At 49.9% G+C, this 55,740-nt stretch carries 61 protein-coding genes and 1 pseudogene (1 of these 62 only partly in view); 39 read left to right on the top strand and 23 right to left on the bottom strand.

The window, feature by feature from the left end; all coding sequences use genetic code 11:
* Positions 1-250: 250 nt before the first annotated feature.
* Positions 251-523, top strand: a complete 273-nt coding sequence (locus tag BKD14_RS14160; RefSeq protein WP_075656908.1) for a hypothetical protein — start codon at positions 251-253, stop codon at positions 521-523.
* A gap of 281 nt (positions 524-804) precedes the next feature.
* Here the strand turns inward: BKD14_RS14160 and BKD14_RS14155 are convergent, their stop codons facing one another.
* Entirely contained in the window at positions 805-1,548 is a 744-nt protein-coding gene (locus tag BKD14_RS14155) for an outer membrane protein (protein WP_075656907.1), read from the bottom strand.
* 492 nt (positions 1,549-2,040) lie between these two features.
* Between BKD14_RS14155 and BKD14_RS14150 the strand changes: the two genes are divergently transcribed.
* Positions 2,041-2,289, top strand: a complete 249-nt coding sequence (locus tag BKD14_RS14150) for a hypothetical protein (protein WP_022710401.1) — start codon at positions 2,041-2,043, stop codon at positions 2,287-2,289.
* Between the two features lie 232 nt (positions 2,290-2,521).
* A complete protein-coding gene (locus BKD14_RS14145; RefSeq protein WP_075656906.1) occupies positions 2,522-3,316 on the top strand; it encodes a DUF3800 domain-containing protein in 795 nt (264 codons plus the stop codon).
* A 242-nt stretch (positions 3,317-3,558) separates the two neighbouring features.
* Here BKD14_RS14145 and BKD14_RS14140 read toward each other — a convergent pair whose 3' ends face one another.
* Positions 3,559-3,852, bottom strand: coding sequence for a hypothetical protein (locus tag BKD14_RS14140; protein WP_075656905.1), 294 nt, complete (start codon positions 3,850-3,852; stop codon positions 3,559-3,561).
* Between the two features lie 189 nt (positions 3,853-4,041).
* Positions 4,042-4,293 carry a hypothetical protein gene (locus BKD14_RS14135; protein ID WP_075656904.1) on the bottom strand — a complete coding sequence of 84 codons (252 nt, stop codon included), beginning with the start codon at positions 4,291-4,293 and terminating at the stop codon, positions 4,042-4,044.
* Positions 4,294-4,586: 293 nt separating this feature from the next.
* Between BKD14_RS14135 and BKD14_RS14130 the strand changes: the two genes are divergently transcribed.
* The 10 genes from BKD14_RS14130 to BKD14_RS14085 all read left to right on the top strand — a co-directional run bounded on the left by BKD14_RS14130 (position 4,587) and on the right by BKD14_RS14085 (position 10,063).
* The gene (locus tag BKD14_RS14130) at positions 4,587-4,862 is read left to right on the top strand and encodes a hypothetical protein (RefSeq protein WP_075656903.1); all 276 of its coding nucleotides are present in this window, start codon (positions 4,587-4,589) and stop codon (positions 4,860-4,862) included.
* Positions 4,862-5,032 carry a hypothetical protein gene (locus BKD14_RS19380; protein WP_175576113.1) on the top strand — a complete coding sequence of 57 codons (171 nt, stop codon included), beginning with the start codon at positions 4,862-4,864 and terminating at the stop codon, positions 5,030-5,032. The genes BKD14_RS14130 and BKD14_RS19380 overlap by 1 nt, the downstream gene beginning before the upstream one ends.
* Before the next feature lie 85 nt (positions 5,033-5,117).
* Positions 5,118-5,429 (top strand): hypothetical protein, encoded by a 312-nt coding sequence (locus BKD14_RS14125; protein ID WP_075656902.1) that lies wholly within the window; start codon positions 5,118-5,120, stop codon positions 5,427-5,429.
* Positions 5,426-6,226, top strand: a complete 801-nt coding sequence (gene bet / locus BKD14_RS14120) for a phage recombination protein Bet (RefSeq protein WP_075656901.1) — start codon at positions 5,426-5,428, stop codon at positions 6,224-6,226. The genes BKD14_RS14125 and bet overlap by 4 nt, the downstream gene beginning before the upstream one ends.
* A complete protein-coding gene (locus tag BKD14_RS14115) occupies positions 6,223-6,618 on the top strand; it encodes a recombination protein NinB (protein ID WP_075656900.1) in 396 nt (131 codons plus the stop codon). Before bet ends, BKD14_RS14115 begins: the two co-directional genes overlap by 4 nt.
* Entirely contained in the window at positions 6,615-6,827 is a 213-nt protein-coding gene (locus BKD14_RS14110; protein WP_075656899.1) for a hypothetical protein, read from the top strand. Before BKD14_RS14115 ends, BKD14_RS14110 begins: the two co-directional genes overlap by 4 nt.
* A complete protein-coding gene (locus BKD14_RS14105; RefSeq protein ID WP_075656898.1) occupies positions 6,824-7,198 on the top strand; it encodes an HNH endonuclease signature motif containing protein in 375 nt (124 codons plus the stop codon). Before BKD14_RS14110 ends, BKD14_RS14105 begins: the two co-directional genes overlap by 4 nt.
* Positions 7,195-7,704 (top strand): DNA N-6-adenine-methyltransferase, encoded by a 510-nt coding sequence (locus BKD14_RS14100; RefSeq protein ID WP_075656897.1) that lies wholly within the window; start codon positions 7,195-7,197, stop codon positions 7,702-7,704. The genes BKD14_RS14105 and BKD14_RS14100 overlap by 4 nt, the downstream gene beginning before the upstream one ends.
* 163 nt (positions 7,705-7,867) lie before the next feature.
* Positions 7,868-9,019, top strand: coding sequence for a tyrosine-type recombinase/integrase (locus BKD14_RS14095; protein ID WP_245293649.1), 1,152 nt, complete (start codon positions 7,868-7,870; stop codon positions 9,017-9,019).
* 411 nt (positions 9,020-9,430) lie between these two features.
* Positions 9,431-10,063: a LysE family translocator gene (locus tag BKD14_RS14085; protein ID WP_075656896.1), complete on the top strand. Its 633-nt coding sequence runs from the start codon at positions 9,431-9,433 to the stop codon at positions 10,061-10,063.
* 115 nt (positions 10,064-10,178) lie between these two features.
* On the opposite strand, the gene BKD14_RS14080 is transcribed toward BKD14_RS14085, so the two are convergent.
* Complete coding sequence (locus BKD14_RS14080; RefSeq protein WP_075656895.1) at positions 10,179-10,754, bottom strand: DUF1003 domain-containing protein; 576 nt, start codon at positions 10,752-10,754, stop codon at positions 10,179-10,181.
* A gap of 160 nt (positions 10,755-10,914) precedes the next feature.
* Between BKD14_RS14080 and BKD14_RS14075 the strand changes: the two genes are divergently transcribed.
* From BKD14_RS14075 to BKD14_RS14065, 3 genes are all read left to right on the top strand, one after another.
* Complete coding sequence (locus BKD14_RS14075) at positions 10,915-11,130, top strand: DUF4287 domain-containing protein (protein ID WP_075656894.1); 216 nt, start codon at positions 10,915-10,917, stop codon at positions 11,128-11,130.
* Positions 11,131-11,159: 29 nt separating this feature from the next.
* On the top strand, positions 11,160-11,510 hold the full coding sequence (locus BKD14_RS14070; RefSeq protein WP_075656893.1) for a hypothetical protein: 351 nt from the start codon (positions 11,160-11,162) through the stop codon (positions 11,508-11,510).
* A 73-nt stretch (positions 11,511-11,583) separates the two neighbouring features.
* The gene (locus BKD14_RS14065) at positions 11,584-11,952 is read left to right on the top strand and encodes a hypothetical protein (RefSeq protein WP_075656892.1); all 369 of its coding nucleotides are present in this window, start codon (positions 11,584-11,586) and stop codon (positions 11,950-11,952) included.
* 273 nt (positions 11,953-12,225) lie between these two features.
* Here the strand turns inward: BKD14_RS14065 and BKD14_RS19375 are convergent, their stop codons facing one another.
* Complete coding sequence (locus tag BKD14_RS19375; protein ID WP_022709160.1) at positions 12,226-12,381, bottom strand: hypothetical protein; 156 nt, start codon at positions 12,379-12,381, stop codon at positions 12,226-12,228.
* 373 nt (positions 12,382-12,754) lie between these two features.
* Between BKD14_RS19375 and BKD14_RS14060 the strand changes: the two genes are divergently transcribed.
* Complete coding sequence (locus BKD14_RS14060; protein ID WP_075656891.1) at positions 12,755-13,162, top strand: lysozyme inhibitor LprI family protein; 408 nt, start codon at positions 12,755-12,757, stop codon at positions 13,160-13,162.
* A gap of 405 nt (positions 13,163-13,567) precedes the next feature.
* Complete coding sequence (locus BKD14_RS14055; protein ID WP_075656890.1) at positions 13,568-13,921, top strand: hypothetical protein; 354 nt, start codon at positions 13,568-13,570, stop codon at positions 13,919-13,921.
* Here the strand turns inward: BKD14_RS14055 and BKD14_RS14050 are convergent.
* From BKD14_RS14050 to chrA, 4 genes are all read right to left on the bottom strand, one after another.
* Positions 13,909-14,607 carry an outer membrane protein gene (locus BKD14_RS14050; protein WP_075656889.1) on the bottom strand — a complete coding sequence of 233 codons (699 nt, stop codon included), beginning with the start codon at positions 14,605-14,607 and terminating at the stop codon, positions 13,909-13,911. The genes BKD14_RS14055 and BKD14_RS14050 overlap by 13 nt on opposite strands.
* 467 nt (positions 14,608-15,074) lie before the next feature.
* A complete protein-coding gene (locus tag BKD14_RS14045; RefSeq protein ID WP_075656888.1) occupies positions 15,075-15,611 on the bottom strand; it encodes a lipocalin family protein in 537 nt (178 codons plus the stop codon).
* 93 nt (positions 15,612-15,704) lie between these two features.
* The gene (locus BKD14_RS14040; RefSeq protein WP_139316428.1) at positions 15,705-16,166 is read right to left on the bottom strand and encodes a GNAT family N-acetyltransferase; all 462 of its coding nucleotides are present in this window, start codon (positions 16,164-16,166) and stop codon (positions 15,705-15,707) included.
* 121 nt (positions 16,167-16,287) lie between these two features.
* Positions 16,288-17,520 (bottom strand): chromate efflux transporter, encoded by a 1,233-nt coding sequence (gene chrA / locus BKD14_RS14035; RefSeq protein WP_075656886.1) that lies wholly within the window; start codon positions 17,518-17,520, stop codon positions 16,288-16,290.
* Positions 17,521-17,768: 248 nt separating this feature from the next.
* Between chrA and BKD14_RS14030 the strand changes: the two genes are divergently transcribed.
* The 11 genes from BKD14_RS14030 (at position 17,769) to BKD14_RS13980 (ending at position 30,612) form a co-directional block, all read left to right on the top strand.
* Positions 17,769-19,433, top strand: coding sequence for a thiamine pyrophosphate-dependent enzyme (locus tag BKD14_RS14030; protein WP_245293648.1), 1,665 nt, complete (start codon positions 17,769-17,771; stop codon positions 19,431-19,433).
* Positions 19,430-21,514 (top strand): hydantoinase/oxoprolinase family protein, encoded by a 2,085-nt coding sequence (locus BKD14_RS14025; RefSeq protein WP_075656885.1) that lies wholly within the window; start codon positions 19,430-19,432, stop codon positions 21,512-21,514. The genes BKD14_RS14030 and BKD14_RS14025 overlap by 4 nt, the downstream gene beginning before the upstream one ends.
* On the top strand, positions 21,511-23,130 hold the full coding sequence (locus tag BKD14_RS14020; protein ID WP_075656884.1) for a hydantoinase B/oxoprolinase family protein: 1,620 nt from the start codon (positions 21,511-21,513) through the stop codon (positions 23,128-23,130). Before BKD14_RS14025 ends, BKD14_RS14020 begins: the two co-directional genes overlap by 4 nt.
* Entirely contained in the window at positions 23,127-24,344 is a 1,218-nt protein-coding gene (locus BKD14_RS14015; protein WP_075656883.1) for a pyridoxal phosphate-dependent aminotransferase, read from the top strand. Before BKD14_RS14020 ends, BKD14_RS14015 begins: the two co-directional genes overlap by 4 nt.
* Positions 24,345-24,347: 3 nt before the next feature.
* Positions 24,348-25,160, top strand: coding sequence for an NAD(P)-dependent oxidoreductase (locus BKD14_RS14010; RefSeq protein WP_083647146.1), 813 nt, complete (start codon positions 24,348-24,350; stop codon positions 25,158-25,160).
* Positions 25,157-26,362 (top strand): FAD-binding oxidoreductase, encoded by a 1,206-nt coding sequence (locus tag BKD14_RS14005; RefSeq protein ID WP_075656881.1) that lies wholly within the window; start codon positions 25,157-25,159, stop codon positions 26,360-26,362. The genes BKD14_RS14010 and BKD14_RS14005 overlap by 4 nt, the downstream gene beginning before the upstream one ends.
* 92 nt (positions 26,363-26,454) lie before the next feature.
* Positions 26,455-27,396 carry a LysR substrate-binding domain-containing protein gene (locus BKD14_RS14000; RefSeq protein WP_245293647.1) on the top strand — a complete coding sequence of 314 codons (942 nt, stop codon included), beginning with the start codon at positions 26,455-26,457 and terminating at the stop codon, positions 27,394-27,396.
* A gap of 300 nt (positions 27,397-27,696) precedes the next feature.
* On the top strand, positions 27,697-28,467 hold the full coding sequence (locus BKD14_RS13995; RefSeq protein WP_075656879.1) for an amino acid ABC transporter ATP-binding protein: 771 nt from the start codon (positions 27,697-27,699) through the stop codon (positions 28,465-28,467).
* Positions 28,467-29,108 carry an amino acid ABC transporter permease gene (locus tag BKD14_RS13990; protein ID WP_075656878.1) on the top strand — a complete coding sequence of 214 codons (642 nt, stop codon included), beginning with the start codon at positions 28,467-28,469 and terminating at the stop codon, positions 29,106-29,108. The genes BKD14_RS13995 and BKD14_RS13990 overlap by 1 nt, the downstream gene beginning before the upstream one ends.
* On the top strand, positions 29,105-29,758 hold the full coding sequence (locus tag BKD14_RS13985; protein WP_075656877.1) for an amino acid ABC transporter permease: 654 nt from the start codon (positions 29,105-29,107) through the stop codon (positions 29,756-29,758). Before BKD14_RS13990 ends, BKD14_RS13985 begins: the two co-directional genes overlap by 4 nt.
* Positions 29,759-29,781: 23 nt before the next feature.
* A complete protein-coding gene (locus BKD14_RS13980) occupies positions 29,782-30,612 on the top strand; it encodes a transporter substrate-binding domain-containing protein (RefSeq protein ID WP_022711548.1) in 831 nt (276 codons plus the stop codon).
* 76 nt (positions 30,613-30,688) lie between these two features.
* On the opposite strand, the gene BKD14_RS13975 is transcribed toward BKD14_RS13980, so the two are convergent.
* The 6 genes from BKD14_RS13975 to BKD14_RS13950 all read right to left on the bottom strand — a co-directional run bounded on the left by BKD14_RS13975 (position 30,689) and on the right by BKD14_RS13950 (position 37,305).
* A complete protein-coding gene (locus tag BKD14_RS13975; protein WP_075656876.1) occupies positions 30,689-31,447 on the bottom strand; it encodes an SURF1 family protein in 759 nt (252 codons plus the stop codon).
* A gap of 146 nt (positions 31,448-31,593) precedes the next feature.
* Positions 31,594-32,832: a plasmid replication protein RepC gene (gene repC, locus BKD14_RS13970; protein WP_075656875.1), complete on the bottom strand. Its 1,239-nt coding sequence runs from the start codon at positions 32,830-32,832 to the stop codon at positions 31,594-31,596.
* Between the two features lie 330 nt (positions 32,833-33,162).
* A complete protein-coding gene (gene repB / locus BKD14_RS13965; protein WP_075656874.1) occupies positions 33,163-34,248 on the bottom strand; it encodes a plasmid partitioning protein RepB in 1,086 nt (361 codons plus the stop codon).
* The gene (gene repA / locus BKD14_RS13960; protein ID WP_075656952.1) at positions 34,245-35,507 is read right to left on the bottom strand and encodes a plasmid partitioning protein RepA; all 1,263 of its coding nucleotides are present in this window, start codon (positions 35,505-35,507) and stop codon (positions 34,245-34,247) included. Before repA ends, repB begins: the two co-directional genes overlap by 4 nt.
* Positions 35,508-35,954: 447 nt before the next feature.
* On the bottom strand, positions 35,955-36,557 hold the full coding sequence (locus BKD14_RS13955; protein ID WP_075656873.1) for a YigZ family protein: 603 nt from the start codon (positions 36,555-36,557) through the stop codon (positions 35,955-35,957).
* A gap of 109 nt (positions 36,558-36,666) precedes the next feature.
* On the bottom strand, positions 36,667-37,305 hold the full coding sequence (locus BKD14_RS13950) for a TetR/AcrR family transcriptional regulator (protein WP_075656872.1): 639 nt from the start codon (positions 37,303-37,305) through the stop codon (positions 36,667-36,669).
* A gap of 153 nt (positions 37,306-37,458) precedes the next feature.
* On the opposite strand from BKD14_RS13950, the gene BKD14_RS13945 reads away from it, so the two are divergent.
* Positions 37,459-39,495, top strand: a complete 2,037-nt coding sequence (locus BKD14_RS13945) for an NADH:flavin oxidoreductase (protein ID WP_075656871.1) — start codon at positions 37,459-37,461, stop codon at positions 39,493-39,495.
* A 208-nt stretch (positions 39,496-39,703) separates the two neighbouring features.
* Here the strand turns inward: BKD14_RS13945 and BKD14_RS13940 are convergent, their stop codons facing one another.
* From BKD14_RS13940 to BKD14_RS13925, 4 genes are all read right to left on the bottom strand, one after another.
* Positions 39,704-41,392 (bottom strand): thiamine pyrophosphate-binding protein, encoded by a 1,689-nt coding sequence (locus BKD14_RS13940; protein WP_075656870.1) that lies wholly within the window; start codon positions 41,390-41,392, stop codon positions 39,704-39,706.
* 335 nt (positions 41,393-41,727) lie between these two features.
* Positions 41,728-42,975 (bottom strand): O-antigen ligase, encoded by a 1,248-nt coding sequence (locus BKD14_RS13935; RefSeq protein ID WP_075656869.1) that lies wholly within the window; start codon positions 42,973-42,975, stop codon positions 41,728-41,730.
* A gap of 130 nt (positions 42,976-43,105) precedes the next feature.
* Entirely contained in the window at positions 43,106-44,431 is a 1,326-nt protein-coding gene (locus BKD14_RS13930) for a sensor histidine kinase N-terminal domain-containing protein (protein ID WP_075656868.1), read from the bottom strand.
* Positions 44,431-45,090, bottom strand: coding sequence for a response regulator transcription factor (locus BKD14_RS13925; RefSeq protein ID WP_022711559.1), 660 nt, complete (start codon positions 45,088-45,090; stop codon positions 44,431-44,433). The genes BKD14_RS13930 and BKD14_RS13925 overlap by 1 nt, the downstream gene beginning before the upstream one ends.
* 350 nt (positions 45,091-45,440) lie before the next feature.
* Here BKD14_RS13925 and dsbD point away from each other — a divergent pair, with 350 nt between their 5' ends.
* The 3 genes from dsbD (at position 45,441) to BKD14_RS13910 (ending at position 48,523) form a co-directional block, all read left to right on the top strand.
* The gene (dsbD, locus tag BKD14_RS13920; RefSeq protein ID WP_075656867.1) at positions 45,441-47,330 is read left to right on the top strand and encodes a protein-disulfide reductase DsbD; all 1,890 of its coding nucleotides are present in this window, start codon (positions 45,441-45,443) and stop codon (positions 47,328-47,330) included.
* A 43-nt stretch (positions 47,331-47,373) separates the two neighbouring features.
* Positions 47,374-48,006 (top strand): DsbA family protein, encoded by a 633-nt coding sequence (locus BKD14_RS13915; RefSeq protein ID WP_075656866.1) that lies wholly within the window; start codon positions 47,374-47,376, stop codon positions 48,004-48,006.
* Between the two features lie 79 nt (positions 48,007-48,085).
* A complete protein-coding gene (locus tag BKD14_RS13910) occupies positions 48,086-48,523 on the top strand; it encodes a DsrE family protein (protein WP_075656865.1) in 438 nt (145 codons plus the stop codon).
* Between the two features lie 165 nt (positions 48,524-48,688).
* Here BKD14_RS13910 and BKD14_RS13905 read toward each other — a convergent pair whose 3' ends face one another.
* The 4 genes from BKD14_RS13905 to BKD14_RS13890 form a co-directional block, all read right to left on the bottom strand.
* Positions 48,689-48,835, bottom strand: a complete 147-nt coding sequence (locus BKD14_RS13905; protein ID WP_075656864.1) for a DUF1127 domain-containing protein — start codon at positions 48,833-48,835, stop codon at positions 48,689-48,691.
* A gap of 293 nt (positions 48,836-49,128) precedes the next feature.
* Entirely contained in the window at positions 49,129-49,653 is a 525-nt protein-coding gene (locus BKD14_RS13900) for a hypothetical protein (RefSeq protein ID WP_075656863.1), read from the bottom strand.
* Entirely contained in the window at positions 49,638-50,030 is a 393-nt protein-coding gene (locus tag BKD14_RS13895; RefSeq protein WP_075656862.1) for a hypothetical protein, read from the bottom strand. The genes BKD14_RS13900 and BKD14_RS13895 overlap by 16 nt, the downstream gene beginning before the upstream one ends.
* Before the next feature lie 177 nt (positions 50,031-50,207).
* A complete protein-coding gene (locus BKD14_RS13890) occupies positions 50,208-50,636 on the bottom strand; it encodes an Lrp/AsnC family transcriptional regulator (protein WP_022711566.1) in 429 nt (142 codons plus the stop codon).
* 214 nt (positions 50,637-50,850) lie between these two features.
* Here BKD14_RS13890 and BKD14_RS13885 point away from each other — a divergent pair, with 214 nt between their 5' ends.
* The 6 genes and pseudogenes from BKD14_RS13885 to BKD14_RS19685 all read left to right on the top strand — a co-directional run.
* Positions 50,851-51,924, top strand: coding sequence for a saccharopine dehydrogenase family protein (locus tag BKD14_RS13885; RefSeq protein WP_022711567.1), 1,074 nt, complete (start codon positions 50,851-50,853; stop codon positions 51,922-51,924).
* A 140-nt stretch (positions 51,925-52,064) separates the two neighbouring features.
* Complete coding sequence (locus tag BKD14_RS13880; RefSeq protein ID WP_022711568.1) at positions 52,065-52,826, top strand: ABC transporter substrate-binding protein; 762 nt, start codon at positions 52,065-52,067, stop codon at positions 52,824-52,826.
* A gap of 142 nt (positions 52,827-52,968) precedes the next feature.
* Positions 52,969-54,210, top strand: coding sequence for an FAD-dependent oxidoreductase (locus BKD14_RS13875; RefSeq protein WP_075656861.1), 1,242 nt, complete (start codon positions 52,969-52,971; stop codon positions 54,208-54,210).
* 83 nt (positions 54,211-54,293) lie between these two features.
* Positions 54,294-54,857, top strand: coding sequence for a hypothetical protein (locus BKD14_RS13870; RefSeq protein WP_022711570.1), 564 nt, complete (start codon positions 54,294-54,296; stop codon positions 54,855-54,857).
* A complete protein-coding gene (locus BKD14_RS13865; RefSeq protein WP_075656860.1) occupies positions 54,854-55,444 on the top strand; it encodes an RES family NAD+ phosphorylase in 591 nt (196 codons plus the stop codon). Before BKD14_RS13870 ends, BKD14_RS13865 begins: the two co-directional genes overlap by 4 nt.
* Positions 55,445-55,467: 23 nt before the next feature.
* Positions 55,468-55,740, top strand: a pseudogene (locus tag BKD14_RS19685) (NAD(P)-dependent oxidoreductase); its annotated part runs 723 nt beyond the window's last position; the annotation flags it as partial.

Genomic DNA, 55,740 nt, shown 5'->3' with positions numbered 1-55,740 from the left:
GCCTCTGAATCGCTACCTTATTACGTCCGCTGGATAAGGCAGGACATAATCGGCATATTCTACATGCTAAGCATGATCATTGTTTTACTCATCCTTATCGCTGTCCCACTTTGGATGATTGCCCTTCGCTAAATTCGATGTTTCGACATATAGGCGAAAAGCACCATCCCTATACCTTAGACCAGCATGACACACCGCCTTGAATCGGGCATCATCGCTTTAGAAAAAAGCATTACTTTGAGGGGAAAGCATGCGGATAATTATAACAGCAGCTCTATTATTAACCATAGCTGGATGCAGCTTAGGCAGCGATACGAGCCGAACATTATTTGAATGGTTTGTCAGCTATGTAAAGATTGGCTCGTCAAATGACGTTTGGCTTGCCAAGGGCTCATTTGGCTATGAAGATCGAGTCGCTCTGATTTTCGGCTACGCTAACGATATGGCTGCATGTGAAGATATAGCTGCAATAATGAATGAAAAATATCCAGCCGCAAGGCATCATTGCGTTGCCGCCAATTGAAATCACGTTGGCGTTAGTGGGAGCATTACTCTGGGGGAAGTATGCGCGATTCATTCATCATAAAGCTGACGTTTATCGCCTTCCCGCTACGATTCCACCTAAAACGCTACGCCGTGAAAGCATCAGAATCTCCGTTCCCACAAACCTCTATCATTCCAGAAAATTAGAACATATCAAGAACGAATTTCAGTTTTACAAACGAAATAATTACCGCGAATGCTTTAGGTAGACATAAAAAAAGCCACCCGATGAGGGTGGCTTCATTCATAAGCGGGGACGAATTAAAACTTATAATTCACACCAATACGCACAGTATGGAACGGCGCTTTTGTTGTTACGTTCATACGTACGTCCTCGTCACCAAGGCTGAATTTCATTTTGCCTAGATCGGTGTAGAGGTATTCGCTTTTTACTGTCCAGTTATCGTTGATAGCATATTCAGCGCCAGCACCAACGGTGTATCCTACACGTGATTTGGAATTGGAGAAACCAACCACGTCACCATCAAAATTAAGAGACCCGTAGGTTTCAACTTTTCCGTAAGCCACACCACCAGTTGCGTAAATCATGAAGCGTTCTGTTGGCAGATAACCAAGACGAACACGAGTTGTACCGAACCATTTAACTTTGGTGCCCAGTTCAGCTCCAATAACGTCAAAGCCATTAGTAAGGCTGCCAGAAACTTCACCCTTCAGACCAGAAGCCTGAAAGTCTGTTTCGAGACCAACAACTGTCTGGTCAAACTGCCAGTTATAACCGGCTTGTACACCACCAATAAAACCGCTCGATGTGATTTTTGCTGAGCCCGTTGCGATATCAAACCACTCACCTGTGTCATAAGATTGCGCAGCGAATGGGTGCTTAAATTTTCCTCCAGCATAACCGGCGTTCAGACCAATGTATCCGCCAGTCCATGAAAAGGTGTCAGCGACAACTGGCGCCGGCTCCGAGTACACAACTGCATCAGCAGCATAGGCTGAGCTTGCAGCAAAAAGAACGGTAGAAGCTAATAATATACGTTTCATAATTCACCCCTATTTATTGAAGTGAATTCAGAATACGTCAAAATACATCTATTCAATATAGCAAAAATACAACACAAGACACCAAGAAACACCTTATACATTTGGAATTATAATATAAATTGATAATCAACAGTTTAGATGAAAGTCCTAATAACTATACTAAAATTTTAGAGAAAATATTGGTAATTTATTAGTTAAAAAATCGATTTAAATTGCAACTCTCAAGTGCACTAATATGAGCATCAGGCGAGTAGCAGCCTTTAGCCTGATTAAAACTCTGCACCACAAACAGTTCAGCCATTACGCAAACTCCCAGCGACTGATTCAGCTTTATCTTGACCAGATACAGTGAACATATCAAGAACGATTTAACGCAAGCGAACAGATTTTTAACGGATGGTTAAGGATACACTATATGTGGTGCAACCGACTATCTACGCCCACAATTAAGCGTATGATGTCTGTGGAGAATATTTTAAGGAGTAGATAATCATGCAGCCAGACCCACGCATGGACGGGGTAACCGCCAGTCAACTTGTTTCCGGTGCTTTAATAAGCGCCTTAGTATCTGCCTTGCGGCGCAAAGGCATATTTTCCGATAACGAAATCACCGAGATTTACACAGAAGCACTAACACTGCTTGAAATAGACCAAAGCCCACAGCTTGATTTTAAACGTGCATCAGACATGGCAATTGGGATGCTAAGAGCGCAGTTGGGCACGCCTAATAATGATAATTAATCTTAGGCGGCGAAATGTAGTGGAATCGTGGGAAGGCACACAAATGCCGGGTTTCTGGCTTGTGGAAATACCTCTATTTAAAGCTCTATACATACAATCGCGCACTCGTGAGTGAGGATCAGATAATATCTAAATTGTCAAATGCACCGCTGAAAATTTGCAGGTATTGCTCAATACTATAAAGTAGTTAAATTACGAGACACACAACATTTATAGGCTAGGTAAATCCAACGTGTCACACAGTTATGTCGCCTTTATTGATGAATCTGGGGATGATGGTTTTAAAAACTTTCGCGTTCCTTCAAGGCGTGGAGGTTCATCGCGTTGGTTGGTGATTTCTGCAATAGTTTTCCGAAAATCATACCATCTAGAGGCTGTAAAGTGGCGGGATGAGATAGTTGCGCAAATGCCTGACAGGAAAGGCAGAGAGTTGCATTTCGCTAACTTAAATCACGGTCAAAAACTCGCAGCTGCTAAAGCCTTATCGAGTAAGCCCATCAGGTCTATTAGTATCCTCTCGTGCAAAGAAAAAATACCAGAAGGTATCTACACGGCCAAAAACCAACTGTATTTCTATTTATGTCGGCATCTAATAGAGCGTATATCTTGGTTATGTAGAGACATGCGTCCGCATGTCCCCGAAGGCAATGGGAAGGTAGCGATTACCTTTTCCCGCCGTGGTGGCATGAACTATCAGGATTTTAGATATTATATGAGCCTCTTAAAAAGCAGTAATGCGGAAGACTGTCGAATTCACTGGCCTGTGATCGACCTCGAGGCTGTAGAAGCTAAAGATCATAGTAAGAATGCATCATTACAGCTTGCGGATATCATCGCTTCAGCGGTCGCATCAGGTGTTGAGCCTGATTTATATGGAAACTGCGAAGAGCGTTATGCAGAAATATTGAAGCAAGTGACCTATCAGCGGAAAGGAAGTTTCCTGAGCTATGGTATAAAATCTTTGCCAAAATTTGAGGAGTGCGACCTGTCAAAGGATCAAATTAAAATGATGAAGATATGGAAATAAAAAAGCAGCCCCCCGGCCCATAATTGCGATCTCTCGCCTGCAATCTTTCGAATGCTTTGGGTTATCCGGCGCTTGGCTGCCAAACACTGTATAGCATAGCTTCTAAGCGTATTCCAGAAATTTCTGTTAACTTCATTAGGATAAAAACCTATTTATCAGCTTAATTATTAATTATATTATTAAATCAGATAAATTAGATTTTATACGGATGATTGAAGTATGCGCCTCACCACGAGCGCCGGTCACTCCGGCGCTTTTCTTTTGCGCTTAAGTGCTAATAACTCCGCCTTGCGATTGCGTTTTGCATTTTTTGCACCCCGTAGCTTTTCCTTAAGAACCCCAATAAGTAGTGCATCAACCAGATCCATTTGAGAATTATGCCCCATTGAATACTGATGTATGGCCTCCTTCTGTAAAGCAAGGCCCTTCCTGCTACTCAGATTAATATCGGTCACTGAGCAAACATGAGATACGGCAAGATTAATTAACCTCATATCCCTCTTTACTGAGCTGTTTTTGCTTGCTGCGATTGACATATTTCCCTCCCATTGCGTTAAAATTTTCTAACGAATTATAGAGAAGCGCCCAGCTTTCAAGACCTATGCGGTACATAACTCTATGACGAGAAAATTCGCGAGTAGCGAGAAGAAATAATTTGATAAAGTTTGCATAAGTTGAATATGCAGAAAGCGCCGGTTATCCGGCGCTCAGGACTTGCGTTTGATCTAGTGCTCTAAAATCCGCTCACGTTTTCGTTTTAACTTATCGGCCATATTAATTCGCCTAAGCATCAAATCTACAAGCTCTTTCGGATCATGATGGCCGGCCATGTATTCGCGAACAACGGAATTCGCTATTGCCTGCCCTTCTTCACTTTTTAATTCAATGAATGAGGCGGCGCAGATTTCTGAAAGCGCATTATTGATAATCGAAATATCTGCTTTGTCGATTACATTCCTCTGTGTGGATTTATTCACTTTAGTATCCTCCCGCCCTCTTTTGGGAGTATTCCGCAGAGAGGGCAAGGACAGAGTAACATGGTTAATGCGCATCCCCTAATCATCATTAACTATTAATTATGGTCGCCCGCCTCGTGCGGGCTTTTTGCTGTCTTGATTCTAGCATGGCTGGGGTGTGGGGCAAGAACAATAAAAATATTTGTTGCGAAAATCACTACATAACTATTTACATTTGTAGCGATTAACGCTACATTCAATCCATCAACAGCGCGAAGAAGCACCCGCCGATCCGCTAAACGATGGAGAGAAACATGCGATACCCGTTTTGCACCGATCTGAGCGATAAAGTTCTCGGCATTACACTGTTTCAGGATTTTGAATGTGAAGTCGATGTGTCCCTGATCTGGGATAACGGCAAGCCGGTTCTTGAAGTGAACGCGGTCTATGTTGACGGTGCAAACCTGTCCAAAGGCGAAAGCGCCTCGCAGTTTCTCGTTCACATGATCGCGGACAAAGCTGAGCGCGACGACGACCTCCTAACACGTCTCATTGAAGATGAAGAAGTTCAGTTTCCGAGGGCTGCGTAATGGATGAGGAACTCATGACACTCGTCTGGAACGCCTATTGGGATGAAGGCAACACCAAACTCGCACTCGAGCGAGTTGTCCAAGTCGTGCGTGATTACGACAAGACCGCCATGGCGTCAGTCCAAGCTTCATCCATTACGAAACTCTCTCAGCGCAGAAAGGCAGCATAATGGAAGGCATTATTCAGGATCTCTGCGCCCTCGTCTCAATCATCATCTTCATAACAGTCATGGTCATCTATATCGGAGCTTTGACGTGAATGCGGATTATCAATGGTGGAGCAATCTGCTCGACGGCCGGCAAATGCCAATTCACGAAGGCGAGCCTCAGTGTGGGTACTTTAAAATCCGTGACCGTCGCGGACTGAACAAATATCTGGCGCCAATCAAGCGCCCGTTCATTGCGGCAGCCATCTGGAAAGAGCATGACGGCACTTTCAAAGCAGAGATAGCAGGCCAACCAGTCGAGATCGATCAGGCATGGCCGTATGTCGCCAAATATCCAATCACCTATCACGAATATGCCTACTGGCACGCCAATGAAAAATGGCCGGAGAAAGCAGCATGACACAAGTCACAACTATTCCTGCAGCCAAACAATCACTGATTACCTCTATGGCCTCTCAGTACGGGATGGAGCCTAAGGCTTTCGCAGATACCGTTAAAGCCACTTGCATGCCGAACACAGCAAGCAATGAAGAGTTTGCAGCGTTTCTAATGGTGGCCAAAGAATACGGGCTCAATCCGATCACCCGCGAGATTTATGCCTTCCCGAAGAAGGGTGGCGGTGTTCAGCCAATCGTTGGCGTGGATGGCTGGTTCAATCTGATCAACTCACATCCGCAGTGTGACGGCATAGATTTTGAAGATGGGCTTGACGACAAGCGTAATCTGATCGCGGTCAAATGCTCCATCTACCGTAAAGACCGCAATCGTCCGACAGTCGTCACCGAATATATGGACGAATGTAAGCGACCAACCGAGCCATGGCAAAAGTGGCCAAAGCGTATGCTTCGCCACAAAGCTGCAATTCAATGTGCTCGCTACGCTTTCGGCTTTGCAGGGATCATTGATCCGGATGAAGCTGAACGTTCACCGGAAGTCATAACTCACGCCATGGTTATGGCGCCGCCGCCAATCATGTCGACCGATCATGAAGCCCCAACAGATCCATTCGATAGTACAGCTTTTCTCACCGAGCTAGAGGAAGCGCTCTCTGTGGCCGGCGACATTGAAACACTCGAGGACATCTGGTCGTCACATGACCCGCTATCAGTTCTCGAAGGTGATGATCATGCGCAGGATGTCGCTCTTAAAATCAAGGAGCGCTGCCTCGCCGCAATCGATACAGGAGCCGCAGCATGAGCAGATGGACACTCATACTCCATAATGATCTGACGGTTCAAAAGGCTATCAACTGGCTACGCAAAGCACCGCGTGGCATGCGTATTGAATTCAAAATGCCAAAGCGTACCACACCTCAAAATGACCGCATGTGGGCAATGCTCACGGATATCGCAGCAGTCATGCGAAAGCGCGGCACTGATTACACAACTGACGAATGGAAAGTCATCTTCATGCATGCTTGTGGCCGTGAAATGCGGCTACTGCCGGCGCTCGATGGCCGTGGCTTCATTCCATATGGGCAATCATCATCCGATCTCAGTAAGCAAGAAATGACCGATCTGATTGAATTCATGTCGGCATGGGGTGCTGAGAACAGTGTGGTTTTCAATAATGAAAGGAGAGCAGCATGATGCAGACAGTTCCCCTTACTGCTCCTTATGAGTTTCGACGCAGCAAAAAGCTGGCACAGGCTCATATCCGCTCAACAACTGACCTGATGAACGCACCGGAAGTATTGGCCAATCGTCAAAAGCGCCTGAATGACCGTATCTCAGATATTCTGGCTGATGAGCTGGCGGCAGCTTTATCGACCCTCAACTTCAATGAGGTGCAGTCATGAGCAAGCGCATAGAGTTCTCCCGTAAGGACAAGGCAAAGATCATCGCTCGTGCAAACGGCGAGTGTGAAAAATGCTCTGCCATGCTCAAAACCGGTGAAGGCGAAGTGGATCACATTCTGCCTTGTGCTCTTGGTGGCGAAGCAAAGGTTGCTAATGGCCGCCTGCTCTGCCGTGTTTGCCATGTTGAAAAGACAGCCGGAGATATCAAGGCCATTCGCAAGTCAGACCGGCAGCGTGACAAGGCCAACGGCGCGATACGACCAAAGTCTGCGCTGGCAGGCCGGAAACGACCAAAGCCAGCGCTCACTAAAACACTACCACCACGCGCGATGTTTGTACCTGTAGCCACGACCTCGGAGGCACGCAAATGAGCCACTGGGAAACAGCTGGTGTATCAGATGAATGGTACACGCCTAAATTCATATTTGACGCTCTAAGCGTAAGTTTCGATCTAGATGTTGCGCACCCTGCAGATTATGACACGCACGTTCCGGCAACGCATAAGATCTACACAGCCTCACTCGAACGGAACTGGCATGGCTTTATCTGGATGAACCCGCCATTTGGCGGACGGAATAGCCTAAAACCTTGGCTTGATAAATTCTTTTCTCACGCAGATGGGATAGCCCTCACACCTGATCGAACAAGCGCGCCTTGGTGGCAGGAAGCAGCAGCAAGAGCTGATGCAGTGTTGTTCATCGCCGGTAAGGTTCGGTTCATAAGACCTGATGGGAGTGAAGGTAAGTCGCCGTCAAACGGCACAACCCTCTTTGCATCAGGAGATAGAGCTGTTTCAGCCCTTCGTCATGCCCATCTACTACATAACCTAGGCTTCCTCGCAGGCCGCACAGCCTTGGCGCAAGGAGGTGGGGTGTGATGCAAAACACCACCGGACCTCTAGGCCGTGTTTATACGCTAAATGAAGCCGCAGAATATTTGAGAATGAACAGCCGGTCAGTTGCAAAGGTAGCGCGCAAAAGTGGCCTTTGCTCCATAAATGGCCGCGACCTTTTGTTTAGTGACAGTGACCTTTTAGCTATATGGGATTCAATGCGATGCCCCTCATCAAATTCAGACGCGGAGACAAAGGTAACTGGATCATCCGCGGTACAGTGCGAGGACAAAGCATTTATGAATCTACAGGAACGAGCGATGAACAAGCAGCGGAAGCAATTCGCGTCCAAACGGAGGTTCGCCTATTAAATGAAAGCGTTTATGGAAAGAAAGCCGTTGTCACCTTTCAAGAAGCAGCAGAAGCCTTTGTAAGCTCCGGCGGCTCCGACCGTTTCATTTTTGAAATCCGGAAGAAAACACAAAAGCCGGTCGGGCTTGCTGTACACTTCCGCAACAAACTGCTCCACACCATTACGCAGCGCGATCTGGATGAAGCCGCACGCAAACTCTATCCGGGCTGTTTGCCGGAAACATTGGTTCGCCAGTGCTATGCCCCATTCATTGCCGTATGGAACCACGCTGTACGAAACCAATGGGCAGAGCCTCGTCAATGGTCACGACCGAAGAAAGCAAAAGGCACAGCTATCCTCAATAAGAAATATCGCTCTGGCGCTCATCCAGTATCATATGATCACGCCATGGCATTTATTGCAGGCATGTCACCGGCACCAGCAATGGTAATGACAGCACTATTTCTAACTGGCATGCGTCCGATTGAGCTGTTCGCTCTCCAGAGTAAAGACGTTGACATCAATAACCGATGGCTTGTTGTTCAAAGCAGCAAAATCGGAGAGAAGCGCGGCGTACCAATCCACGATTATCTTGTACCACTTTTCACTGCTCTGAAAGTGCGTACCGGTCAGATGTTTTTAACTCATAAGCGCGAACCATACCCGCTGACCGAAGAATACGGCGGCCAGCTGGCAACGGCAATTACGGGAGCGCGCAAGCGAACTGGCATCAAGGATATTTCACCTTATACAGCTCGACATAGTTTCAGCACTCAGCTTGTGATCAATGGAGTACACCCATACATCAAAGATCAGATACTTGGTCACGCTGCCGACGATATGAGCAGACTTTACACGGCAGTGCCGCAACAGCCTTTGATTGAAGCAGTAAACAGCATCAAGCTTGCTGCCGGATGGAACGAATTTATCTGGTACTCAGACCCGATTAAATGGGAGGGACGGCTTATTAGCTGGAGCAAAAAATCACACGCCACCAAAGCGGCTTAGTGCATTATCCGTGCAAGGCGATTTTTCAAGCTTCTATTTCAATGTAAATTCAGCGCCTTATCAAAAGAGAGAAATTCCATTGGTAATGGAGAGGTCGAGAGTTCAATCCTCTCTCGCAGCACCAGTTTTCCTAAAGAATTCAAATAAATGCAAAGCGCCTCATTCGGGCGCTTTTTTCAATTCTGCATGAACGCACGGAACAAAGCACAAAGATTCGTGCATAATCCGTGCAAGCGAGCTCATACATCATTCCCTGCAGATTGGTTTCCGTTCAGTTCACAAGCAACCTCAGGCTCTCGAATCTGTATTGACTCTTATACGCAATGAAACATTTTAAGATCATTCATTGAATTTCCTGAAATTCTGTCATTCCCAGCTGCGGGAATAAGGAAGAAGCAGAGGAGTGTCCCGGTGCCCGAAATAAGTAGTCTGCTTGCTTTTGCGCTCATCGCACTCGGCATGGTGCTCACGCCCGGACCAAATATGGTTTACCTCATCTCGCGGTCGATCTGCCAAGGCCGTACGGCAGGGCTGATCTCACTCGGCGGTGTTGCCCTCGGCTTTGTGTTCTACATGCTCTGCGCTGCGCTCGGCATTACAGCGATTGTCATGGCTGTGCCCTACGCCTATGACGCATTGCGTTTCGGTGGCGCGCTCTATCTGCTCTATTTAGCGTGGCAGGCGGTAAAACCGGGAGGCAGATCGCCGTTTCAAGTGAAGGATTTGCCAAAGGATAGTCCCCGTAAGCTTTTTATGATGGGATTTCTGACGAACCTGCTCAATCCCAAAATCGCAGTCATGTATCTGTCGCTCCTGCCACAATTCATAAGCCCCGATCATGGCAGTGTGCTCGTTCAATCCTTAGCCCTCGGCTTTACGCAGATCATCATCAGCGTGACTGTCAATGCGATGATCGCTATCGCTGCCGGTTCAATCGCAGCCTTCCTTGCCAGCCGTCCGACATGGCTGGTTATACAAAGATGGCTGATGGGTACGGTACTCGCTGGCCTTGCCATACGTATGGCAACGGAAGCGCGTCGTTAAAGGCTCAATAAAAACACCAAAAAACAGCCAAGGCCATTGTCGACGGGCAAATTGAGAATGTTTCAGCGAGCCGCCTGCTTCTCTTCTTCACCAACGATATGAAATGGTTAGTGTTCTATGGCTTTTGCCCCAACACCAATTTCGATAACAGATCAATCTGTTGCTGTTGCTTTTCGATCAGCGCACTCAGTTCAGTTGAGATAACCTTGTCCAGCTTATCGTGCAAAGCTAATATCTCGATTTCAGCTTTCAAATTGATTTCATAATCATGACCTGCATCCATACGATCTTTTGCGGCCTGTCTGTTTTGGCTCATCATAATCACAGGTGCCTGAACCGCAGCCAGCATAGATAGTATGAGATTCAAAAATATATACGGATAAGGATCAAATGCCCGGATCGCAGCAAGCGAATTAAAGCCTACCCATGAAGCAAGCAGAACAGCAAAGATAAAAATGAACGTCCACGAACCACCGAACTTGGCTACTTTATCGGCGAGCCGCTGCCCGATTGTTAATTTATCATCGAATGCGACATTCACGTTACGCGCAATAGTCTGACGATCAACCAAGCGCTTAAAAATTCGCATTTCTTTTTCGGTAAGGGACTCTAACGGTTTCCCGAGATAATGAATCGCCTGCTCGGAAAAATGATATTTTTGATCTGCCTCTGACTTTAAGTTTTTTGGCATATGAATCTCCGCACTAAATTCCAGACCAACGTTTCGATAGACAAATATCATTCCGCAATATTACGATTTAGCAACCGATTTTCATTCATCAAGAAAATCGTAAGATGAATGAAATGAGCAGCCTCGCAACAATAATATTTGCTCTTATAGAGGGAACATCATGACCACAGATAAGAATGTAAAAGGCCCTGCTTCATACTTTCCGTCCATTGAGAAAACATACGGAAAACCAGTCAGTCATTGGCTAGAGATTTTAAGCGGGGTAAAAGGTAAAAAACATATGGAAATGGTAGCTATACTCAAATCCGAACACGGACTTGGCCATGGCCACGCAAATGCTTTGGTTGCCTATCATATGGCCTCAGCTGCAGAATAATTCTTCAATCAAGGCCATTTCAGATCAGTATGCAAACCTCCCTGAACATCCCTCTCAAAGCATCATTTGGAGGCTGGAAAGCGCTTCCGTGGCTTGCATGGGGAAGCAACAATATGAAACCCGTACTGATGCTCCATCCTGACAAGATAGAGTATCGGTTATTCCGCCTTCGCCACAAACCATATTCGGTTATTTCACGCGTTGATTACCGATCAGCATGGCGTACTGAAAACATCGTCATAGAGTTCAACGATACCTTCAATACATTCATCGGGAATACAGGGGATCGCGACATGACCTGCAAAGCCCTCATCTATTTGCGGGGCAGAGGCTGCTATCTTTCTGAGAGAGCCGCAGTTTTGATTGCTTCAGCCAAATAAGTGTTTCAGAGAGTGGCAGCCCATTACATAGTCACTGCGGAAATAGCACCGAGCAACCAATCAAGAGGATTATATGCGGGGAATTATTGTTACAGGTATATTGCTGGCATCTGCTGTTTCAGCCCATGGAGCAGAAAAACCACTTGAAACATATTATGCGCGGTTAAGTGCAGAAGATCATTTCAATTCAGCGGGAAAGCGCCTGACATCCGCTGCTGCGATTATCCGGCAAGATCGTGCGAATTTTCACGTCTATGGCAAGCGCGATCAGGAAGATGAAGCTGATTACACATTCTCATCTAAAGAAAACCGTGCCCGTTTCGAACGCATGGCCGCCAAAGGTAAATTTTATGATGGCACAGAAAAAGCAATTCTCAATGGAACGCCATTGATCAATGTTGAGATATATGAGGATTATGTCATCGTATCAGTGCGGGAGTGACGGCGTTTTTCTTTAGCTCTCAATTGAGCCTGATATTTCATGCTATTTTGCTAAACAACCGATTGCACAGGTGCTTCATGAGAGCCATATCCGTCGCCTGCTCTATTATACTGATCGCAACGATCATATCCGGTTGTGCTAACCGCCAATGCAGTGATTGGCCGGGCACATGCATTATTCAATAACCCGACCTGACAAGTCGTTTTCCCAATCTGCCTTGTTGAGCTTTTTACTACCCTGATCTGCTACGATTGAGTGCGATAAAGCGAGTTCTTACAGACCGCTTGCTTCACCGCTCATCTGCGCTTCTTCTCTTTTTCTCTGCGCCTCTTCCTTATCTTTATCATAATGCCACTTGATAGCGAAGAACATGCAAACGCCTAATACACCAAGCTTGAAGATACCGAAGACGATAGGAACCCAATCCATTTTTTGAAGCTTTCTATGCTGCAATCTATGGTGCAGAGCACTAGCAGAATAATTCTGATTAAACAGCTCATTTTTATCTGATCACGCTTTGGTGAACAGATAAATCCCCCCTTACTTCACACGCCTGGGACGGATTTTATTGCCGTGATTTTGAATGTCTGGGATGTGGGCAAGTACATGAAATACGGCGGATAGTGATGCACTTCTAGAAGGCTTAAGAAACAACACAGATTTCACTGCCACCTGAAGTTCACGTATATAAGACCGGCATTTCTTTACTGATTATTCTTCATTCCTAAACCTCTTCTGTAAATGCCTCTTGCTTTGAAATGAAAGTCACGCTTCAATCATCAGATAATATAGGGAGGTGGAAATGAAGTTAGTTACTTTGGTTACTCTCGGATCAATATTTATATCGCTGCCAGCTTATGCATCTACTGACTGCGACAAAGCTGAAGACCAGTCAACAATGACCAAATGCGCCAGTGATGCATTGGCCAAGGTTGATAAGCAACTTAACGAAAACTACAAAAAGATAGAAAAACGTTTGGCCGATGATGAGGAAACCAAGAAATTATTGGTAAGCTCACAGCGCCTTTGGATGAAGTTCAGAGACGCAGAATGTAACTTCGCAACATCGACAACATCCGGCGGAAGTATTCATTCAATGATGGTTGCAACATGCAGAACCCAATTAACAACTGCACGTAACAAACAATTATCAGATTATCTCAACTGCGAAGAAGGCGATCTCACCTGCCCTGTACCGTCAGCAGATTAACCCTCCCCTCCGAAAGAGAAAGAGATCCGCAATCCCGTCAAGCAGAAAAGGACGCTCAATTTTCTACACCGCGCATCCAGCTCAGTGACGGAACCTTTTTCACGCAAAGAGCAACGCCGGGCTCTACATGCCGCGTAAAATACACTGAAATAAAACGTGTCCAAAAAATTGTCATGCAAGATGGTTTTGTTACCCGCGGGAAAGGTGAAGTACTTGTGTTCGGGTATCAGGTTAAACTGCTGGAAGATTTCACAGCAACCTGCAAACAGTTCGTTATGAGAAACGGCCGTTAATCAGCATTGGTACAAATGCCGCTTTGATTGTGTCGGCACTCATCAAGTGAATTTTTCTTGATTTACTATGCAAGTCGCTGTTCAATTCCTGCACATAACTGAGGGGCGAAACATGGATCAAACGACCGAGAGCGCACGAACCAGAATTTCACTTATCCGCAGCCTGACATTTACACTCCCTCTTCTCGGACTGACTGGCTGCGTGTCGCAACAGGTAAGGGACTTGGAATGGTGCCGAAACATCGAAACCGCCAAGCCCCTCATTGATGAAACAGGTCAGGCGAAGCTCAATGCAGCAATGACTAAAAACAAATGTGCAGACAAATTTCTGGAAGCAAAAAAAGCCGCTGAAGAAGCAGAAAAGTTAAAAGCCGCAAAGGCTCAGCCTGCCAAAGCCAAGCAGACAATAAAAAACCCCGCCAAAGCGGGGTTAGTAAAAACCAAGCCAAAAGCTCAGAATTTATAGTTCAAGCCAACCCGAACTGTATGAAACTGCGATTTGGCTTCACCAATACGCCAGCTTCTGTCGAGATCAACATAATCCAGTTTGAGCTTACCAAGATCGGTATAGAGATATTCGGTCTTCAGCGTTACGTTATCTGTAATAGCGTATTCTGCACCGGCACCAACCGTGTAGCCGACTTTGGTGTCAGACTGGGATGAGCCATCTAAATAGTTGTTCGCATAGGTTTTAACTTTACCATAGGCAACACCACCGGTTGCATAGACCAGAAAACGATCGACCGGGGTGTAACCAAGACGGACACGTGTTGTACCAAACCAGCTAACCTTGGTTCCGAGGTTCACCAATGTACCGCCCGGAACACTGACATCAAAATCGGATTTCACGCCCGAACCTTGAATATCAGTTTCAATACCAACAACTGTCTGGTCAAACTGCCAGTTATAACCGGCCTGAACACCGCCGATAAAACCACTGGCATTACCTCTGAGTGAAGCGTCGCCAAGCAATTCGTTGAAATCAGTTTTGAATTTTCCGCCTGCATAACCGGCATTCACACCGATATAACCACCTGTCCAGGAGAAGGTGTCGACAACTGCAGGTGCCGGATCATTATATACAACGGCATCGGCAGCGAAGGCTGAGCCTGCTGTTAATGCCAGCACGGAGGCCAGAATAATACTCTTCATGATTGTCCCCTTTATTTATTGATAATTATTTTTACATTATAGAAGACAATTATTCATATAGTAAAATAGCAACAGGTAATGATAATTAATTAAAGACATAGGCAATATTTTTTACAAAACATAATAAATGATATTAAATTATCATTTATATTCAATATCATAATTATATATACTCTATCATCATAAATATAAAATAAACAACATACCGATCTGATGATATAGTTCCTCATGCATTTCACAATGCAGAGTTGTAAAATTTCAAATGCAGACAATAAAAAAGGCCGGGGCAAAAATGCACCGACCTTCCTACTCATCAATTAATTGCCAGTGCCAGTACATCCGTGGTCAAAAGCTTAAATTAATGAAGACATTTGCGAGCGCTGTGAGAAACGCGCTGCTTAGCAATGTCTATGCTGTGTATATAGACAGTGATTGTGTCTTAAAAAAGATCAGGACAGCTTTTATTTTTAAAATTGTTGTACCCAATTAATATTATCAGGATCAACACCAACCCCAGATGCAACCTTAATCGCCCTGTCTTTTAACTCCTCTGGTATTTCAGCCGTACGGGAGAGAACCCAAAAATACTTCGGGCTTGATCCGACAATAATTGCCCAGCGATAATCCTCATCCAAAGCAACTATATTATAGCCGCCATAAAACGGGCCGAAAAACGATACCTTCAATGCGCCCTCAGATTGGCCGCGTACAAAAACAGCCGTCCCCGATGCACGCTTATGCCGGCCGGAGATTTCATCGACACCGCTGTTCAGCACATTTACGGTACCGTCACCATTGAGTGTATATTCAGCCGTGGTTTTAATCAGACCTTTTTCAAACCGGTTTTCTACACGGGCGACTTCATACCACTTCCCCAAATAGCGATTGAGTTCGAAACCGGTAACCGGCACCACATTATCAGGAATTTTAGGATTAGCGGCTTTGTATAATTTATATCCGGCAAACAGGCCGATAGCGGCCATTGATAGCTTTTTCACGCTCATAACAAACTCCCGTCAGTTATAGTGTGAACGCATATAGGTATTGAGAGTTCCCGAAACTACGGAGCAGAACAAAAATCAGCGTAAAAGCTGCCGCTATAATGGCCGGAAGCGGTAAATCAGATCCTCTTCAATTTCAAGCTTTTCTACATTTTCAGCTTGAGCTGATTTGATCACAGCCTGCCAGAAATGGAGCGCAGTTGTGTTTTTTGGCGCGATGCGCAGTTCCCAAAACCCGCTATGCATTTGCAAAATCTCAGCAGCTGCATAGCGTGCCAGTCCCTGCTTGCGATAAGCTTTCAGAATGAAAAATTCCGCAAATGAATAGTCCGTGCCTTTACCGGAAGGTGACCAGTTATTGATAAAGGCAAAACCAATATCTTTTCCCTCAAAAGATATCAGATATGGCCATCTGTTTGCTTCTGACCAGTATAAATCAAGATACGGATAATCATCGTCTGTCTCTTCGTAAGTGCGCATTTCAGCGAAATATTCCGTCATGAAAGCGCTTATGATTGATTTCTCAGCTTTCGCCGCCAGACGTATCTCTAATTTCACACTAAATTCCGATCATACCCGACAAAGAAAGCCACACATCCGGTTTAACTCCAGCTAGTATAGCGTTGCAAAGAACCTGTCAGGATTATTCTAAGCTTTAACGAACCATCTGCTACCTCAATCACAACGGCAAAAGCGGCATCATCATTCCTGCAAAGGCCATCAAAACGACAACAATCCAGGGCTGCACTTTCCAGACTGTGAGCAATAAAAACCCTGTCAGTGCCAGCGCAAAATCCTGATTGGTAAAAACCGCCCCTGTCCATACCGGATTATACAGTGCCGCACCGAGTATGCCGACAACCGCTGCATTGGCACCACGCATTGCCGCCTGTGCTGTCGGGCGCAAACGCAGCCTGTCCCAGAACGGAAGCATGCCATAAACAAGCAGCAAGCCCGGCAAGAATATCGCGATCAGAGCAATAGAAGCACCGCTAATGCCGTTTGGCTCCGGTTGCATCACTGCACCGAGATAGGCTGCGAATGTGAATAACGGCCCCGGTACTGCCTGCGCCAGCCCATAACCTGCCAGAAAAGCCTCTTTGCTCACCCATTGCGGTGTCACAACTTCTGCCTGCAACAGCGGCAAAACCACATGCCCGCCACCAAAAACAAGCGAACCGGCACGGTAAAAAGCATCGAACACAGCAACAGGCTGATATCCTGTAACAGCGGTCAGCACCGGCAAAAATGCGAATAAAACCGCAAACAGGCTCAAAGCTATAAAGCCGCCTCTGCGCGATACAGGAAATTTCAGATTGCCGGTCACAGCTACACCATTGCCACGGCAAAGCCACAGGCCAAGCATGGCACCGCCGGTAATAGCGGCGATCTGCCCGATTGCTCCCGCCACAAAAACCACAAGCGCCATTGCTGAAAGCGCAATGAAAACGCGGGGCTTATCCGGTGTCAGACTGCGCGCCATACCCCAGACCGCCTGCGCAACAATTGCCACGGCAACCAGTTTCAGACCATGCAGCAGGCCTTCTGCATACACACCGGTTAATGATGCCGCGCCCAGAGCAAAAACTACGAGAAGGAGCGCTGATGGTAGTGTGAAGGCCAGTGAAGCCGCCAGACCACCGGCAAGACCATTGCCGCGTAAAAGACCAAGCGCAAAAGCGACCTGACTGGACGCAGGGCCGGGCAAAAACTGGCATAAGGCAACCAGATCGGCATAACCGGCTTCATCCATCCATTTGCGGCGCACGATAAGCTCATCTCGATAATAGCCCAGATGTGCAACCGGCCCGCCAAACGATGTCAGCCCGAGTTTAAGAAACACACGGAAAACTTCAGCACAGGAACCCTGTGCCGGTTTTGTCAGTGATCCGCTTTCATTTCCTGAGCGCATTATGCCCCTCATCCGCAACGCTTTGTTTCTGCCAGAGATTTGATCCGATACAAATCAACCGGCTCATAAAGTGCCTGAATGTCAAACAAATGACACAAAATATTTTGCGCAGCCATTCAGACAAGTAAATCTTGTCGATTAACGTGTTTTCTTGATTTTTGATCGTGACATGACATGCATTTATAATCTCCGCCGGTCATGCGTATTTCCGGCTTTTGCGAGTTTATATGTCGGGAGGTAAAGGCATAATGCGCAACGGGGGACAACTCCTTGTAGAAAGCCTGATCGCGCTTGGTGCGCGTAAGAGCTTCGGTGTTCCGGGAGAAAGTTATCTGGCAGTGCTGGACGCACTTCACGACACCAAAGGCAAGCTGGATTATATCCTGTGCCGCAATGAAGGCGGTGCCGCATTTATGGCTGCCGCTTACGGCAAACTAACCAACACCCCCGGCATTTGCTTTGTTACCCGTGGCCCCGGTGCCACAAATGCCTCCATTGGCGTGCACACGGCCATGCAGGACAGCGCACCAATGCTGCTGTTTATCGGTCAGGTCGGCACCGATATGACCGGCCGTGAAGCTTTTCAGGAAATCGATTACCGCGCCATGTTCGGCACAGTTGCCAAATGGGCGGTACAGATCGATCAGGTCGAGCGTATTCCGGAAATTCTGGCACGCGCATGGACAGTGGCCACAACCGGCCGTCCGGGTCCCGTGGTGATTGCGCTACCGGAAGATATGCTGACCAGCCTGACAGACAAAGCGCCTCTGACCGCACCGGCTAAAATCGCCTCCCCTGCCCCGCAGGCAGAAACAATGGCGACAGCACAGCAAATGCTGAAAGCCGCGAAGAAACCGGTCATTCTGATGGGCGGCACCAACTGGACTGAAGCTGGTCGTGCAGCTTTGCAAAATTTCGCCGAGCAGTCCGATATTCCGGTGGTTGCTGCCTTCCGCTATCAGGATCAGTTTGACAATTTCTCTTCAGCCTTTGTGGGCGAAGCCGGTGTCGGCATGTTGCCCCATGTCAAAGCGCTGATCCGTGATGCCGATCTTATTCTGGCGATCAATGTCCGTTTCGGTGAGATGACCACCGACGGCTATACATTGCTCAATGTACCGGTGCCGCAGCAGAAGCTGATCCATGTGCATCCGTCCGATGCGGAAATCGGCAAAATCTATGTGCCGGATTTGGGCATTCACGCCTGTCCGAACAGTTTTGCCCAAAGCCTGCAACCGGTCAGCGGTGCATGGGCAGACTGGCGCAAAGCCGCCCGTGATGCCTATCTTGCCAGTTTTGATGCCCCTGCCCAGCCGTCACCAGTGGATATGGTTGCAGTCATGGCTTACTTGCGCGACCGCATGCCGGAAGATGTGATCCTGACCAATGGCGCAGGCAATTTCACTGTCTGGCCGAATAAGTTTGCAAAATTCGGCACCAAAGCACGGCTGCTCGCCCCGCAATCCGGTGCTATGGGCTATGGTGTTCCGGCAGCTATTGCCGCCAAAGTTGCCGAGCCTGAGCGTATGGTCGTCTGCTTTGCCGGTGACGGCGATTTCCAAATGAATTGTCAGGAACTCGGCTCCGCCATGCAGGCCGGTGCGCAGCCGATTATACTCATTCTCAATAACGGGATTTACGGCACGATCCGCGCCCATCAGGAAAAGCATTATCCGGCACGCGTCTCCGGCACCACAATGGAAAATCCGGACTTTGTGACATTGGCAAAATCCTACCGTTTTCATGCGGAGCGAGTGGAAACCACGGCAGATTTCGCGGCCGCTTTTGAACGTGCAGCAGCATCAAAAACCGGCGCGGTGCTGGAACTGAATATTTCACCGGAAGCCCTCACACCCCGCCAGACATTAAGCCAGATGCGCGCCGCCGCATTGGCAGCGAAGGAAATGGCATGACATCCCGAAACGACATCCGGCTTGGTGCAGATATCGGCGGCACATTCACCGATATCGCACTGGATATGCGCGGAACGCTCTACTCCACCAAGGTTCTGACCAATTATACTGCGCCGGAACAGGCAATTCTCGACGGTATCCGCATTGTCACGGAACAGGCAGGCATCAGCCCTGCCGAGCTCGATATTGTTATTCACGGTACCACATTGGCCACCAATGCGCTGATTGAACGGCGCGGTGCCAAGACAGCTTTTGTGACCACCGAAGGCTACCGTGATGTGATCGAAATGCGCAGTGAAAACCGCTTCGAGCAATATGATCTCAATCTGAAACTCCCTGCCCCTCTGGTTGCGCGTGAACATCGCTTTACGGTCAAAGGCCGCATGAATGCGCAGGGGCAGGAATTGCAGCCGCTGGATGAGGTAAAGCTGGAAGAAATCGCCGACACCATTCTGGAAGGTGGTTTCGGCGCAGTCGCCATCGGCTTTATCCACTCCTACATGAATTCGGAGCACGAACGCCGTGCCCGTGCGATTTTGCAGCGCAAGCTTTCTGTGCCGATTTCCATTTCGGCAGAAGTTTCGCCGCAAATGCGTGAGTTCGAGCGCTTCAACACTGTTTGCGCCAATGCCTATGTGCGCCCGCAAATGGCCGATTATCTGGCGCGTTTGCAGGTACGGCTCAAAGAAATGGGCGCAACCTGCCCTGTTTTCATGATCCATTCCGGCGGCAGTCTGATTTCCGTTGATACAGCCTCTGAATTTCCGGTGCGTCTGGTGGAATCCGGCCCTGCGGGCGGTGCAATCTTTGCAGCTGATATTGCCCGTCGTTTCGGCATTGAGAATGTCGTTTCCTACGATATGGGCGGCACCACAGCCAAGATTTGTCTGATCGAAAATTTCGTTCCGAAAACCGCCCGTACTTTTGAAGTCGCTCGCACCTATCGCTTCTGCAAAGGTTCCGGCATGCCGATCTCCATTCCGGTGATCGAGATGATCGAAATCGGTGCAGGTGGCGGGTCTATCGCTTGGGTGGACTCAATGGGTCGCATCCAGACCGGCCCTGAAAGTGCTGCCTCTGAACCAGGCCCTGCCTGCTATCAGCGCGGCGGTACCCGCCCTGCGATTACCGATGCCGATCTGATGCTGGGTAAACTTGATGCCGATAATTTCGCCGGTGGCGCGATTAAGCTCTCGGTACAGAATGCAGAAGCTGCCATCGACAAAGATGTCGGCGCCAAGCTCAATCTGAAACCGCTTTCCGCAGCTTTCGGGATTTGCGAAGTGGTCGATGAGAATATGGCCAATGCCGCCCGTGTTCATGCGGTGGAAAACGGCAAAAACATCTCCGATAATATTATGATCGCCTTTGGCGGCGCCGCACCTTTGCATGCCGCCCGTCTGTGCGAAAAACTCGGCGTTGAGCAATGTCTCATCCCGCAGGGTGCCGGTGTCGGTTCCGCTATCGGCTTCCTTAAAGCACCGTTCGGCTATGAAGCTCTGGTTTCGCATCTGGCCAAGCTGGCCGGTATCAATCTCGATGCGGTTAATGCCACGCTGGCAGACCTCAGCACGGCAGCGGAAAGCTTTGTGCGCAGCGGCACCGATGCGCCGCTGGAGCGTGAAGTCACCGCCTTCATGCGCTATGCCGGTCAGGGCTGGGAAATTCCGGTCACAGCACCGCAGCCGCCGTTTAATGAGCAGGCACTGACGACAATCCGCGAGCGTTTCCTTGAGAATTATGCACGTTTCTTCGGCCGTCCGATTGAAGGCGCGGAAATTGAAATCGTCACATGGTCGGTGAAAGTGGAAGTCAAACAAAACTTCACTCAAAGCGGCACTGTCAGCTATGGCGAGCGTGTCATTGCACCAGTGCTACAACGCGATGTGTTTGATCCGAGTAACGGCACAATGCTGCCGACCGGCATTTTTGACCGTGGCACCTTGCAGACCGGCGACCGCATAACCGGCCCTGCGATCATTACCGAGCGCGAAACCTCCACCATTGTGACCGCGCCTTTTGATGCGGTTATCCAGCATGACGGCACAATTCTGCTGGTGAAAAAAGGAAAATCCGCATGAGTGAATTAGATGAAATCCGCATGCAGGTCATGTGGAACCGCCTGATTTCCGTAGTGGAAGAACAGGCGCTGACTTTGCTGCGCACGGCTTTTTCCACTTCGGTGCGTGAGGCAGGCGATCTCTCCGCCGGTGTGTTTGATCCGCAAGGGCAGATGCTGGCACAGGCAGTGACCGGCACACCGGGTCATGTAAATACTATGGCCGAAGCTGTGCTGGAATTTATCAATGAAATTCCGCGCGATGAGATGTTCGAGGGTGACACCTATGTTACCAATGATCCGTGGAAAGGCACCGGCCATCTCCATGATATCACGATGGTTTCGCCGTCTTTCCTCAATGGCGAACTGGTCGCGTTCTTCGCCTGTACCGCCCATGTGGTCGATGTCGGCGGCCGTGGTTTCGGCGCAGATGGTAAATCTGTCTATGAAGAAGGCATCCAGATTCCAATTATGAAATTTGCCGAACGCGGCGCGGTCAATAAAGACCTGATCCGCATTCTGCGTGCCAATGTGCGCGAGCCTAATCAGGTGATCGGCGATTTCTACTCCCTCTCCGCCTGTAACGAAGTCGGTCATCGTCGTCTTGTCGATATGATGCGCGAGATCGGCCTGACATCGCTCGATAACCTGTCCGAATTTATCTTCTCGCGCACCACCAATGCCATGCGTGAACGTCTAGCGCAGTTTCCTGAAGGCTCGTGGTCAAATGAATTGATGACAGACGGTTATGATGAACCGATCCGTCTTGCCGCCGTGGTGGATATGAAAGACGGTCTGATGAATGTGGATTTTACCGGCAGTGACCCGATGAGCCGCTGGGGCATCAATGTTCCGATCATTTATACCAAAGCCTATGCATCCTATGCGCTGAAATGCGTACTGGCACCGGAAATCCCGAATAATGCGGCCTCGCTGGCTTTCTTCACCGTGTCTTCCGAGACCAATATTCTCAATGCGCAACGCCCTGCGCCGGTTAGTCTGCGGCATGTCATCGGTCATATGGTGCCGGATCTGGTATTCGGAGCACTGGCCAAGGCTTTGCCGGGTCAGATTATGGCTGAAGGTGCAGGCGCTTTGTGGAATATTCATATTTCCGTGCGCCCTGTGGCTGGACAAAGCGGGCAGAATGCCGAAGTGCTGATGTTTAATTCCGGCGGCATGGGTGCGCGCCCTGCCCTTGACGGCTTGTCGGCAACGGCCTTCCCGTCCGGTGTTCACACGATGCCGATTGAAGCCACTGAGCATACCGGCCCTGTGATCATCTGGCGCAAGGAATTGCGACCGGATTCCGGCGGTGACGGTGAGTTTCGCGGCGGTCTCGGACAGGTCATCGAAATCGGTGCGGCAGATAATCATGAATTTGATTTTTCCGCGATGTTTGACCGTGTTACACAAGCGCCGCGTGGCCGCAATGGCGGGAAAAACGGAACTGCGGGCTCCGTAAAACTCGATGACGGCACCGCAATGCGCTCTAAAGGCTGGCAGCATGTGCCTGCAGGTAAAAGACTGGTGCTTAACCTGCCGGGCGGCGGCGGCTATGGCGACCCCGCACAGCGCTGCGCAAAGGCACACGAGCAGGATAAAATTCAGGGTTATGTCACGGAGGAGAGACAATGACCTATATTTCTTCACGGCTGGCAGCGGTTAAACCGTCTGCCTCCATGGCCGTTTCACAAGCCGCCAAAGCACTGAGTGCCAAAGGCATTGATGTGATTGATCTGGGGCTTGGCGAACCGGATTTTCCGACACCGGCACATATTACCGAGGCTGCCTATCAGGCAGCCAAAGCCGGTGACACGCTCTATACGGCAGCGCTCGGCACATTGGCATTGCGCAAGGCGATCGTCGCCAAATTTTCCCGCGAGAACGGGCTGGATTATACCACTGATGAGATCATCGTTTCCAATGGTGCCAAGCAGATCATTTTCAATGCACTGATGGCAACATTGGAGGATGGTGACGAGGTTATTCTGCCAACGCCCTATTTCGTATCCTATCCGGAAATGGCGAAATTGCTCGGCGGCAAACCGGTGATTGCCCATTGCCGTGAAGAAGACGGGTTTCGTCTCACACCGGAAATTCTGGAACAGGCAATCACGCCGAAAACCAAATGGTTATTCCTCAACTCCCCCGGCAATCCGTCCGGCGCGGTCTATGATGAAGCCAGCCTCAAAGCGCTTGGCGCGGTGCTGGAACGCCACCCGCATGTGCTGGTTCTGTCCGACGAGATATATGAACACATCATCTTTGACGGGCTGGAATTTATCTCTTTTGCCAAAGCCTGCCCGCAACTGAAAACCCGTAGTCTGATCGTCAACGGCATGTCCAAAGCCTATGCGATGACCGGCTGGCGTGTCGGCTATGCCGCTGGCCCCCTGCCGCTTATTAAAGCCATGGCCACGGTGCAGAGCCAGTCGATCACATCTGTCTGCTCGATTGCGCAGGCCGCCGGTGCAGCGGCACTTGAAGGGTCGCAGGAGCATATCCGCACCTTCCGCGATGCTTTCCAGCGCCGCCGCGATCTGGTGGTCAAAGGCATTCATGCGATTGAAGGCCTGAGCCTGCGTGTGCCGGAAGGCGCGTTTTATGCCTTCATCAATTGTGCCGGTCTGATCGGCAAACAGTGTCCGGACAGTTCTGTGCTGAGTGATGATACGGCGGTGGCAAATTACCTGCTCAATGAAGGCCATGTCGCAGCTGTACCGGGCGCCGCTTACGGTATGTCACCTTATTTCCGCATCTCCACAGCAACCTCAGATGAGGTGCTGAGTGAAGCTATCAAGCGTATTGCCGGTGCTGTTGCACGTCTGAAACCGGCATCAAAGGCATAAATCATGGATTTTGATACAATTCTTATCACCGGCGCTGCCGGAAGGCTCGGCACTGAACTGCGCCGCGGCTTGGCTCCGCTGGCACGTAAATTGCGTCTCACCGACCGCGTTGCGATCAATGATCTGCAGCCGAATGAAGAAGCCGTCATCTGCGATCTTGATGATGCCGATGCGATCATGAAACTGGCGGAAGGTGTGGATGTAATCCTGCATTTTGGCGGTGAGCCGCTGGAAGTGTCATGGGAGCGTATTCTGCGCTCGAATATTCAGGGCAGCTATAATATTTATGAAGCCGCCCGCAAAAACGGCGTGAAGCGTGTGATCTATGCTTCCTCCGTCCATGCCATCGGCTATCATGAGCTGGAAACGCATATTGATGCGGATGCCCCGCACCGTCCTGACAGCTTCTATGGTCTTTCCAAATGTTTTGTCGAAGATTTAGGGCGGCTCTATTGGGATAAATTCGGCATTGAGACAGTCGCCTTGCGCATTTTCTCATCCTTCCCTGAACCGGCAGACCGCCGCATGCTGTGGTCGTGGCTGTCTTTCGATGATTGCGTGCGTCTGGTTTCAGCCGCCCTCACCGCACCGCGCGTCGGCTTTACCGTCAGTTTCGGCATGTCGGATAATTGCGTGTCGCCGGTTGATAACAGCAAGGCGGGTCATCTCGGCTATCAGCCGCAGGATAATACGGAAAGCTATCGTGCCGCTGTCGAAAGCCGCACCAAACGCTCTGACCCTTATGCCCCTGCCACCCGTTATCTCGGTGGCTGGTTCGTCGATATCGGCCATCCTGATGATGAGGCAAAATCATGAAACAGCATTATGATGTTGTGATTATCGGCGGCGCTGTCATCGGCTCTTCGGTTGCCTATTTCCTGTCGCAGAACCCTGATTTTAACGGTTCAATCCTCGTTGTGGAACGCGACCCGACCTATGTGCGCGCAGCTACATCGCTGTCATCTTCTTCGATCCGCAACCAGTTTTCCAACCCGATTAATGTGGAAATCAGCCGTTTCGGCACAGAATTTATCCGCAATTTTGCGGAGGTGATGCAGGTTGCCGGTGACAAGCCGGATCTGCAGTTCCATGAAGGCGGTTATCTGTTCCTCGCCAATACGCCGGATCAGGTGCAGACTTTGCGCGAAAATCACGAAGTGCAGATCGCCTGCGGTGCCGATGTGGTGCTGTGGGAACGTGAGGAACTGAGCCGCGCTTTCCCGCATCTCAATACCGACGATATTCTGCTGGCCTCCTATGGCCGCTCCGGTGAAGGCTGGTTCAACAATACCGGCCTGATGTATGGCTTTAAAAACAAAGCCCGTGAACTCGGTGCCGATTATATCACTGATGAAGTGGTGGCCATTCAGCGCGATGGCAATCGTGTCACCGGTGTGGAGCTGAAATCCGGTCAGAGCATCTCGGCGGGTACAATCGTCAATGCGTCCGGTGTCAGTGCTGCTCTCACCGCCCGTATGGCGGGGCTGGATGTGCCGATTGAACCGCGCAAACGCACATTGTTTGTCTATGACTGCGCTCAGACACCGGAAGGCAGTGCCACGGTCAATGGCGGTCGTCTGCCACTGATGATTGATCCGAGCGGTGTTTTCTGCCGTCCTGAAGGGCGCTTCTTCCTGACCGGCTGTCCGCCGGTAGAAGACCCTGCGGTTGACTGGGACGATTTCACCCCGCGTTATGAAGAGTTTGAAGAGATCATCTGGCCAGCTCTTGCAGAACGCTCACCGGCCTTTGAGGCGATCAAAGTCGTCAACCAATGGGCCGGTCATTATGACTTCAACGTGCTGGATCATAATCTGATTGTCGGCCGTCATCCCGAGGTGGAAAACTTCATTTACGCCAATGGCTTCTCCGGCCACGGCCTGCAGCAAGGTCCGGCAACAGGACGCGCTGTATCCGAGCTGATCACCTATAATGGGTTCCGTACTCTCGACCTCTCCGAAGTCGGTTATGAGCGCGTGATTGCCAATAAGCCTTTCCTTGAAAAGGCTGTGATATGATATAGACCTAAGCAAGCATAAGGGTGAGCGGAGGCAGGTAATGCACATTAATCAGGTCGTTATAAACATGGTCACAGACCATGAATGACAGGGTGCCACGCCTCCCCCCGCTCAATGCTTTACGCGTCTTTCATGCGGTGATGCGCTATCGCAGCTTCCGCAAAGCGGCTGACGAATTATTTGTCAGTCCGCAAGCGGTCAGTCAGCAAATCAAACTGCTGGAAGACACACTCGGGATCATGCTGTTCGACCGTAAAGGCCGCATGGTTGACCCGACAGAACAAGCCATTCTGCTCGCGCATTTTGTGCAGGCCGGTTTTGACGAATTTGCCGAAGGTGTGCGTCGCGTCACCAAGACCGGTCACCGCAACCGCATCAATGTCAATGCCAGCCCCTATTTTGCCACCCGCTATCTGATGGACCGCCTTGAGCAATTCCGTACCACCATGCCCGGCGTGGTCTTGCAGCTTACTACCATGGTAGAAATCCCTGATTTTTCCCGCGATGATATCGACGTTTCCGTGCAATGGGGCTTCGGCGAGTGGACAGAATTCGACCAGACATTGCTGGTGCGTGACCCGAAAATTATCTGCTGTGCACCGGCGCTCGCACATCGGGTGCGGAAACCGGAAGATCTGCTGAGCATGACTTTGCTGCATCCGGTGCTGGCCACCAATCTATGGCAAAAAGTACTGCGTCATCTGGATTTGCAGGATATTGAAGCCAAAGGCGATGTGCAGTTTCAGGATGCCGCCACCATGCGCCGCGCTACTCTGGCAGGGATGGGGATGGGGCTGGTTTCGGCCATTGATGCTATGGATGATTTGCGTCAGGGGCGGCTGATCGCACCGCTCGGCATTGATGCCCTGAGCACCATGAAAGAAGAAGATATTCCGGGTTTTTATCTGGTTGTGCCGCGCGGCTACCGGCGTGTGAAAACCATTGCGGCTTTTTGCGACTGGATCAGAGCAGAAGACTGGTCAGCCATGCTGCGCCGTGAAATGACCATCAGCGATATGCCTTACGATATATAAGTAAGCCCTCAAATTATCTTGCGTCTGCACCTGTCAGCCTGCTCTTTTCGCAAGCGGCTGCGTGCTGAAACACGCCCGTTTTCTGCAAAATTTCCACCTGAATATATCATCAAGAAAATCTTGTCGTTTAGCCACTTTTCTTGATTTGGTACGCGCGTCCGACGCGGCACACTGCTCTCAGCACGGGACGGTGTAAACAATTGCAAAATAAAAACAGCTTTGCCAGCACGCCGCCGTCCTGCGGGGAAACATATTTCAGTGCCGCTCAGATTTTATCCGGCGGCGGTGACGGAAAAGGCAATGCAGCAGACACAAAATAACATCAAGCCACTGGTGCGCGTGGAAGCGCTTGAAAAGAGCTTCGGCGCTCTCACAGTACTCAATCGTGTGAGTTTAAGCGTTAATCCGGGCGGTGTTCTGGCCATTATCGGGCCCAGCGGCTCCGGTAAAAGCACATTGCTGCGCTGTCTGAATTATCTGGAAGTGCCCGATAAAGGTCGTATCACGCTGGGGGATATGGAGCTTGTCGCCGAGAAACATCCGTCTCAGAAGCAAATCCTCGATCTGCGCCGTTCGGCAGGCATGGTGTTTCAGTCTTTCAACCTGTTTCCGCATATGAATGTGCTGGAAAATGTGTCGCTCGCACAAAAACGCGTTCTCGGCCGTTCGCAGCAGGAAGCCGATGAACGCTCCATTGAGCTGCTCAAACGCGTGGGACTGGACTCCAAGGCTGCCGAATATCCGCATCGCTGCTCCGGCGGCCAGCAGCAGCGTATCGCGATTGCCCGCGCACTGGCACTGAACCCGAAGATCATGCTGTTTGATGAGCCGACCTCGGCGCTTGATCCGGAGCTTGGTCTGGAGGTTCTCGCGGTCATGCGTGAGCTGGCGCAAGACGGTATGACGATGATTGTCGTCACCCATGAAATGCATTTTGCCGAGAGCGTTTCCGACCATGTGATGATTATGGCAGACGGCAACATCATTGAATCCGGTATCAGTAAAGACGTTATGCGCGATCCGCAGACAGAACGTGCACGCCGGTTTCTGCATGCCGTGAGAGATCGCTGATGCAGGACATTATCTTTAATATTATCAGAGGCTTGCCTGCGACGATCGCTTTAACCGCCGCTGCGCTGATGATCGGGCTTATTCTCGGTGTGCCACTGATGCTGGCGCGTATTTCCCGTCATAACTGGCTGCGCTACTCAGCCATGGCGCTGATTACCTTTGTGCGCAGTATTCCGCCAATTGTCTGGCTGTTTGTGATCTTTTTCGGGCTTGGCAGCGGTTATTTCCGTGTTGCCCCCTTCCCTGCGGCCGCAGCCGGTCTCGGTCTGATTGCTTCGGCCTATATGGCGGAGATTTATCGCGGCGCGCTCCTCTCCATTCATCGTGGTCAATGGGAAGGCGCTGCCGCTCTGGGTATGCATCCTGTGCGGATGTGGATTGATGTGATCATGCCACAGCTTATCCGCGTCGCCCTGCCGGCAATGGCAACCTATGCCATCGGTCTTTTGAAAGATTCTGCGATTGCCTCGACAATCGGCGTTTCTGAAATGACCTTCTATGCCAATCAGTCCTCTATGGCGACCTATCGCGGGCTTGAAGTCTTCAGCTTTGTCGCCTTGCTCTATATCGCCCTCAGCCTGCCGGTTGCGTGGATGTCACGCGGTATTGATGCGCGTATGCGAAAGAAGGTGTCCCGATGATCCCGGTTTTGGCGGAACAATTCCATAACTGGCTACCGCAAATGCTCAGCGGCCTGCGGATCAGTCTGATTGTCACTGGCATGAGCCTGCTGATCGGCATTCCGCTGGGTTTTTTTCTGTCGCTCGGTGTAATGTCCAAGACAAAACCAACCCGCTGGGCTGCGCTGACGCTAGTTGAAGTAGGTCGTGGTGCGCCGTCTCTGGTTCTGCTGCAATTTGCCTATTTCGGCCTGCCTTCTGCCGGTCTGACACTGACCTCCTGGTCGGCCAGTATTGTAGCTCTGAGCTGGACAACCGGTGCTTATACCAGTGAGATCATCCGTGCCGGTCTGCAATCTGTCCCCGCTGGGCAGCGTGAGGCAGCTCAGGCAATCGGTCTGACACCGCTGGATATGATGCGCTTTATCGTTGTGCCGCAGGGCCTGCGTATCGCCATTCCGGCTCTGCTCGGCTTTGCGATCCTGATTTTTCAGACCACATCCTTGTGTTTTGCCATTGCGCTGCCGGAGCTGACAGCCCGCGCCTATGAAATTGGAACCAATACATTCCAATATCTGCCAGCCCTGATCCTGGCTGGTCTTCTCTATCTGCTCATTTGCATTCCGGCGACGCTGATTGTCGGCGTCATCGAAGCCCGTGCGCAGCATTAAATAAGCAACAAAAAGGGGAAATCATGAAGAAGTTTTTTGCACTCACACTAGCTGCCGGTCTTAGCAGCACTTTTCTGGCAGGCGCTGCTTTTGCACAGGATTGCACGCCGCAGCATAAAATCACCACTGTTGAAGCCGGTTATCTGACCATTGCAGCACCGACTTTCCCGCCTTTCTCCATTCCTAAAGGCGAAAGCGATCTCAGCGGTGTGGATGGTGAAATCGTCAAGGAAATTGCTGCCAAAGAATGCCTGAAAATCAAAATCGCACCGGTTGAATATGCAACAGCCATTCCGTTTGTTGTTTCCGGTCGTGCAGATATTGCCATCGGCAATTATTACCGCACCGATGAGCGGCAGAAAGTGGTCAATCTTTCCGCTCCGCTCTATCTCGATCAGATGGGGCTTTATTCCAAAGAAGGTGTGACCACTGTTGCCCAGCTTGAAGGCCGCAATGTCGGAACCGTACAGGGCTATCTCTGGGTCAATGAGTTGAAAGCCATTCTCGGCGATAAACTCAGCCTCTATAACAACTATGTTGCGCTTTATCAGGATCTGGAAGCCGGACGTATCGAGATCGCAATTGACGGCGTTGCTGTCGGTACTGCCGCGCAGCAAGGCGGCGCTCTGAAAGATGTTCAGATTAAAGTTTCAGAAAAAGACGAGCGCGTACAAAGCTCTGTCTATCCGGCACAGGCCGGTCTGCCGCTTTCCAAAAACAATCCGGATCTGCTCGCTGCCGCCGATGATGTGGTCAAAGAGCTGCATAAATCCGGTCGTATGGTCGAAATTCTCAAAGAATACGGCCTGTCAGAGAGCGCTGCAGATGTCGGTGAAGCCCGCCTGATCAAATAACAGGTTTTATTGATGGCTCCCCTGCTTTTTTGATGGCGGGGGAGTTTTATTTAACTAGTTGATATTATTATACAATTTAATCATCATCTTCCGATTTCGGTTTGCCTTCATACCGGATCAGGAAGATGGCCATGCCTAAAACCATCAATGCCAGTGAAAACCACGTCAGTGCATAAACCAGATGATTATCTGCAAATTTTACTACGGTCAGTCCGCCTTCCGGCCGGTCAGCACGGTTTTGGGCGCCATTCGCATCAATGAAGTAATCCGGCACATTCTTCACATCGGCACGTTTGGCAAAAGCCTCAATATCGCGGGCATACCAGATATTTTTTTCCGGCTCATTCTGACGCAGAAAAAAGCCTTTCGGCTCTGTCAGACGTAACAGGCCGGTGACTGTTGTTTCGCCTTCAATCTGACCGCTTGTGCGGTTGAGAGGATCGCGCCTGGCACTTGCAACATAACCGCGATTGATAAAGACGGTCTCGCCATTATCGCGCAGAAAAGGCGTAACAATCCAATAACCGGATCCCCGCTCTGTCAATGCACCGACGGCAATTTCCTTATCATTGAGATAATGACCGGAGAGCGTCACAGCACGATATTCATAAGCTTTCTTGTCAGCATTTTGCCAGGCATTGATATCAGGTGCGGAAACAGGGCTTGCATTAATATTTTGCTCGACGCGGGTGATCAGGTCATGTTTCCAGCTTAAACGCTTGACCTGCCAGAAACCGAGAGCGCTCAGACCAGTGATTAGCAGACCGGCAATCAGAGAAATCAGCACAATTTTATTGCGTTTTGAAGCGGATGAATGGGGCTGAATTTCTGCCATGAGTTTAACTTCTTTATGCCTGTAAGTGATGCAGATTGTCTCTATGCCTTATCCGTCTTCAGGCAAATAAGAATTTATGTTGCGCACAAGAGTTTGAACGTGCTGCTGTTATAAAAACGGAGTGTGTCGGTACCATGGTCATTATTCTAGTGCTTTGTATTTGATAAGGCGCGCAAAGTCGGTTTTACGCAATATTGGCCGTGTTCTGCCTGCTGGGTTAATTTTCGCAAATATCCACCGGCAGAGCGTATTTTATCTGAGCGTTCAAGGATTGTTGCAAGTGTAATCGCTGCATTGATCTCTCCCATAATTTCACAAGCTTTTTGCCATGCAGAAGCGGTAATCCCGAGCATCGAACGAATATGCCCTGCTGTAAGGATTAAATCACGCCATTGATGAATACCATGCTGTGCGTAATGGCTGATTTGCGGACAATGTTGTAAAATTTCCTGAAGATCAGGGGTTAGTGTCCGAGTATATAAATCAGGGTTTTGTCGCAAATTTTTTGATATTGGCTCTGGTTTAATGTTTTCGCGATTTTGTACCTGTTTGTTATCAAAAGATTCTATGTTTGAATTCTGAATGTGGTGCTCATTTTCGCATACATTGCCGCTCGTTTTTTGTTCTGAAACCTTTGAAAGATAAAGATTTTCCACGTTTTTGCGCAAAATGCTCAAAGCCTGTTCGCGTTTACCCAGATTTTCCAGCGTGCCATTGCGCTCAACGCGACCGGAAAGTGCCTGTAACTGATCATAAAGAGCATTCCAGTCCCCTTCCCTCCCCTCATTGAGGGCGGCCAGAATGGTTTTGGAAATATCGCGGAGATGAATGGTAATGTTGAAACGCAATTGCTGACGGATACGTGCCTGTTCACGCAATTCAGTTGCATGGGTTTCAATTTCTGAAACCTTAAATGTCAGCGGTGACAGATCAAAACCAAAGGCCATGGCAATTTCACCATTGCTGTCGCGGCGCACAAAACGCTTACCATTGGGGCTGTCACGGCGCAAAATGAAACCAAGCTCAACGAGAATGGCAATATGACGACGGATTGTCGGGGCTGACATTCCGCGCAAGCGCATGGAAAGTTCGTGATTGGACGGAAAGACGATCAGAGCGACGCGGCTGTCGAGAATTTTATCGGGATAAAAACTCAGCAGAGCTTCAAGCACAGCAATAGTGCGCGAAGACAGCTGATAGGCTTCACGGGCCTCTGTTAAAGCACGCAACAGCTTCCAGCGATCAATGCTGTGATGATCCTGTTCAGTTTCACTCTGTTTCTGACGCAATTCTTTCTGTTGTTGACGAAGTTTCTCGTAACTCAGAAAATGCGCAGCATTCATCATTCGTCCGCCAAACGGGGACGTCGCAAAATGCTCAGTCATTTGTTACCTCATTTGAGGCAAGCAAAAACACTGCCGGAACATTGCCGACTCTTGACTTTTGATCGCGAAAGTGATTCTCTCTAATTGCTACATCGAAAGAGGGCTTCCGGTTCGGTAACGTTCAGGGGGCCTTTTTTCTTGCCGTTTTTTCCTATCTGTTAAAACTGGCTCTGTCGTTTTCGGGGCTTTTGATCTGGTAGCGCCCTTCTCACTCCATAAACCGTGTGGTTCCTTCATTTATGCTGTTGATAATTTCAGTCTGTTATTTCTGAAATTATTTGTAACGCCTGATACGCATTACTAACGCGCAGTGAGAAGACGGGGATAGATTTATCCGTTTTTCTTCTGCTGAAATTGTTCATAAAGCTCAGCCATCTCACCGGCGAGATATTCCGCAAAACCTTCCGCATCGTGGCGTTGCAGATCAAACTGCGCCCTGCCCTGCTGTAACCGTAAGAGGCCAAGGCTCTCGCCATTGCGTGTATGCAGCTTCTGTTCTGCAGGTTTATTTATTTCCGGTTTCTCTGTTGCGGTGAGCTTCTGGAGCAAATGCTGAAAGCGTAGATCCGTTTCCGCATCTTTGAAGTCGCTGTCAGTGATAATACGCTGAGCCTGTTTGAGCTGCAGCTTATCACGCAGAATATCTGCTAATTGCATCCAGCGTGGTCTTCCGACTTTTGGTGCTGGCCCAATCGCACGGATAATCTGTTCAGGTATTGCTGCTGCCACTTGCAGGAAACGTGTCATTTCCGCTTTATGCAGCGACAGAGCTTCCTGAACAGTGGAGCGTTCAAAACCACGCTCAATCAAAGCCTGAGCAAATAAAGCACGCTCAATGAAAGAAAGATCACGGCGTTCGCTGTTTTCTTTACCCTGCGCAAGAACGAGCTCTGCATCGGTAAGAGGCTTGATAAGGGCTTTTACCGGTAATCCAAGCCGCGCAGCGGCACGCATACGGCGGTGACCATAGGCGGCCTGAAAACGTCTCGCCTGATCGGGATGCGGGCGTACCAGAATTGGCACTTGCTGGCCATGCTGATGCAGGCTTTGCACCAGAGCCAGAAATTCCGGATCATCGGTTTCCTGACGGGTCAGACGATCTTCAACGAAGGAACCGTCAATCAGCGAAGCATCAAGTTCAACAACCTGATCGCCTTTGGCGAGGCTTTCAGAGAGTTGTTTGGCACTTTCCAGCTCTCGGGACATATCGGCCAAAGACAGCCCCATAGCCTTGACGGCGCCGGAACGGCTGGCTGAAGGACGGATCAGCTGATCGGGTGTTTTCTCCGGGACTGATGCCGGAGCCTCAGCTTGTGATGATGAGACTGAAACCTCTGGAGCTTGTGGCTCTGATGCTGCCGGTAAGGGCGCGCCGAACAAAGCCTTTAACTGATTTTTGCGGCTTGAGCTGTTCATGCCTTACCTCCCCTCGCCGGACGGTTCCAGGCGGAATGGATCAGTGCTTCGATCTCGCCGTTGACAGCTGTCAACGACTCCATTGCCCTGTCATAAGTGACACGACTGAAATTCTCGCGGCCAACTTCATAAAGTGTCTGTTTGGTCAGGCCGGCATCGGAAACAGCGGTTGATTTAACCATGGGTGCTGTGAGTACACGGTCGCCGAACTGGGCGCGCAGGAAACCTGCAATTTGTGCTTGCGGGCCGTCATTTGGTTCATAACGCGTAATCAGATAGCGCAGGAAGTCGAAATTCAGCGATCCGCCGGCTTCACGTACGACTGAAAGCAGGTCGGATGTCATGAACAGAAACTGGCTCATGGATGCGACATCAAGCATTTGCGGATGCACGGTAACAATCACTGATGTTGCTGCGCACAAAGCTGACAAGGTCAGAAAGCCGAGTTGCGGCGGACAGTCCAGAACAACAACGTCATAATCATCTGCGACCGATTGCAAAGCAGCCTGAACACGGGTGAAGAACATATCCGCGGCAGGGCCGCGACGCTCTGCCAGAACACGCGGCGTAGTATGCTCGAATTCCTGCAGTTCCAGATTGCCGGGGACAAGATCGAGCCCGTCAAAATAGGTTTTACGGATAATATCTCGCAGAGGACGCTGTGCCTCATCATAACGGATAGCACCATAGAGCGTATCATTGCCGCTCAGATCCAGTTCCGGCTGATAACCGAACAAGGCCGACATAGATGCCTGCGGGTCGAGATCAACGGCCAAAACGCGCAGGCCGGACAGAGCCAGATGCTGCGCCAGATGGGTGGTGGTTGTGGTTTTCCCCGAGCCGCCCTTGAAATTGGTGACAGCAATGACCTGCAGATGCTCGCCGCGTTCTTCATCGCGCCATGGCAGATAGTTGCGGTTTTTATTGGCATTTTGCTCGGTCAGCAAATGACGCAGCGCATTAATATCTTCCAGCGTATAGAGACGGCGTCCGCCGGAGCCGGTTTCCGGCTGCGGGCCTTCACCGGCAATGGACAGTTGTCGCAGATAGCTGTCGGAAACGCCAATAAGCTTGGCTGCTTCACTGCTGCTGAATTTGCGCAGGATCTTGTTCGACGCGGGGGCAAACAGACGTTCGCGCATGGCTTGTAATTGCGCAGATAAAAGCTCGGCATCCGCAGCGATTGCACGGTCTGCCGCCAAAGGTGCATTTGCAGCCTTGTTTGTGGTTGCTAAATGCTGCTGTGCATCAGCAACAATATCTGCCCAATTCGTCGTCAATTTATCCAACCTTTATGCGCAATGGCCGCGTATAGTCGTAAACCACTGCTTTTCTTTGTCCATCATGCTACGATTCGGACAAAATTACTAATCTGTTAACGCAAGTGCTTAAATCAACACTGGAAAACGCAAATAACAGATGCAGTGGCGAGTAACGGTAAACCGGCAAGATTTTGTAATTTTTCGTTAGAAGAGTGTAAAATCCTGCAGGGAAAGTCAAATTATTTATAGTTAACGGATATTAACCGCTCTGCAACGCATTCTTGCAGTCAAAAACCGAAGCGGTTATGGTGCGTAGGTAGTGCGCTCTCTGTTCGGAGATGCTTCGCTGTGAGTTGTGAGTGTGAGATGGCGTGAGTTTGTAAGGCTCATCAATCCGTGTCTGATCGTGATCCGGTTGACAGCTGTCAACACTGTTTGCCGTTTTCAGAAACTCAGATCTTCTGCCTTGTCCGCAATCTGAATTCTGCCTGCCGTTATATCTGTGAGCATACGCAGCACAGCGTCTTTTTGATGTGACGGAATTTCCAGCCGCAAATCCGCTCCGGTATTATGAAAATCTTCCGATGCGATTGTCAGATGTTCGACTCCAGCAAGGCGCGCTTTTATCAAAGCGAGCTCAGAAAAATGTGCACGGATATAACTTGTCTGGGTCGGGATAAGCTCAACCAGTTCCGAAGCGCGCAGGCATAAGGCTGCGGTGCCGCCATAGGCACGGATCAGGCCGCCGCTGCCTAGCAATGTTCCGCCAAACCATCGGGTGACCAGCACCACAACATTGTCGAGTTCCAACCCGTCAATGGCTTGCAGGATCGGTTTGCCCGCTGTGCCGCTCGGCTCACCATCATCATTGAAGCGATAATTTTGCCCCATACGCCACGCCCAGCAATTATGATTGGCATCACTATAGGATTCACGGGCGATAAAATCTTTGGCAGCTTCTTCATCAGCGACGGGAAGTGCAATGGCAAGAAAACGGCTTCGTTTGATTTCCTGCTCAAAAACTTCTCGTTTTGCTAGCGTAAACATGGCGTCTCAATTTCTGCGGATGAATGCTGTCTGACAATATCCATTGTTTTAAAGCGCATGAATATTGTGAGTGTTCTGATAGCAGATAATGTCCGCAGCACCAAATACATCACGAATGATGCCGGTAGGAATGACGCTGATGAAATTGCTCAAGCTCGCGGGCAGAGGGCAGGGTGCCGGAAAATATTGCCACATAAGAAGGCACACGCTGCATTCGTGTTGTCACATCCTCATTTGTATTGAGGCTGATATAACCGATCTGGGTCAGATAGAGTGCTCTTGAACGGACATCTGCCAGCAGAGGCTCACAACCGTGGCGGATAAACATGGATCGTATAGCTTCAAGACGGGTAGCGTCAGCCTCATTTAAAGCCTGCGCAACCGCAGGAGACTGTACACCCCAACTGCGCACAGCATGTTCGAAGCTGCTGTCGAAGACCGTGCGGTCAAGCCAGCAGTCAAACAAATTGAGGGTGGCTTCGCTCAGGCTTTGTGCATCTGTACCGGCCTGCCGGAGCAGGGCTGTGGTATTTTTTTCCTGCCAAAGCTGTAACAGCGCATCAAGCAATGCATCACGATCTTTAAAGAACCAGTAGAAACTGGTGCGTGATAATTTCAGCATTTTGGCCAGTGTCAGAATCCGGACATTGTCGATACCGCTTTCCAATAATACCTGATAGGCGGCATCCAGCCAGAGTTCCTTTGAGCCACGCCAGCCGCTCTCACCGTCATTATCAATCGCGGACATATATAATCCTTTTAAAATTATTATTATAATTCAGATGTTTAAGTTCACTAAAGGGGTGCATCTTAACCTGACTGCGATAAAATGTACACTGCTGTATATAAAATTGACAGTATTGTACATTTTAATTAGGCTTCCTCAAAAAAGGGGAATGCAATGAACAATGATCCGCTCTTACAGCCTTATCAGCTTAAACATCTGCGGTTACGTAACCGTATTATCACAACATCCCACGAGCCTGCTTATCCGGAAGATGGCATGCCGAAAGATGCCTATCGCGCTTATCATGTGGAGCGCGCTAAGGCTGGTGTGGCGCTGACCATGACTGCCGGTTCGGCAACGGTCTCGCGCGATAGTCCGCCGGTTTTCAATAATGTGCTCGCCTATAAGGACGAGGTGGTACCCTGGATGAAAGCACTGGCAGACGAATGTCATGAACATGGTGCAGCGGTGATGATCCAGCTCACCCATCTCGGCCGCCGTACCCGTTGGGATAAAGGTGACTGGTTGCCAGCTGTCACCTCGTCTCACGAGCGGGAAGGGGCACACCGCGCATTTCCGAAACGTCTTGAAGACTGGGACATTGAGCGGATTATCAAGGATTTTGGCGATGCGGCAGAGCGTATGCAGGCGGCCGGTCTCGACGGGATAGAGTTGCAGGCTTATGGCCATCTGATCCAGCAATTCTGGTCACCGGTGACCAATGATCTCGACAATGCCTATGGCGGTTCGCTGGATAATCGTCTGCGCTTTACCTTTGATGTGCTGGCAGAAATCCGCAAACGGGTGGGGCCGGAATTTATTGTTGGTATCCGCTATACCGGCGATGAAATGATGGAAGGCGGCCATGATAAGGAGGAGGGGATCGAAATTTCCCGCCGTCTTAAAGACAGTGGCATGATTGACTTCCTGAATGTGGTGCGCGGCCATATTGATACTGATCCGGCAATGACAGACCTTATTCCTATTCAGGGCATGGCTAATTCACCACATCTGGATTTTGCCGGTGAAATTCGCGCGGCTACGAATTTTCCGACTTTCCATGCGGCGAAGATACCGGATGTGGCAACAGCCCGCCATGCCATTGCCTCCGGCAAGCTCGATATGGTGGGAATGACCCGCGCGCATATGACAGATCCGCATATTGTGCGTAAAATTATTGAGGGAAGAGAAGATGATATCCGCCCTTGTGTTGGTGCGAATTATTGCCTCGACCGGATTTATCAGGGCGGTGCCGCCTATTGCATTCATAATCCGGCGACAGGGCGTGAATTGACCATGCCGCACACGATCAACAAAGCACCGGTAAAAAAGAAGGTTGTGATTGTCGGTGCAGGGCCAGCCGGTATGGAAGCCGCCCGTGTTGCCGGTGAACGCGGCCATGAAGTCGTGGTTTTTGAAGCCGCGGACAGGGCAGGCGGGCAAATCCGTCTCACCGCACAATCACCGCGCCGTCGTGAGATGATCAGCATTATCGACTGGCGTATGGCACAATGCGAACGCTTTGGCGTGCAATTCCGTTTCAATACATGGGCAGAGCAGGCGGAAATTGAGGCTGAAAGCCCTGATGTCGTGATTATTGCCACCGGCGGCATGCCGCATGTTGAAATGCTTCCCGAGGGTAATGATCTCGTTGTTTCCGCATGGGATATTCTCTCCGGTGATGTCAAAGCGGGCAGCAATGTGCTGATTTTTGATGATGCGGGTGACCATGCGGCTCTGCAGGCGGCTGAAGTGCTGGCAAAAGCAGGGGCAAAAGTTGAAGTCATGACACCTGACCGCAGTTTCGCACCGGAAATCATGGCGATGAACCTTGTACCTTATATGCGCAGCCTGCAAAAAGACGGGGTAACTTTCACCGTGACCTATCGTCTTGATAAAGTCACCCGAAACGGCAACAGCCTCACTGCGCATATCGGCAGCGATTATGGCGGTGTAGACAAGCAACAGGATCACGACCAGATCGTGATTAATCACGGCACAAGACCGCTGGATGATCTGTATTTTGAACTCAAGCCGCAGTCCAGAAATCTCGGTGCGGTCAATTATGATGATCTGATCGCCGGGCAGGCACAGCAGGTTAATAAAAACGAGAGCGGCCGCTATCAGCTTTATCGTATTGGCGATGCTGTTGCCGCACGAAATACCCATGCAGCGATTTATGATGCGCTGCGTCTGATGAAAGATATTTAGAGCGTGTCGCGTTTCATTGTATCCGCTACGCTCGCTCTATCTCTTTGTTTTTTACGCATGTCGTTATCGGAAAACCGGTACCCACTTTTCCGCGACATGCTCTAGTCCTTAAACAGGGGAGGGCTTTGATAAAACGCGCCGTAAAAAATCCCCCCTCCCCTTCTGGTCGGAAGGGGAGGGGGCAATTATTAAGCCGGATAAAGACAGATCAGCCTTTTTGGGCAGCCAGAGCCTGCTCGCGCATCGCGCTCAGGCTCATTTTCGGTGTAATCGCTTCCTGATCGATGCGGATTTCAATCAGTGCAGGCTTGCCTGAAGCTACGCAGCGTTCAAAAGCCGGTACAAATTCGTCTGTTGCTGCAACGGTTTCACCGTGCAGGCCATAAGCTTGTGCCAGCGCTGCAAAATCCGGATTAGCGAGACCGGTGCCGGAAACACGACCCGGATAGGTGCGTTCCTGATGCATACGGATGGTGCCATACATGCCGTTATTGACGACGATAAACACGACACGGGCATCATATTGCATGGCTGTTGCCAGTTCCTGACCATTCATCAGGAAACAACCGTCACCGGCAAAAGCAATGACAGTGCGGTTACGGTCGGTCAGTTTGGCAGCAATCGCTGCCGGCACACCATAGCCCATGGAGCCGTTGGTTGCGCCGAGCTGGGTGCGGAAGGTCTTGTATTGATAAAAACGATGTGGCCATGCAGTGTAGTTACCGGCACCGGTGGTCATAATCGTATCTTCAGGCAGATTTGCACGCATCCACTGCATGATTTCGCCCATCTGCACATCACCCGGAATTGGCGCATGTTGCAGATTGTCGTTGTAATTCTTGTTCAGTTCGGCTGTCCAGGATGCCCATTTATCAGAACCGATCTTGCCAAGACCGCGCAATTGCTTGGCAAAAGCAGCCATTGTCGCATTGATTGGCAGGGTAGGGTAATAGACGCGTCCCAGTTCTTCCGCGCCGCTATGCACATGGATCAGTTTCTGGTTTGGCACCGGAATATTGACCATTGTATAGCCGGCACTGGTCATTTCCCCGATACGCGCGCCGATCACAATCAGCAGATCACTGTCTTTAATGCTCTGCAGCAGTTTCGGGCTTGCGGATGTGCCAAGTTCACCGGCATAATTAGCCAGCGCATTATTATAGAGATCCTGACAGCGGAATGATGTGGCAACAGGCAGATTATTCGCAACGCAGAAGGCTTCCGCATCGGCCACAGCCTGTTTATTCCAGCCGCTGCCGCCGAGCATGACAACAGGACGCTCTGCTTGTTTCAACAGATCAGCCAGTTCCTGCAATTGCTCTGCACCGGCAGAGATTTCGACCTTTTTATGTGCCGGAACGTCAGCAACACTGGCATGAGCGGTCAACATATCTTCCGGCAGTGCCACAACAACAGGACCCGGACGACCATTCACTGCGCGATGAAATGCCTGAGATACCAGTTCCGGAATACGGGCAACATCATCAATCTGCACCACCCATTTGGCCATCTGGCCGAACATGCGGCGATAATCCACTTCCTGAAAGGCTTCGCGCTCAACCTGATCGCTGGCAACCTGTCCGATAAACAGGATCATCGGGGTGGAATCCTGAAATGCCGTATGCACACCCACAGATGCGTTGGTTGCACCCGGTCCGCGGGTGACAAATGCAATCCCCGGCTTGCCGGTGAGCTTGCCATAGGCTTCCGCCATATAAGTCGCACCGCCCTCCTGACGGCAGACAATCAGCTCAATATCCTCTTTTGCATCATGCAATGCATCCAGAGCCGCCAGATAGCTTTCACCCGGTACGCAGAAAGCTCTGTCCACGCCATTGATGCGCAAAGCATCAATCAGGATCTCTCCGCCTGTCCGGTGATTATTTTTATGATTCATAGCCGACATTTCCTCAATAATGTTCGCCTGCAGTGACTGTAACCGCACCGGTATCCCCCCGGATAACCTTGTTTGCGGTTAACTGCCGTCCGGAGCATAGCGTGCTCCGGTTTTGTTTTGCATGCCGGTGCCGAATAACCATGTTCCGGTTTTTCGCAGCATGCTCCTAATCCGTCTCCCACGGATATAAGATCACAGAAATACAGTTTGAAAATTGAGCTTAGTCAACAACAAGCACAATCATTTGTGATGAATAGTAATCACATTGTGCTGCTTATTCATCATTTGGCCGGAGAGCGGCTGCAAAATGACGGATGAAGCGGAAATTTAGCGATTTAACGGGCTTTGACGCGTGCATGAAGGCGCAGGGCAAAAACCGCGGCCAGCAGTGAAAACCAGACCTGTCCGCGCGGGGCAAAGAACGGCGATTCCAGAGAGGCATAGAGCATCATAAAGACCCAGATGCGCAGATACATGACTGCGAGTGCCTGATCATTGCCGGATTTCTGGGAGCGATGATAATCCAGAAGCGGACAGAACAGCATCCAGACAATGAAAAGCGTGATGCCGATCAGCCCTGTTGTCATCATCAGGTTAATATAACCGTTATGCGCATGACCGGCTCTTGATGCCCAGGTCTCTATCTCATAGCCGCCATTGATCAAATGGGACATATTCCAGAATGTATCAAAGCCGAAACCGACCCACGGATGCGCACGCAATTGCTCCAGTGCGAATTTCCAAATTTCGGTACGTCCTGTAAATGTCGGATCCGAGATCAGGCCTGTAACAAAATCCTGCACAGGCAGGCTCACAACCGTGCCGACCGTGAGCAGCAGCATCAGCCCGACAGGTATGATCGCAGCGAGATATTGCAGCGGCAGCAATCGCACAAAGCGAATAATCTCGGCCACGAGAAGAGCGATAACAATCAGACCGATAGAGGTTTTATTGTTTGAAAAAATCAGGAAAATCGTGGCCAGAACAATATTCAGAGCCGGTATCAGATAATCATCTTTGCGCAGCAGATACAGATTATAGATGATCAGCACGATCATCGCAGGACCTGCAATATTCTTATGAGAGAAATGCCCGCGCCACGAACCGGCATTAATCAGTTCCAGCACCTCAGCTTCATTATGAATGGAGACTTCCGGCATGAATATCACGCCGAAATAAGACAATCCCAGAATGAACAGGCTTAGATATTTCAACATGCGCTGAAAATGCTGCTGGTTTTCAGGCAGAATGACCCAAGCCATTGCGGTCACAATCACCGTTATACTGTAGACATAACGGCGGAAGGATATACCGGAATAATCAGACGTGAAGACTGTAATAAACTGCCAGAACAGCAGGATAATCAGCAATGGCGACAGCATTTTGAGGGCAATTTGCCAATTTGCCAGCAAATAAAGCGCAGAGATAAAGAACAGTGACAAAGACACAAGCTGCTGGAGCGCATTGCCCTGTTCCTGTGCGAGAAGCACCGACGGATCACGTAAATCCATAAAAGGTGTCAGCGTGACCCAGAACAAAAGAAAAATCAGTACAAACAGGAGCGTCTTACCTGTCCGGTTCACTAATTTTTCCTTTCAAAATCATTATCTATTTAAATAGCACTAATATAGTTCATTCTGAGCTTATTTCATTCTAGCACTTATGTATTTAAACTTCTATAATCTTGAAATTATGTCTGATTTTTGACTGAAACTATATCCAGCGCAGCTCGGCTTCCATACCCATACGATCTTTCCGGTTTCGCAAGTTGAAAAGCACACCGACACGTTTGGCGGCCGTTTCCACAATGGTCAGCCCCAGTCCGGTGCCGGTCTGGCTCTTATTGCTGCCGCGATAAAAACGTGTGGTCAGCAACGGGATTTCTTCCTCCGCCACGCCGGGCCCGCAATCTTTGACGACAATGCCGTTGCCGGTTGGCAGGCTTTCCCAGCTGATAGTTTCGTTCTGCGGTGAATAATGCGTCGCATTTTCATAAATATTGCGCAGCATCAGTGTGAGATTATGCCGGTCGGTCTGTATCACCTGTTCATAGAGAGCAGGATCAATGCGGTTTTCGATTTTTCGTCCGCTGACCGGATTTTGAGCAATGATTTCCTCGGCCAGCTGACCGAGATTGACCTTCTCACTCACCACGGGAGAGGCATCGGCATCCAGCTTGGCCAAAGCCAGCAATTGGCGGACAAGACGGGTTGTCCGGTCAACGGACAACAGAATTTGCTGTAATGCGCCTTCTTTAATTGCCGGATCGGCTGCCGCAAGTGCAATTTGTGCCTGTGTTTTCAAGCCGGCGAGGGGGGTGCGCAATTCATGGGCGGCAAAAGCCGTTACTTCCCGTTCATGACGCCGTGCGGCTTCCACTTTGATAAACAGCCCGTTCAGTGCATCGGCCAATGGCCGTACTTCGGAAGGGATATTCGCCGCTTGCAACGGCCGCATATCATCCGCATCTTTTTGCCGGACTTTATCCGCCAGTTCATGCAATGGCCGCAGGCCACGGCCGAGACTGACCCAGATCAGGAAGCCAAGCAGCGGCAGGATCAGAATAACAGGAGCGAGAAGCCCTTTAACCAGATCGCTGACGAGACGGTCACGTAATGCCAACCGGTCTGCAACGATAATTCTTACGCCTTTTGCAGGATCAACGATTGTATAGACACGCCATAATTCACCCTCAACCACCTCATCGGAAAAGCCGGTGCTGTTACCTGCTATTTTAATGTCAGGCGCGCCGGTTGAACTGCCAACGAGTTCGCCGTCCAGTGACCAAATCTGACAGGAAAGATAGCGTTCATAGCTGCCATGCTCATGCGGCAGGCTGATGGCTTTGGTTGTGTTCATGCCCGTGGAAGCATTGCCGAGCAGCGAATGCACCATACGTGCGGCTTCCTGCAGTCGTGTGTCGAGCACTTTTTCCAGTTCATTGCGGCTGTTGAAATAGGTCCATGCGACAGCACAGGCCCAGATAATGCCTGTGGCTGTGACGAGGATAATAAACAGTCTTTTATGCAGAGAAGTCATTATGTTACCCGCATCCGGTAGCCGAGGCCGCGCACGGTTTCAATCGCATCCCGCCCGACTTTATTGCGCAGATTATGGATATGCACTTCGACAGTATTGCTTTCCACTTCTTCCTGCCAGCCATAGAGCCTTTCTTCAATATCACTCTTGGAGCGGATAATTCCGGGTCTTTCCATTAAAGCAGCCAATACGGCAAACTCCCTGCGTGACAGCGGAACCCGTTCGCCTTTCACTTTTGCATTGAGGCTGGAAGGATCAAGCTCTACATGACCGGCAATCATAACCGCGCGGGCGCGTCCGGCACCGCGGCGGGCGATGGCTCTGACCCGCGCCGCCAGTTCATCGAGATCAAAAGGTTTGCCCATATAATCATCAGCACCACTGTCCAGACCGGTAATACGGTCTGCGGTTTCATCCAGCGCAGTCAGCAATAAAACCGGTGTCTGATCTTTATCAGCGCGTATTTTCTTCAAAACATCAAGGCCGGAACCGTCCGGCAGCATCAGATCCAGCACAATCGCGTCAAAGCGTGAGCACGCCAATGCGGCCAGCGCATCTGCACAGGTAGCAACCTGATCCACGGTTGCGCCGGTCAGACCCAGCCCGACCTTCAGGCCGTTGGACAAAACCGGATCATCTTCCACTACCAAAACACGCATCTTATTCTCCGGAACATTCTCGCTTTCGGCCCCTCTTTCAGGTCTGCTTAGGAATGCACTTTAACTATCAATATTGTTCCGCTTAACTTTTGCGGTCTATTATCTGTAAGACTGGCTTTTCTGCCTTAAGGCTGACTTAAGGTCATAAGATAGTATGGACATTATAACAGGCATCCGCCTATCTGTGTGATATTCGGGCGTCTTATTAGGGTATCGCATACAAGATTCTAGAGCGTGTTGAGTTTAATGGCATTCATGGCACTCGCTCTAGGTTCTTTCAATTGTCGCATGTTCGCGAACGCTAAATGAACTCATTTAGCTGCGACATGCTTTGGTTTTCGCAGGATAATATGATCCGACATTTTTACCGACAGCTTTTCAGTCTGCTCTTTTTCAGCATTGTATTATCTGCTGCTTTTACACCTGTGACCGGTATTCAGGCTGTTGCGCAAACCATGCGCAGCGCTGAAGAGGTTATGCAATTGAGTGTCACGCGCGATGAGAAAAACGCGCTGCAATTTCAATGGAATATTGCGCCTAAAATTTACATGTATCGTGACAAGATACAGGTCGAAAAGCCGGACGGCACAGTACTGCCCGCCGATGTCAGTGAAGGTGTCATCAAGGATGACATGAATTTCGGCCGCACCGAAGTTTTGTATAACCGTGCTTTTGCACAGGTGCCTGAAAATGCGCTGCCGAAAGATGGGCATGTTCTGGTGCGCTGGCAGGGATGTGAGGAAGATAGTATCTGCTATCCGCCGGTAACACGCTCGCTTGATCTGCAAACACTGGAGCTTTCCAAAGTGGCGCTGGGTCTGGGAGGTCTGTCACAGACGGAACTTGCTGCACCTGATTTGTCGCTGACCGATGATACTGCGCCTGCACAGGAAACCGCAGCACCGGCTGAAACCGGTCTGATTGCAAGTCTCACCGATGTCAGCACGGAAGAAGTAACTGCGTGGCTTGGCTCCAATTTCGCTTTCATGCTGGCCGGATTTTTTGGCTTTGGTCTGTTACTGGCACTGACACCCTGCGTTTTCCCGATGATTCCGATCCTGTCGGGAATGTTGGCAAAATCCGGTGAAAAACTGTCATCCGGCCGCGGTTTTGTCCTGTCGTCGGCTTATGTGGTGGCGATGGCTGCAGCCTATGCCGTGCTTGGCTTTGCCGCATCCTGGTCGGGCTATAATTTGCAAGCCGCATTGCAAACACCCTATGCGCTTGGGTTTATGGCATTGGTGTTTGTCGCGCTCGCTTTGTCGATGTTCGGCTATTATGAATTGCAACTACCGCAAGGCTGGACAAATTTCTTCAGCCGCAACACATCCGGTAAAGGCGGTGCGATCAGCGGCGCTCTGGTACTGGGTTTTGGTTCCGCGCTGATTGTCGGGCCTTGTGTGACCCCGCCGCTTGCCGCTGCATTGCTCTATGTTGCGCAGACCGGTGATGCCGTACGCGGTGCGTCTGCTCTGTTTGCTCTGGGACTGGGCATGGGTGTGCCGCTGATTATTTTCGGCACATTTGGTGCAAAATATCTGCCGAAATCCGGCCCGTGGCTCAATACAATCAAACAGATTTTCGGCGTCGTCTTTCTGGGACTGGCGATCTACATGATCCTGCGCCTGCTCTCTGATGAAAATGCAATGTTGCTGCTGGCGCTCACAGCACTGGCTTGCGGTGTTTTCCTCGGTGTGTTTGACCGCCTGAGTGCTAAAAGCACCGCATGGATGCGCCTTGAAAAAACTACCGGCATTGCCGCGCTGATTTACGGCACCTTGCTGATGGTCGGTTTTGCAGGCGGTTCAACGGATCCGTGGCAACCATTGGGCTTTTTACAGGGCAGCACCCAACAGATTGCACAGACTGCTACAACCCAGCCGGTCAGAATTGTAAAAACTTCAGCTGAATATGATCAGGTGCTCAATCAGGCAATTGCGACAGGTAAGCCGGTGCTGGTGGACTTCACCGCAGACTGGTGCACAACCTGTAAGAGCAATGAAAAAGTGATGAAAAATCCGGAATATGCGGGACGTCTGGGCAATCTCACACTGATTAAAGCGGATATCACCGATTATAATGATGCCAGCCGTGATCTGATGCAGCGTTTTAACGTTGTCGGGCCGCCGACGCTGATGTTCCTTGAAGCACAAACAGCCAAAGAACAGACGCAAAATCGTATCATTGGCGAGCTGACACCGGACAAGCTGGACAATCGTCTTCAGGCGCTCGGCCTCTGAGCCGCGCCAACCTTATTTACCTATTGTATTGCAGGAGAACCATATGCAACGCCGCCAGTTCCTTCAACTCTCATCCGGTATTGCGTTGAGCACTGCTTATCTGCTGAACAGCCAGCAGGGTGCTTTTGCACAGGAGGTTGATGTCAACGGGATTCTCTATGATCCGGAAGCGCCTGCCGGCGGCAATCCAAAAGGCGATCTGACCATTGTCGTTTTCACCGATTATAATTGCATTTACTGCAAAAAATCCGGTGTTGATCTGGCGCGTATCGTTAAGGAAGACGGAAATATCCGTCTTGTCTATAAAGAATGGCCGATCTTGACGGAATCGTCAGTCTATGGTTCCCAATTGGCGCTGGCAGCGCAATATCAGGGTAAATATGAAGTCGTTCATAAAGCACTGATGTCAATTCCGGGCGGCAAAGTGTCTAAAAAGGCGATGCTTGATGCGGTTAAAGCCTCCGGCATTGATATGCAGCAATTGCAGGCTGATCTGAACAAAAACAACGGTAAAATCACTGCGCAGCTGAAGCGTGTCATGTCGCAGGCGGAATCAATCGGCGTTGAAGGCACTCCAACGCATCTGATCGGGCCGTTCCGGGCGATGGCACTGGATTATAACGGTTTCAAGATGGCGGTGGCTGATGCCCGTGCTCGCGAGAAAGCAGCGAAATAACAAGCCAGAGCGGTAATGCCAATATTACCTGTAAGTGCGAGCGGCACGAAAGTCGCCGTTCTCTGACCGGAGTTTTATAATGAATGATCCGCTGACCCATAATCGCTATAGTAAGTCCGGTGAACAGCGGGTCGTTTATCATAATAATGGTGCTTATATAAATGCAGCACCGGCTGAGACAAAAGCCTATATGGCGACATTGCTCACATCCCTGACCAATCATGTGCAGGCATTATCTGCAGGATGTGAATCAAAACCGGCTTTTACCATCCGTGTGGTTTGCCACGGCGTGGGTCTGGATTTGTTTCAGATTGCGGAAGCCGACGATATTCTGAAAAAACGTTTTGATAATTTATGCGAACAGGGCGTTCGGTTTCTGGCCTGCGCCAATACAATGCGCGCGCGTAATCTAGAGATTAAAAACCTGTATCGTCTTTCAGAAGATGACGTGGTGCCAAGCGGCGTTGCAGAACTTGCATATCTGCAAATACAGGGCTTTGCCTATATCCATCTTTGAGTGTTGAAGACCAAAAACTGGTTGCCGAAAAAGTAAACGCCCGACGCTGGGAGGAGCATCGGGCGTTACAATGAATGACCGGTTGGGAGGAGGGAGACCGGTCTTCGATCAAACCTGAGTTGGGAGGAGGAGGGAGGCTCAGGTTTGATATCTCTGTAATTCTTATTAGCGCTGAGCTGCCTTGCGAGCTACAAACGGAATTTCTGCAGGCAGGATGCCGAGATCGTTCAGTTCGCGGGTTGAGAGGCGGTTCAGTTCGTTTACTGTGCTGCGGTAACGGCGCCAGTTGTTGTAAGAGCGGATCAGGTTCATGTTTCTCACCTAGAAAATTTTATGTCGTTGTTTGTTGAGTTGTATATAGCCCTAATGATCCGAAATGAGCAGAGACAAATTTGCATAGCTGCGTTGCTTATTCGGATTGGGAAAACGCTCCGTCAGGCATTAAATTGTCATAATCATCATTTTAAGTGAAAAACTTGCCGCAAAAGCGCTCAGCGCAGCCCTGAAGCGGCCACAATCCCCCTGAAATTCGGATAAGACCTGCTTTTTCTTGAAAATACGCGCATAGCTATGCAGGGCTGGCGGGAAACATCTGTGTAAATGCGCTACTGAATGCCTGAATAGGCGACCATGCGGCCATCACTGTCGAGATCAATAAACGCTCTTTTCCCGCGTCTTCCTACAGCCATAAAGACGATCTTTGCCGGATGAACCTCCAGAAAGCGCAAAGCGTTTCCGTTTTGATCGTAATGTGTAATGTCGCTGCCACCTGTTTCCTGAAAACCTTGCTTTTGCATAAAGTCTTCATTTGCACATGCGACGGCAAAAATTTTAAGGCGCTTTGGTCGCTGGAATAAGCCGACTAAAATACCGGTTGCTGTCATTAGCAAAGTTACGCTAGCACCAAGAAAAATGGCGCCAGTCAAGGAATGTGTGTTTGCTTCAGTCGATGTAACGGAGATCAAATAGAATATAATAACTGACCATGCGGCAATGCTAATGGCAATCAGGAGAAGGTTGCCAATGAATGTCAGGAAAAGAGTTCCGAAAAAACCGCGATTATGACCTCTGACAAGACCTCGTCCGCCAATAAAGGGGCAGATAAAGGCGGCCGCTAATAAAAGAAGCAAGCCCGCACTGTTTTTGGTACCTTTATATAAGTCGCGGCCCGCAGCGAATCCGAAACCTGCAATAGCTGCGCCGCCAGATAACCTTCCTCGGTTTTCTCAATCAGTTCTGGCGGGAGTGTGTGCCCGTAATCTGTTGCTAAGGCGACAAGACTTTGCGCTTCCGCAATATCATCCTCATCCAGCGCAGTCTGAACTTCAAACGCGAATTGTTCCGTTGTCAGAGCGGACAGTCTGTAATGAGAAATTGCAAAAGGATCCCACCAGTTCAAAGCGAGTTTGAGCGCTGCAAACTGATTGGAATATGTGAAAGTGATTGCCGAGAAGAGCAAAATACCTGCACTGGCAAGCTGAGAAGATTTCTTATAGGTTTTAAGCAAAACTACCCCCGTGGTCATGCCTAAAGATTATGCAGTGCTACATAACTCACGGGAATAAAAATGACAGCAGTATTTATAGTTTTATTATTTCAGTAAATAATTTTAGAATAATTGAATATTAATATCCAAAAAATATTACACTCGTATATTATTTACTAATGATAATCTCTTTAAAATTCACCGCTCGATGCGGGTGGAGAGAATAATAGAAGACATGGTGCGTTCAACACCTTCCAGTGCGCCGATCTGATCGAGCACACTGTCGAGTTCGCCGATTGACGGTGCCTCAACAATAACAATCATATCAAAATTGCCGCTGATCGAATGAACAGATCGCACGGACATCATGGTTTTGAGACCGACTTCAACCTTTGGTGAAAATTTCGGCAGGGCTGTAACCAGCACATGCGCACGCACCAGATGGCTTTCATGTTCTGAAGACAGTTTAACAGTATAGCCGGTAATGATGCCGCGTTTTTCCAGCCGGTCGATACGGCTTTGAACTGTTGTACGGGAAACGCCGAGCCGTCTGGCAAGTGTTGCTGTCGAAGCGCGGGCATTCTCGCGTAAAAGAGCAATCAGGGCCATATCGGCTTTCGTCGTCATTTTGAACCTCGCTAGCGTCACTTCGTTCAAATATATAGCGTCATTCCGTCATTTTAGATACTTCTTTTTGACAAAAATTCTGCGACTCTATGCCATCATTTCCTGAGACTGAATCAAGTCCTCGGGAAATAATACAGTATTATTAAAGTGTTACATTTTCCTTGTTGCGCAGGCACAGGCAGTCGCACTCAGGCAATATAATAAAGGGTCAGTCATGAAAGACGTCGTCGTCGTTGGTGCCGGTAAGATCGGTGTAACAATTGCACAGCTTCTGGGTAACACCGGTGATTATAATGTAACGGTAACAGACCGTGCGGAAGAGCAGCTGAAAGCGCTTGCCGGCAAAAAGAACATCACAACTAAAGTTGTTGATATTGCTGATGAAGCCGCTCTGGCAGCCGTTCTGGCCGGTAAATTTGCTGTTCTCAGCGCTGCGCCTTACCAGATGACAATCCGTATTGCTGATGCAGCTGCAAAAGCAGGCGTTCACTATCTCGACCTGACCGAAGACGTTGCAAGCACACGCCATGTTAAAGAACTGGCGAAAACCGCTAAAACCGCTTTCATTCCACAGTGCGGTCTGGCTCCTGGCTTCATCTCGATCGTTGCTTACGATCTGGCCAAGAAATTCGACAAGCTGGAATCTATCGGCATGCGCGTCGGCGCTCTGCCACAGTTCCCGACCAACTCCATCACCTATAACCTGACATGGAGCACGGACGGCGTTATCAACGAATATATCGAGCCTTGTGAAGCCATCGTCAACGGCAAGCTGACACTGGTTCCTGCTATGGAAGAGCGCGAAGAATTCTCGCTCGAAGGCGTTCAGTACGAAGCTTTCAACACTTCCGGCGGTCTCGGCACTCTGGCTGAAACCCTTGAAGGCAAAGTCCGCACCCTGAACTACCGCACCATCCGTTACCCTGGCCATTGCGACATCTTCAAGACCCTGCTGAACGACCTCGGCCTGCGTCATCGCCGCGATGTATTCAAGGACATTCTTGAAACTGCAGTTCCGGGCACCCAGCAGGACGTTATCGTTATCTTCGTAACCGTAACCGGCTACAAAGACGGTCGTCTGACTCAGGAAACTTATGCGAATAAGGTTTACAACCAGACTCAGGATGGTCTGGAAATGACCGGTATTCAGGTTACCACTGCTTCCGCTATCTGCGCTGTTGTTGATATGCTTGCTGATGGCAGCATCCCTGCACAGGGCTTCATGAAGCAGGAAGATATTGCGCTGGATAAGTTCCTCGCAAACCGCTTCGGTAAAGTTTACGCTTAATAGCGGGATGAATACGTATCTACATGATGCGTATTCAGAATATCTTGATGAAATGAGAAACGGGGCAAGGGCTTTCCTTTGCCCCGTTTTTCTGTTTAGCTGCCCTCGGAGAATGATTTTCACGACATAATGAGGGAACTATGCGTAAATCAGTTTTATTTGCAGGTATGGTACTGGCTGCTATTGCGACATCGGCGGGCGCAAAAGAATGGAAAGAAATCCGTATTGCCACAGAAGGTGCTTATCCTCCGTTCAACTTTGTTGATGCTGACGGTTCGCTGAAGGGCTTTGACGTTGATATTGCCAATGCTCTTTGCGAGGAAATGAAAGCCAAATGCACCCTCGTTGCCAATGATTGGGACGGTATGATTCCGGGCTTGCAGGCGGGCAAATTTGATGCGGTTATCGCATCGATGAGCATTACCGAAGAGCGCAAGAAACAGATCGACTTCACCAATAAATATTACTCCACGCCTCTGGCGATTGCTGTGCCGAAAGACAGCCCGATTAAAGATGTGAAACCGGAAAGCTTCTCCGGCAAAACAATCGGTGCGCAGGGCGGCACAACACAGGCGATTTATGCGGAAGATGTGCTGGCTAAAGCCGGTGCTGAGGTCAAACTTTATGTGAGCGCCGACGAAGCCAATGCGGATCTGAAGACCGGTCGTCTGGATGCAATGATCTCCGACAAATTTCCTGTCGTTGACTGGCTGAAGACGGAAGCCGGAAGCTGCTGCCATATTCTTGAAGACGTGCCGGGCACACAGACAGAAACCGGTATTGCTTTGAAACAGGGCAATGATGATCTGAAAGCCCAGTTTAATGCGGCGATTGACGGTATCCGCAAGAACGGCACCTATGACAAGATCATGAAGAAGTATTTCGACTTCGATATTTATTGATCACAACGACTGTTAAAACCGTTTGATGAGCGCGCAACTTTGCGCGCTCATTGTCTTAATCCTGTATTTTTAGTCCTTCGTGGCAAACTGCCGGCCGGAATTTTTCTGCCTGTAGTCATGACCCGCATTATCCGGCCATAACATGCGTAAATTCGATACAATCATTCTGGGTGCAGGCATTATCGGTGTCAGCACTGCTCTTCACTTGCAGGCACGCGGCCATGCCGTTTGTCTGATCGATAAAAAAGATCCGGGTGAGGGGACGAGTTATGGCAATGCCGGTCTGATTGAGCGCTCCAGCGTTATTCCTTATTCATTTCCGCGCGGGCTCGCCAATCTGATTAAATATGGTCTGAATAACCGTACGGATGTGCGTTATGATCTGGCCTATATGCCTAAACTGGCACCATGGCTGTTTCAGTTCTGGCGTCATTCTTCCGCGGACGGATTGGCAAAAGCAACAAAAGCCATGCTGCCGCTTGTGGAAGCCAGTGTGACCGAACATGATTTCCTGATTGATCAGGCCGGTTGCCAGAATTTGGTGCAGGACAAAGGCTGGCTGGAAGCGTTTTGCAGTGAACAGGCTTTTGATGCTTTTGTGAAAAATCTGCCGTCGCTGGATCGCTTTGGTCTGAATTATAAAGTGCTCGACAACACCGGTTTTGCGGCAATGGAACCATCCATGCGCAATATTGCCGGTGCCGTTCATTGGCTCGACCCGAAAACGGTCAATGATCCTTCGGCTCTGGTCAAAGCCTATGCTTCTCTTTTCACACAACGCGGCGGCGTGTTCCTGCATGGCGATGCTTCGACCTTGCAGCAGCAAAGTGATGGCTGGTCGGTACGCGCAAGCGAACCTGTGACGGCACGTAATGTTGTTGCCGCGCTCGGACCTCAGTCCCATCTCATCTATGACAAGGCCGGAATGAAACTGCCAATGGCAGTCAAACGCGGCACACATCTGCATTTCTCGCTTGATGATGGTGCAGCTCTCAATCATCCCGTGGTTGAAGTAGAAGGTGGCTATGTGCTGGCACCGATGCGTCAGGGCATGCGTCTGACAACCGGCATTGAATTTGCAGCGCCGGATGCTCCGGCTAATCGTATCCTGCTCGACCGGGCAGAAAAACGTGCGCGTAAAGTATTGCCGTCATTGGGCAAACCGGTTGAAGCGCAGCCATGGCTGGGTCTGCGCCCTTGTATGCCAGATATGCGTCCGGTTATCGGTCAAGTGCCAAACAAGCCGGGATTGTGGATGAATTTTGGTCATGCCCATCATGGTTTGACGCTGGGGCCTGCATCCGGCCGGTTGCTGGCAGAGCTGATGACGGGAGAGAAACCATTCATTCCGGCAGAGCCATATTCTGTAAGTCGCTTCATGTAAGATGCAACTTCGTCAACTTCGACAATAATAGCAAGCTTGACAATCAGTCTGTGCAGTATCATCTTTAAGTTCAGGAGATGAAAATGGTACAGACAACGCAGAATACACCGAAGGCTGAGAAAGCACGGCAGTCCCCTGCAGCAAAGGCAAAGCCGCGCGGCAATACAAATGCGCGTGCCATTGCTAAACGTCAGCCTGTCCATAAAACTGCTGCTACGGCTGTTGCCAAAGAGGCCTACCAGCCGGATGCGCGCGCTCTGGCTTTGCTGCGTGGTGTTGAAATCGCCCAGCAGGATCTGCGCGAGGCAGGCGGCGCCTATACGCTGGAGCAAGTGCGCCTGTTATTGCAGGGTATTTCCCGTCAGGCCGTGGATAAACGCGTGCAGGATGGTTCATTGCTCGCAGTTCCGGGGCCTGGCAACCGCCGTGCCTATCCGACGATCCAGTTTCTTAATGACGGCAGTATTGTTGCCGGACTGAAAGCTGTGCGTCAGGCACTTGGCAGCGCTAATCCGTGGTTTTTGCTGAATTTTCTGAGCAGGCCGGATGAACGTCTCAACGGCAAAAAGCCGATTGAGCTGCTGCGTCGCGGTGAAACAGATGCGGTGCTGGAAGCAGCACGGCTCAATGGTCTGCAAGGCGCGTGAGCGGGCCGCAACCACCACACAATCTGGCTTCCCGACAGCCTGAGCTGATCACTCTGGCTGCGGGAAGCAAATTATATCGTTTTTATACAGCTGCTTTTGAACCCGTCTATTTCGACCCCTCCGATATGGGCAGGCTGAATGCACCGGATGCGTCCTATGGTGTGCTTTATACAGCCGCTGCACGGGAAGGCGCTTTTGCTGAAACATTCTTACGTGAACCCGGTCGCAGCCTGATTGATTTAATGCTTTTACAGAAGAAAGCGCATGTGGTGCTGGAGCTGACGTCTCCGTTAAAGCTGGCCAAACTTGCAGGGCGCGGACTGGCTATAATTGGTGCAACGGCTGAAGTGCTGCATAGCGGTCTGCCTTATGACACCGCACAACACTGGTCACAAGCATTGCATAATCATCCGGAAAATTTTGATGGCATTGCCTATTATGCCCGCCATGATGACGAGCAGCTTTGTTATGCGCTGTTCGATCATTGTGCTGAGCATATCAGTATTGCCGAACGACAGACTGATCTTGATGCAGACTGGTTCTGGCAAATTGCCAATCACTATAATCTGGGTATTGCCCCGTACTAAATAATTATAAGGGAACTGAAATCATGCCGGACAAAACTGCCAAAGTCCTGATTACGGATCATCTGGAGTTGCGTCTTGATGCGCAAGGTAAGCATCAATGGCATGAAATCCGCCATTATATTGAAGAAAAAGGCGGGGTCTTCCACGATCATGGTTTAAAAACAGGGCAGGAACTCGCAGCCGGTAAGCTGCATTTCTTCTATTGCCCTGATCTTAGCACTGAAGAAGAGCTGATAGCCGTTGCGGGGCAGGGGCAATATGATGCGGTGATTGCAGCCGCCACCCGTATCCCGCCG

The sequence above is a fragment of the Pseudochrobactrum sp. B5 genome (genome assembly GCF_001939785.1).
GTDB lineage: Bacteria > Pseudomonadota > Alphaproteobacteria > Rhizobiales > Rhizobiaceae > Pseudochrobactrum > Pseudochrobactrum saccharolyticum.
This window is presented reverse-complemented; position numbering and strand designations above follow the sequence as displayed.

Bases quoted from the DNA above. Each gene is read 5' to 3' on its own strand.
- BKD14_RS13950 (WP_075656872.1), bottom strand. From the start codon at position 37,305: ATGTCCGCGATTGATAATGACGGTGAGAGCGGCTGGCGTGGCTCAAAG.
- BKD14_RS14095 (WP_245293649.1), top strand. From the start codon at position 7,868: ATGGGATTCAATGCGATGCCCCTCATCAAATTCAGACGCGGAGACAAA.
- BKD14_RS13905 (WP_075656864.1), bottom strand. From the start codon at position 48,835: ATGAACCTGATCCGCTCTTACAACAACTGGCGCCGTTACCGCAGCACA.
- BKD14_RS14020 (WP_075656884.1), top strand. From the start codon at position 21,511: ATGAGTGAATTAGATGAAATCCGCATGCAGGTCATGTGGAACCGCCTG.
- bet (WP_075656901.1), top strand. From the start codon at position 5,426: ATGACACAAGTCACAACTATTCCTGCAGCCAAACAATCACTGATTACC.
- BKD14_RS14010 (WP_083647146.1), top strand. From the start codon at position 24,348: ATGGATTTTGATACAATTCTTATCACCGGCGCTGCCGGAAGGCTCGGC.
- BKD14_RS14065 (WP_075656892.1), top strand. From the start codon at position 11,584: ATGCGGGGAATTATTGTTACAGGTATATTGCTGGCATCTGCTGTTTCA.
- BKD14_RS14140 (WP_075656905.1), bottom strand. From the start codon at position 3,852: ATGTCAATCGCAGCAAGCAAAAACAGCTCAGTAAAGAGGGATATGAGG.
- BKD14_RS19375 (WP_022709160.1), bottom strand. From the start codon at position 12,381: ATGGATTGGGTTCCTATCGTCTTCGGTATCTTCAAGCTTGGTGTATTA.
- BKD14_RS14110 (WP_075656899.1), top strand. From the start codon at position 6,615: ATGATGCAGACAGTTCCCCTTACTGCTCCTTATGAGTTTCGACGCAGC.
- BKD14_RS14100 (WP_075656897.1), top strand. From the start codon at position 7,195: ATGAGCCACTGGGAAACAGCTGGTGTATCAGATGAATGGTACACGCCT.
- BKD14_RS14060 (WP_075656891.1), top strand. From the start codon at position 12,755: ATGAAGTTAGTTACTTTGGTTACTCTCGGATCAATATTTATATCGCTG.
- BKD14_RS14155 (WP_075656907.1), bottom strand. From the start codon at position 1,548: ATGAAACGTATATTATTAGCTTCTACCGTTCTTTTTGCTGCAAGCTCA.
- BKD14_RS14130 (WP_075656903.1), top strand. From the start codon at position 4,587: ATGCGATACCCGTTTTGCACCGATCTGAGCGATAAAGTTCTCGGCATT.
- BKD14_RS13990 (WP_075656878.1), top strand. From the start codon at position 28,467: ATGCAGGACATTATCTTTAATATTATCAGAGGCTTGCCTGCGACGATC.
- BKD14_RS14160 (WP_075656908.1), top strand. From the start codon at position 251: ATGCGGATAATTATAACAGCAGCTCTATTATTAACCATAGCTGGATGC.
- BKD14_RS13955 (WP_075656873.1), bottom strand. From the start codon at position 36,557: ATGTTTACGCTAGCAAAACGAGAAGTTTTTGAGCAGGAAATCAAACGA.
- repC (WP_075656875.1), bottom strand. From the start codon at position 32,832: ATGACTGAGCATTTTGCGACGTCCCCGTTTGGCGGACGAATGATGAAT.
- BKD14_RS13870 (WP_022711570.1), top strand. From the start codon at position 54,294: ATGGTACAGACAACGCAGAATACACCGAAGGCTGAGAAAGCACGGCAG.
- BKD14_RS14080 (WP_075656895.1), bottom strand. From the start codon at position 10,754: ATGCCAAAAAACTTAAAGTCAGAGGCAGATCAAAAATATCATTTTTCC.
- BKD14_RS13925 (WP_022711559.1), bottom strand. From the start codon at position 45,090: ATGCGTGTTTTGGTAGTGGAAGATGATCCGGTTTTGTCCAACGGCCTG.
- repB (WP_075656874.1), bottom strand. From the start codon at position 34,248: ATGAACAGCTCAAGCCGCAAAAATCAGTTAAAGGCTTTGTTCGGCGCG.
- chrA (WP_075656886.1), bottom strand. From the start codon at position 17,520: ATGCGCTCAGGAAATGAAAGCGGATCACTGACAAAACCGGCACAGGGT.
- BKD14_RS13945 (WP_075656871.1), top strand. From the start codon at position 37,459: ATGAACAATGATCCGCTCTTACAGCCTTATCAGCTTAAACATCTGCGG.
- BKD14_RS13880 (WP_022711568.1), top strand. From the start codon at position 52,065: ATGCGTAAATCAGTTTTATTTGCAGGTATGGTACTGGCTGCTATTGCG.
- BKD14_RS19380 (WP_175576113.1), top strand. From the start codon at position 4,862: ATGGATGAGGAACTCATGACACTCGTCTGGAACGCCTATTGGGATGAA.
- BKD14_RS13915 (WP_075656866.1), top strand. From the start codon at position 47,374: ATGCAACGCCGCCAGTTCCTTCAACTCTCATCCGGTATTGCGTTGAGC.
- BKD14_RS13995 (WP_075656879.1), top strand. From the start codon at position 27,697: ATGCAGCAGACACAAAATAACATCAAGCCACTGGTGCGCGTGGAAGCG.
- BKD14_RS14050 (WP_075656889.1), bottom strand. From the start codon at position 14,607: ATGAAGAGTATTATTCTGGCCTCCGTGCTGGCATTAACAGCAGGCTCA.
- BKD14_RS13985 (WP_075656877.1), top strand. From the start codon at position 29,105: ATGATCCCGGTTTTGGCGGAACAATTCCATAACTGGCTACCGCAAATG.
- BKD14_RS13980 (WP_022711548.1), top strand. From the start codon at position 29,782: ATGAAGAAGTTTTTTGCACTCACACTAGCTGCCGGTCTTAGCAGCACT.
- BKD14_RS14055 (WP_075656890.1), top strand. From the start codon at position 13,568: ATGGATCAAACGACCGAGAGCGCACGAACCAGAATTTCACTTATCCGC.
- BKD14_RS14070 (WP_075656893.1), top strand. From the start codon at position 11,160: ATGCAAACCTCCCTGAACATCCCTCTCAAAGCATCATTTGGAGGCTGG.
- BKD14_RS14005 (WP_075656881.1), top strand. From the start codon at position 25,157: ATGAAACAGCATTATGATGTTGTGATTATCGGCGGCGCTGTCATCGGC.
- BKD14_RS13885 (WP_022711567.1), top strand. From the start codon at position 50,851: ATGAAAGACGTCGTCGTCGTTGGTGCCGGTAAGATCGGTGTAACAATT.
- BKD14_RS13910 (WP_075656865.1), top strand. From the start codon at position 48,086: ATGAATGATCCGCTGACCCATAATCGCTATAGTAAGTCCGGTGAACAG.
- BKD14_RS14105 (WP_075656898.1), top strand. From the start codon at position 6,824: ATGAGCAAGCGCATAGAGTTCTCCCGTAAGGACAAGGCAAAGATCATC.
- dsbD (WP_075656867.1), top strand. From the start codon at position 45,441: ATGATCCGACATTTTTACCGACAGCTTTTCAGTCTGCTCTTTTTCAGC.
- BKD14_RS14045 (WP_075656888.1), bottom strand. From the start codon at position 15,611: ATGAGCGTGAAAAAGCTATCAATGGCCGCTATCGGCCTGTTTGCCGGA.
- BKD14_RS14150 (WP_022710401.1), top strand. From the start codon at position 2,041: ATGCAGCCAGACCCACGCATGGACGGGGTAACCGCCAGTCAACTTGTT.
- BKD14_RS13975 (WP_075656876.1), bottom strand. From the start codon at position 31,447: ATGGCAGAAATTCAGCCCCATTCATCCGCTTCAAAACGCAATAAAATT.
- BKD14_RS13930 (WP_075656868.1), bottom strand. From the start codon at position 44,431: ATGACTTCTCTGCATAAAAGACTGTTTATTATCCTCGTCACAGCCACA.
- BKD14_RS14030 (WP_245293648.1), top strand. From the start codon at position 17,769: ATGCGCAACGGGGGACAACTCCTTGTAGAAAGCCTGATCGCGCTTGGT.
- BKD14_RS14075 (WP_075656894.1), top strand. From the start codon at position 10,915: ATGACCACAGATAAGAATGTAAAAGGCCCTGCTTCATACTTTCCGTCC.
- BKD14_RS14115 (WP_075656900.1), top strand. From the start codon at position 6,223: ATGAGCAGATGGACACTCATACTCCATAATGATCTGACGGTTCAAAAG.
- BKD14_RS13890 (WP_022711566.1), bottom strand. From the start codon at position 50,636: ATGACGACGAAAGCCGATATGGCCCTGATTGCTCTTTTACGCGAGAAT.
- BKD14_RS14015 (WP_075656883.1), top strand. From the start codon at position 23,127: ATGACCTATATTTCTTCACGGCTGGCAGCGGTTAAACCGTCTGCCTCC.
- BKD14_RS13940 (WP_075656870.1), bottom strand. From the start codon at position 41,392: ATGAATCATAAAAATAATCACCGGACAGGCGGAGAGATCCTGATTGAT.
- BKD14_RS13875 (WP_075656861.1), top strand. From the start codon at position 52,969: ATGCGTAAATTCGATACAATCATTCTGGGTGCAGGCATTATCGGTGTC.
- BKD14_RS14025 (WP_075656885.1), top strand. From the start codon at position 19,430: ATGACATCCCGAAACGACATCCGGCTTGGTGCAGATATCGGCGGCACA.